General features: G+C 53.1%; 54 protein-coding genes and 1 pseudogene (1 of these 55 only partly in view). 21 read left to right on the top strand and 34 right to left on the bottom strand.

Annotated elements, in window-relative coordinates:
- Window positions 1-96 precede the first annotated feature (96 nt).
- A complete protein-coding gene (locus NYE33_RS16470; RefSeq protein ID WP_042138780.1) occupies window positions 97-504 on the bottom strand; it encodes a GNAT family N-acetyltransferase in 408 nt (135 codons plus the stop codon).
- A gap of 50 nt (window positions 505-554) precedes the next feature.
- Entirely contained in the window at window positions 555-1,700 is a 1,146-nt protein-coding gene (locus NYE33_RS16465; RefSeq protein ID WP_076245670.1) for a DUF4349 domain-containing protein, read from the bottom strand.
- 371 nt (window positions 1,701-2,071) lie between these two features.
- Between NYE33_RS16465 and NYE33_RS16460 the strand changes: the two genes are divergently transcribed.
- Entirely contained in the window at window positions 2,072-2,224 is a 153-nt protein-coding gene (locus NYE33_RS16460) for a DUF1540 domain-containing protein (RefSeq protein WP_076245672.1), read from the top strand.
- A gap of 186 nt (window positions 2,225-2,410) precedes the next feature.
- Here the strand turns inward: NYE33_RS16460 and metE are convergent, their stop codons facing one another.
- The 5 genes from metE to NYE33_RS16435 form a co-directional block, all read right to left on the bottom strand.
- Complete coding sequence (gene metE, locus NYE33_RS16455; protein WP_341066692.1) at window positions 2,411-4,711, bottom strand: 5-methyltetrahydropteroyltriglutamate--homocysteine S-methyltransferase; 2,301 nt, start codon at window positions 4,709-4,711, stop codon at window positions 2,411-2,413.
- Between the two features lie 253 nt (window positions 4,712-4,964).
- Complete coding sequence (locus tag NYE33_RS16450; protein ID WP_042138782.1) at window positions 4,965-5,825, bottom strand: undecaprenyl-diphosphate phosphatase; 861 nt, start codon at window positions 5,823-5,825, stop codon at window positions 4,965-4,967.
- A gap of 27 nt (window positions 5,826-5,852) precedes the next feature.
- Complete coding sequence (locus NYE33_RS16445; RefSeq protein WP_039295402.1) at window positions 5,853-6,476, bottom strand: DedA family protein; 624 nt, start codon at window positions 6,474-6,476, stop codon at window positions 5,853-5,855.
- 15 nt (window positions 6,477-6,491) lie between these two features.
- A complete protein-coding gene (locus tag NYE33_RS16440) occupies window positions 6,492-8,441 on the bottom strand; it encodes an FtsX-like permease family protein (RefSeq protein ID WP_076245677.1) in 1,950 nt (649 codons plus the stop codon).
- Window positions 8,416-9,186 carry an ABC transporter ATP-binding protein gene (locus NYE33_RS16435; protein ID WP_042138784.1) on the bottom strand — a complete coding sequence of 257 codons (771 nt, stop codon included), beginning with the start codon at window positions 9,184-9,186 and terminating at the stop codon, window positions 8,416-8,418. Before NYE33_RS16435 ends, NYE33_RS16440 begins: the two co-directional genes overlap by 26 nt.
- 249 nt (window positions 9,187-9,435) lie before the next feature.
- Here NYE33_RS16435 and NYE33_RS16430 point away from each other — a divergent pair, with 249 nt between their 5' ends.
- From NYE33_RS16430 to NYE33_RS16420, 3 genes are all read left to right on the top strand, one after another.
- Window positions 9,436-10,473, top strand: a complete 1,038-nt coding sequence (locus NYE33_RS16430) for an NADH:flavin oxidoreductase/NADH oxidase (RefSeq protein WP_336102312.1) — start codon at window positions 9,436-9,438, stop codon at window positions 10,471-10,473.
- Between the two features lie 95 nt (window positions 10,474-10,568).
- Window positions 10,569-11,003: a MarR family winged helix-turn-helix transcriptional regulator gene (locus NYE33_RS16425; RefSeq protein ID WP_340840354.1), complete on the top strand. Its 435-nt coding sequence runs from the start codon at window positions 10,569-10,571 to the stop codon at window positions 11,001-11,003.
- A 128-nt stretch (window positions 11,004-11,131) separates the two neighbouring features.
- Window positions 11,132-11,407: a PQ-loop domain-containing transporter gene (locus tag NYE33_RS16420; protein WP_039295394.1), complete on the top strand. Its 276-nt coding sequence runs from the start codon at window positions 11,132-11,134 to the stop codon at window positions 11,405-11,407.
- A 23-nt stretch (window positions 11,408-11,430) separates the two neighbouring features.
- Here NYE33_RS16420 and NYE33_RS16415 read toward each other — a convergent pair whose 3' ends face one another.
- Window positions 11,431-12,405 (bottom strand): sensor histidine kinase, encoded by a 975-nt coding sequence (locus tag NYE33_RS16415; protein WP_076245682.1) that lies wholly within the window; start codon window positions 12,403-12,405, stop codon window positions 11,431-11,433.
- 1 nt (window position 12,406) lies between these two features.
- Window positions 12,407-13,105 (bottom strand): response regulator transcription factor, encoded by a 699-nt coding sequence (locus NYE33_RS16410; protein WP_039295391.1) that lies wholly within the window; start codon window positions 13,103-13,105, stop codon window positions 12,407-12,409.
- Window positions 13,106-13,276: 171 nt separating this feature from the next.
- Between NYE33_RS16410 and NYE33_RS16405 the strand changes: the two genes are divergently transcribed.
- Window positions 13,277-14,011 carry a class I SAM-dependent methyltransferase gene (locus NYE33_RS16405; protein ID WP_341066688.1) on the top strand — a complete coding sequence of 245 codons (735 nt, stop codon included), beginning with the start codon at window positions 13,277-13,279 and terminating at the stop codon, window positions 14,009-14,011.
- Window positions 14,012-14,499: 488 nt separating this feature from the next.
- On the opposite strand, the gene NYE33_RS16400 is transcribed toward NYE33_RS16405, so the two are convergent.
- The 7 genes and pseudogenes from NYE33_RS16400 to NYE33_RS16370 all read right to left on the bottom strand — a co-directional run bounded on the left by NYE33_RS16400 (window position 14,500) and on the right by NYE33_RS16370 (window position 22,491).
- On the bottom strand, window positions 14,500-15,297 hold the full coding sequence (locus tag NYE33_RS16400) for a TIGR00266 family protein (RefSeq protein WP_039295387.1): 798 nt from the start codon (window positions 15,295-15,297) through the stop codon (window positions 14,500-14,502).
- Between the two features lie 444 nt (window positions 15,298-15,741).
- Window positions 15,742-16,428, bottom strand: a complete 687-nt coding sequence (locus NYE33_RS16395) for a YitT family protein (protein WP_042138789.1) — start codon at window positions 16,426-16,428, stop codon at window positions 15,742-15,744.
- Window positions 16,429-16,744: 316 nt separating this feature from the next.
- Window positions 16,745-17,245: a Crp/Fnr family transcriptional regulator gene (locus NYE33_RS16390; protein WP_042138790.1), complete on the bottom strand. Its 501-nt coding sequence runs from the start codon at window positions 17,243-17,245 to the stop codon at window positions 16,745-16,747.
- Window positions 17,246-17,459: 214 nt separating this feature from the next.
- Window positions 17,460-18,580 (bottom strand): annotated as a pseudogene (gene tnpB / locus NYE33_RS16385) (IS200/IS605 family element RNA-guided endonuclease TnpB).
- A 206-nt stretch (window positions 18,581-18,786) separates the two neighbouring features.
- Window positions 18,787-20,733 (bottom strand): PTS fructose transporter subunit IIABC, encoded by a 1,947-nt coding sequence (locus NYE33_RS16380; protein WP_076245689.1) that lies wholly within the window; start codon window positions 20,731-20,733, stop codon window positions 18,787-18,789.
- A 44-nt stretch (window positions 20,734-20,777) separates the two neighbouring features.
- Window positions 20,778-21,689 carry a 1-phosphofructokinase gene (pfkB, locus tag NYE33_RS16375; protein ID WP_341068692.1) on the bottom strand — a complete coding sequence of 304 codons (912 nt, stop codon included), beginning with the start codon at window positions 21,687-21,689 and terminating at the stop codon, window positions 20,778-20,780.
- Window positions 21,690-21,729: 40 nt separating this feature from the next.
- The gene (locus tag NYE33_RS16370) at window positions 21,730-22,491 is read right to left on the bottom strand and encodes a DeoR/GlpR family DNA-binding transcription regulator (RefSeq protein WP_171716821.1); all 762 of its coding nucleotides are present in this window, start codon (window positions 22,489-22,491) and stop codon (window positions 21,730-21,732) included.
- Window positions 22,492-22,892: 401 nt separating this feature from the next.
- Between NYE33_RS16370 and NYE33_RS16365 the strand changes: the two genes are divergently transcribed.
- Window positions 22,893-23,192: a hypothetical protein gene (locus NYE33_RS16365; RefSeq protein ID WP_042138795.1), complete on the top strand. Its 300-nt coding sequence runs from the start codon at window positions 22,893-22,895 to the stop codon at window positions 23,190-23,192.
- A 13-nt stretch (window positions 23,193-23,205) separates the two neighbouring features.
- On the opposite strand, the gene NYE33_RS16360 is transcribed toward NYE33_RS16365, so the two are convergent.
- Entirely contained in the window at window positions 23,206-23,679 is a 474-nt protein-coding gene (locus NYE33_RS16360) for a general stress protein (protein WP_171716822.1), read from the bottom strand.
- 210 nt (window positions 23,680-23,889) lie between these two features.
- Between NYE33_RS16360 and NYE33_RS16355 the strand changes: the two genes are divergently transcribed.
- Window positions 23,890-25,029: an AI-2E family transporter gene (locus NYE33_RS16355; protein WP_076245694.1), complete on the top strand. Its 1,140-nt coding sequence runs from the start codon at window positions 23,890-23,892 to the stop codon at window positions 25,027-25,029.
- A 761-nt stretch (window positions 25,030-25,790) separates the two neighbouring features.
- Here the strand turns inward: NYE33_RS16355 and NYE33_RS16350 are convergent.
- From NYE33_RS16350 to NYE33_RS16335, 4 genes are all read right to left on the bottom strand, one after another.
- A complete protein-coding gene (locus tag NYE33_RS16350) occupies window positions 25,791-26,195 on the bottom strand; it encodes a hypothetical protein (RefSeq protein WP_039295375.1) in 405 nt (134 codons plus the stop codon).
- 31 nt (window positions 26,196-26,226) lie between these two features.
- Window positions 26,227-26,895: a uracil-DNA glycosylase gene (ung, locus tag NYE33_RS16345; RefSeq protein ID WP_039295373.1), complete on the bottom strand. Its 669-nt coding sequence runs from the start codon at window positions 26,893-26,895 to the stop codon at window positions 26,227-26,229.
- Between the two features lie 70 nt (window positions 26,896-26,965).
- Window positions 26,966-27,631, bottom strand: a complete 666-nt coding sequence (gene rnhA, locus NYE33_RS16340; protein WP_042138797.1) for a ribonuclease H — start codon at window positions 27,629-27,631, stop codon at window positions 26,966-26,968.
- A gap of 157 nt (window positions 27,632-27,788) precedes the next feature.
- Window positions 27,789-28,370, bottom strand: a complete 582-nt coding sequence (locus NYE33_RS16335; protein ID WP_341066684.1) for a TetR/AcrR family transcriptional regulator — start codon at window positions 28,368-28,370, stop codon at window positions 27,789-27,791.
- Window positions 28,371-28,527: 157 nt separating this feature from the next.
- Between NYE33_RS16335 and NYE33_RS16330 the strand changes: the two genes are divergently transcribed.
- The 3 genes from NYE33_RS16330 to NYE33_RS16320 all read left to right on the top strand — a co-directional run bounded on the left by NYE33_RS16330 (window position 28,528) and on the right by NYE33_RS16320 (window position 31,525).
- Window positions 28,528-29,088 carry a hypothetical protein gene (locus tag NYE33_RS16330; RefSeq protein WP_042138799.1) on the top strand — a complete coding sequence of 187 codons (561 nt, stop codon included), beginning with the start codon at window positions 28,528-28,530 and terminating at the stop codon, window positions 29,086-29,088.
- A gap of 89 nt (window positions 29,089-29,177) precedes the next feature.
- Window positions 29,178-30,536, top strand: a complete 1,359-nt coding sequence (locus NYE33_RS16325; protein WP_341066682.1) for a metallophosphoesterase — start codon at window positions 29,178-29,180, stop codon at window positions 30,534-30,536.
- An 86-nt stretch (window positions 30,537-30,622) separates the two neighbouring features.
- Window positions 30,623-31,525 (top strand): manganese catalase family protein, encoded by a 903-nt coding sequence (locus tag NYE33_RS16320; RefSeq protein ID WP_039295366.1) that lies wholly within the window; start codon window positions 30,623-30,625, stop codon window positions 31,523-31,525.
- Between the two features lie 183 nt (window positions 31,526-31,708).
- Here NYE33_RS16320 and NYE33_RS16315 read toward each other — a convergent pair whose 3' ends face one another.
- The 4 genes from NYE33_RS16315 to NYE33_RS16300 form a co-directional block, all read right to left on the bottom strand.
- The gene (locus NYE33_RS16315; RefSeq protein ID WP_042138801.1) at window positions 31,709-31,990 is read right to left on the bottom strand and encodes a Dabb family protein; all 282 of its coding nucleotides are present in this window, start codon (window positions 31,988-31,990) and stop codon (window positions 31,709-31,711) included.
- A complete protein-coding gene (locus tag NYE33_RS16310) occupies window positions 31,987-33,114 on the bottom strand; it encodes a hypothetical protein (RefSeq protein ID WP_042138802.1) in 1,128 nt (375 codons plus the stop codon). The genes NYE33_RS16315 and NYE33_RS16310 overlap by 4 nt, the downstream gene beginning before the upstream one ends.
- Window positions 33,115-33,245: 131 nt before the next feature.
- The gene (locus tag NYE33_RS16305; protein WP_042138803.1) at window positions 33,246-33,758 is read right to left on the bottom strand and encodes a GNAT family N-acetyltransferase; all 513 of its coding nucleotides are present in this window, start codon (window positions 33,756-33,758) and stop codon (window positions 33,246-33,248) included.
- Window positions 33,759-33,793: 35 nt separating this feature from the next.
- Window positions 33,794-34,324 (bottom strand): hypothetical protein, encoded by a 531-nt coding sequence (locus NYE33_RS16300; protein WP_042138804.1) that lies wholly within the window; start codon window positions 34,322-34,324, stop codon window positions 33,794-33,796.
- A 258-nt stretch (window positions 34,325-34,582) separates the two neighbouring features.
- Here NYE33_RS16300 and NYE33_RS16295 point away from each other — a divergent pair, with 258 nt between their 5' ends.
- Entirely contained in the window at window positions 34,583-34,810 is a 228-nt protein-coding gene (locus tag NYE33_RS16295; protein WP_052421961.1) for a hypothetical protein, read from the top strand.
- Window positions 34,811-34,969: 159 nt separating this feature from the next.
- Here the strand turns inward: NYE33_RS16295 and NYE33_RS16290 are convergent, their stop codons facing one another.
- Complete coding sequence (locus NYE33_RS16290) at window positions 34,970-35,950, bottom strand: pectinesterase family protein (RefSeq protein ID WP_341066678.1); 981 nt, start codon at window positions 35,948-35,950, stop codon at window positions 34,970-34,972.
- Between the two features lie 187 nt (window positions 35,951-36,137).
- Here NYE33_RS16290 and NYE33_RS16285 point away from each other — a divergent pair, with 187 nt between their 5' ends.
- The 6 genes from NYE33_RS16285 (at window position 36,138) to NYE33_RS16260 (ending at window position 43,353) form a co-directional block, all read left to right on the top strand.
- A complete protein-coding gene (locus NYE33_RS16285; RefSeq protein ID WP_042138806.1) occupies window positions 36,138-37,133 on the top strand; it encodes a LacI family DNA-binding transcriptional regulator in 996 nt (331 codons plus the stop codon).
- A gap of 177 nt (window positions 37,134-37,310) precedes the next feature.
- The gene (locus tag NYE33_RS16280) at window positions 37,311-38,723 is read left to right on the top strand and encodes a tagaturonate reductase (protein ID WP_341066677.1); all 1,413 of its coding nucleotides are present in this window, start codon (window positions 37,311-37,313) and stop codon (window positions 38,721-38,723) included.
- Between the two features lie 33 nt (window positions 38,724-38,756).
- Window positions 38,757-40,244, top strand: coding sequence for a UxaA family hydrolase (locus NYE33_RS16275; RefSeq protein ID WP_042138808.1), 1,488 nt, complete (start codon window positions 38,757-38,759; stop codon window positions 40,242-40,244).
- A gap of 36 nt (window positions 40,245-40,280) precedes the next feature.
- A complete protein-coding gene (gene uxaC, locus NYE33_RS16270; protein WP_341066675.1) occupies window positions 40,281-41,717 on the top strand; it encodes a glucuronate isomerase in 1,437 nt (478 codons plus the stop codon).
- Window positions 41,718-41,719: 2 nt separating this feature from the next.
- A complete protein-coding gene (locus tag NYE33_RS16265; RefSeq protein WP_341066673.1) occupies window positions 41,720-42,406 on the top strand; it encodes a rhamnogalacturonan acetylesterase in 687 nt (228 codons plus the stop codon).
- 104 nt (window positions 42,407-42,510) lie between these two features.
- Window positions 42,511-43,353: a sugar phosphate isomerase/epimerase family protein gene (locus NYE33_RS16260; protein WP_341066672.1), complete on the top strand. Its 843-nt coding sequence runs from the start codon at window positions 42,511-42,513 to the stop codon at window positions 43,351-43,353.
- 518 nt (window positions 43,354-43,871) lie between these two features.
- Here the strand turns inward: NYE33_RS16260 and fucU are convergent.
- Genes fucU through NYE33_RS16240 form a run of 4 tightly spaced genes read right to left on the bottom strand, consistent with a single transcriptional unit; the run spans window position 43,872 to window position 48,285 of the window.
- Window positions 43,872-44,312: an L-fucose mutarotase gene (gene fucU, locus NYE33_RS16255; protein WP_341066669.1), complete on the bottom strand. Its 441-nt coding sequence runs from the start codon at window positions 44,310-44,312 to the stop codon at window positions 43,872-43,874.
- A 39-nt stretch (window positions 44,313-44,351) separates the two neighbouring features.
- Window positions 44,352-45,005, bottom strand: coding sequence for a class II aldolase/adducin family protein (locus NYE33_RS16250; protein ID WP_231575179.1), 654 nt, complete (start codon window positions 45,003-45,005; stop codon window positions 44,352-44,354).
- A complete protein-coding gene (locus NYE33_RS16245) occupies window positions 45,002-46,489 on the bottom strand; it encodes a rhamnulokinase (RefSeq protein WP_341066667.1) in 1,488 nt (495 codons plus the stop codon). Before NYE33_RS16245 ends, NYE33_RS16250 begins: the two co-directional genes overlap by 4 nt.
- 29 nt (window positions 46,490-46,518) lie before the next feature.
- On the bottom strand, window positions 46,519-48,285 hold the full coding sequence (locus NYE33_RS16240) for an L-fucose isomerase (protein WP_336102300.1): 1,767 nt from the start codon (window positions 48,283-48,285) through the stop codon (window positions 46,519-46,521).
- A gap of 339 nt (window positions 48,286-48,624) precedes the next feature.
- On the opposite strand from NYE33_RS16240, the gene NYE33_RS16235 reads away from it, so the two are divergent.
- Entirely contained in the window at window positions 48,625-49,395 is a 771-nt protein-coding gene (locus NYE33_RS16235; protein ID WP_039295325.1) for a DeoR/GlpR family DNA-binding transcription regulator, read from the top strand.
- A 167-nt stretch (window positions 49,396-49,562) separates the two neighbouring features.
- Here NYE33_RS16235 and NYE33_RS16230 read toward each other — a convergent pair whose 3' ends face one another.
- The gene (locus tag NYE33_RS16230; RefSeq protein ID WP_341066665.1) at window positions 49,563-50,414 is read right to left on the bottom strand and encodes an MBL fold metallo-hydrolase; all 852 of its coding nucleotides are present in this window, start codon (window positions 50,412-50,414) and stop codon (window positions 49,563-49,565) included.
- Between the two features lie 301 nt (window positions 50,415-50,715).
- On the opposite strand from NYE33_RS16230, the gene NYE33_RS16225 reads away from it, so the two are divergent.
- Both NYE33_RS16225 and NYE33_RS16220 read left to right on the top strand, forming a co-directional pair.
- Window positions 50,716-51,057 carry an antibiotic biosynthesis monooxygenase family protein gene (locus tag NYE33_RS16225; RefSeq protein WP_341066663.1) on the top strand — a complete coding sequence of 114 codons (342 nt, stop codon included), beginning with the start codon at window positions 50,716-50,718 and terminating at the stop codon, window positions 51,055-51,057.
- Between the two features lie 543 nt (window positions 51,058-51,600).
- On the top strand, window positions 51,601-53,538 hold the full coding sequence (locus NYE33_RS16220) for an NAD(+) synthase (RefSeq protein ID WP_042138818.1): 1,938 nt from the start codon (window positions 51,601-51,603) through the stop codon (window positions 53,536-53,538).
- Window positions 53,539-53,853: 315 nt separating this feature from the next.
- On the opposite strand, the gene NYE33_RS16215 is transcribed toward NYE33_RS16220, so the two are convergent.
- From NYE33_RS16215 to NYE33_RS16205, 3 genes are all read right to left on the bottom strand, one after another.
- On the bottom strand, window positions 53,854-54,282 hold the full coding sequence (locus NYE33_RS16215) for a GreA/GreB family elongation factor (protein WP_052421962.1): 429 nt from the start codon (window positions 54,280-54,282) through the stop codon (window positions 53,854-53,856).
- Window positions 54,283-54,450: 168 nt separating this feature from the next.
- Complete coding sequence (locus tag NYE33_RS16210; RefSeq protein ID WP_340944047.1) at window positions 54,451-55,356, bottom strand: SAM-dependent methyltransferase; 906 nt, start codon at window positions 55,354-55,356, stop codon at window positions 54,451-54,453.
- A gap of 77 nt (window positions 55,357-55,433) precedes the next feature.
- Window positions 55,434-55,835, bottom strand: a complete 402-nt coding sequence (locus tag NYE33_RS16205) for an RrF2 family transcriptional regulator (RefSeq protein ID WP_039295309.1) — start codon at window positions 55,833-55,835, stop codon at window positions 55,434-55,436.
- Between the two features lie 348 nt (window positions 55,836-56,183).
- Between NYE33_RS16205 and NYE33_RS16200 the strand changes: the two genes are divergently transcribed.
- Window positions 56,184-56,678 carry the 5' end (the start) of a GntP family permease gene (locus tag NYE33_RS16200; protein WP_039295304.1) on the top strand. The gene runs 885 nt beyond the window's last position, so 495 of the gene's 1,380 nt are visible here — the first part of the coding sequence; its start codon is at window positions 56,184-56,186; the stop codon falls past the right edge of the window.

The following is a 56,678-nucleotide window of genomic DNA, read 5'->3' as shown; positions in this document are numbered from 1 at the left end:
CGGCCGCCTCATCCACCCATAAGTCATCGCTACAGCAGAAAGCCTCCAGACCGGTAATAACAGGTTTGGAGGCTTTTCACATGAGTGTTATAGCCCTTATAAAAACAAACTCATCCCCGGTGCCCCGGCAGGCCGTTCCAGAAATCCGAACTGACTGTAGAAGCCCGATTTCCCCTGGGCGGATGACAACTGAATCCAGCGGATCCCCCGGCTGCGGCAATGACTGATCAGCTGATCCATAACTGCGCGTCCCAGCCCCTGCTTCTGATAAGCCGGAAGCACAATCATATCGCACACATAACACTGGATTACACCATCGGAAACGATCCGGCCGGAGGCCACCAGGCGGTCATCCTCATACACCGTGAGAATATGCCAGCTATTCTTCAGCGCCATGTGCATATGTTCCTTCGTCCAGAGCCTATCTGCATTCCAGCCGGTGGATTGATATAAGCTGTAATACTCATCCATGTCCGGAATATCTGTGCGGTAAGTAAAGCCCACTCCGCTTCCCCCTTAATCACTTCAAACTCTGAACCTGACCATTCAACTGCTTATTTATTATCTTTCTCAGTATCATTCTCTATTTCAGCTGGTGCGATAGGCGCCTCAACGTCACGGTCCAGCAGTTCCCGGTTCTGTTCACGGTTGCCCTGGCGTATCTGTTCGAAGTGCTCCCGCTCCCGGCGCTTAAAGATTCTGCGGAACCAGATCACAACCGCCACAACCACTGCAGCCACGATCAGCACCGGAAGTGCAGCCGCCAGCACAACTACAAGCCACTGGAACATTACAGATAATGCCTTCATGCTGCCCTGCAGCGCCTCCGAAGCACGTTCACCCAGCGGTCCTTGTTTTTTCACTTGGGTGACGGCGATGCTCTCCTCTGTCTGGTAAAGGCGAAGCTCCACGGTCGAGAAGGATACGTTCTGGTCAATATAACGCATTCTGCCCTTGATCTGTTCGATTTGCTCCTGGATTGCACCCAGCTGGTTGGCAAACTGCACGAGATCTGCCGGTTTGGTCGCTTTTTTCATGAAATCGATATATTGCGTCTCCATCATCTGCTTAGCCTTGAGGCGTGACTCCAGATCCACGTACTCTTCCGAGACATCCTGCCCCTGAATACTTCTCTGCAGCTTCTCATGTTTGACCTTCTCCAGATTGTTCAGAAAAGAAGAGAAGCCCGACGCCGGTACCTTGAGGATGAAGGTTCCGCCCTGTTCATATTCAGACATATTCTCTGAAAATTCAATAATGTAACCGCCTGCCAGTGTGATCATATTCCGTACTTCGGTCTGTGCCGCCCCGTAATCAGCTACCTCCATGTTGAGGTTAGCCTTATAGATCAGCTTTTTGTTCAGACCTGCCACCACATCAGTTCCCGTGAACCCGGCTGAAGCGTCTGCCGCCTGCTCTGCCCCCGGATTAGGGACCGCAGGATTCGCACCTCCGCCTTGCACCGCATTCTGATCATTCACAGCCACCGCGGTGGTGGAGTTGAAATTTTCGGTCATTTCCTTCGCTGCCGGCACACTGGCAGCTGAGCCGTCTTCCACTGCCGCCGCGGACTCAGCGGTCAGCGCATTATCCGCTGTATCTGCCGCCGAATTGGCATTGTTATTGCCTGCCCCGCAACCTGCCAGAACCACTGCCAACACAATTAAACACAACAAAGAATGCAGACCCCATTTTCGCATGTTCATTCCTCCAATAGTGTAATGGCGAAAGGCCGTTTTATCTATAGATCTCTTCCGCGCTTATACCCTTTGACGTTCCAAAAGCTGGAAGGTTGCAGACAATTAGGAGGATAGCAGCCTTTTTTTGTGTTTTTTCCCATATCGGTAAAAATGCCAAACAGGACACTCAGCAGCTGAATGATCCCGTTTGCGTAATAGCTCTTTATTTGTTACAATTGTAGTGTCTGTAAAAGACAAAAAGCACCAAATACCCTCCATTCTCAAGGAATAAGGGTAAGGTGCTGTTCGGACAAGCTCCACCTTGCCGGACAGATCTATTCAATTGCTAACTGATTTATGATGCCAACTACTATAAGAGGAGGTGAACCCTCATGGCAAAAGACGTATTGTGTGCAGTTAACTCCTGTACTTACTGGGCTGAAGAAAACAAATGCAACGCTGAGTCCATCTTCGTTGCTTACCACAGCTCCAAAGAACCTACTCATTCTGAAGAAACAGATTGCAAAACCTTTGAAAGCAAATAAGGTCTGAAGAATATCGAAGGGACCCTCCACGGTTCCTTCTTTTCTTTTTTCATTTTATCAAGAATGATAATTATTATCAAGTGTTTCTTGCAAAAAAATGAAAATAAATCACTATAACCAGAGTGGCTTACCCTGAATATAGTGATTTATTTATGTCAGGCAGCTACCACAGATTAGCAGAAACGTTTACCGGCTGACTGCCCCGCTCTTCTCCCGTACAAGGACCGCCGCCTTCACCATATTACGCAGTGCGGCTGTGGTCTCTTCCCATCCGCGAGTCTTCAATCCGCAGTCCGGATTAATCCAGAACTGCTGCACATCCAGAGCGCGGAGCGCCCGCTCGATAGCTGAAGTCATCTCCTCTACAACTGGAACCCGCGGACTGTGGATATCATACACTCCGAGTCCGATGCCCTTGTCATATTCCTGCTCCTCGAAGCTGACGATCAGCTCCCCGTGGCTGCGGGAGGTCTCAATTGAGATAACATCCGCGTCCATCGCCGAGATCGAACCAATCATGTCGTTGAATTCGCTGTAGCACATATGCGTATGCACCTGGGTCGTATCCTTGACATGGTTCGTCGCGATCCGGAACGATTTCACGGCCCAATTCAGGTAATGCTCATGATCTCCCGCCTTCAGCGGCAAGCCTTCGCGGATGGCCGGTTCATCGACCTGGATCATCTCAATGCCCGCCTCCTCCAGGGCTGTCACCTCATGGCGCAGCGCAAGTGCGATTTGCCCTGCAACGGCTTCACGGCTGAGATCATCGCGGACAAAGGACCAGTTCAGGATCGTGACCGGACCCGTCAGCATCCCCTTGACCGGCAGCTTCGTCAGCGACTGGGCATACAGGCTTTCTTTGACGGTCATCGGCTCGATAAAAGCAACATCGGCATAGATAACGGGCGGCTTCACGCAGCGTGAGCCATATGATTGAACCCAGCCGCCCCCGGTGAAGAGATAACCGGCCAGCTTCTCTCCGAAGAATTCGACCATATCCGTCCGCTCGAACTCACCATGTACCAGCACATCCAGCCCGAGCTCCTCCTGAAGGGTGATAGCCTCAGCGATTTGACGCTTGATGAACCCGTCATAACGCTCCTGGGTCCATACCCCCTTGCGCCACTTCAGCCGGGCCTGGCGGACCTCAGCCGTCTGCGGGAAGCTGCCGATGGTGGTTGTAGGCAGCAGCGGCAGACGCCACTTCTCCTGCTGAACCTTCACCCGCTCAGCAAAAGGAAGACTGCGGTTGTCCGGCAGCTTCTCCAACGAGCGTACCTGCTCAGCTACATCCTCACGCCCGCGTTCCGGGAGGGCACGGAATACAGCAAGCACTTCACGGGTTGCGGCCAGCTCCTCTGCATAACGTTCAGTGCCCCCGTCTGCAGCTGCAGCAATAAGAACCAGCTCCGCAAGCTTTTCATTGGCGAAGGCTAATGCATTCTTGACCGCAGATTTCAGCTTGTCTTCCCCTTCGACTGTAACCGGCACATGCAGCAGGCTCGAGGCGGGCTGGAGAATCAGCTGCTCTTGTGGCACATATTTCTGCAGTTCAGCAACCAGCTCCAGCTTGGCATCTATATCCGAACGCCAGATATTGCGTCCGTCGATAATTCCGGCAGCCAGGGTCTTATCCTGAGGCCAGCCCAGGCGGGCAATGGACTCCAGGTTCTTGCCTCCGTCATGGACGAAATCCAGGCCCAGGCCATGCACTGGCAATTCCAGCAATGCCTCCAGCGGCTCGGCAGCTTCGAAATAGGTCTGCAGAATAACATTAAGGCCCGGTACTGAAGCGGCGATCTCCCCGTAGATAGTCTTAAGCAACGCGATATCCTCTGCCGTTAAGCCCGTTACAATTGCCGGCTCGTCGATCTGTACCCAGGCCACGCCTTCCTGCTGCAGCTCCTGCAGCAGCTGTACGTATACCGGCAGGAAGCGGGCAGCAACTGCGGCTATTTCGGCAGCCGGGAATCCCTTAGACAGCTTGAGGAAGGTATAGAGCCCTACTATAACAGGCTTGCCTTCAATGCCTGCCCGTTCTTTGGCGAACCGGTAGGCAGCCAGCGGCTTATTCTCTGTCAGGACAGGTGTAATGCTGCCAATCTCAGGCACGATGTAATGGTAATTCGTATTGAACCATTTGGTCATCTCGCAGGCCGTAGCTCCCGCATTGCCGCGGGCCATGGCAAAGTACAGGTCGAGCGGAATCTCTCCGCCCTGATAACCGTAGCGCGCCGGTACAATGCCGAACATCGCTGCGGTATCCAGCACATGATCATAGAAGGTGAAGTCGCCCACCGGAATCAGCTCGATGCCGGCCTGCTGCTGGGTCTGCAAATGCTGGAGCTGAATTTCTTCCATCTGTGCGCGGAAATTCTGCTCATCTATTTTCCCGGCCCAGTAAGCCTCCAATGTCTTTTTCCATTCGCGGTTCTTGCCGATTCTCGGATAGCCGAGGCTGCTTGTCTTAATTCCTTTGCTCATTTATGTCCGCTCCTCTTGGGTTAAGTTAGGTGCTGCATCCTTAATCTGCTGCCATCTTACTTCACATTTTCTGCGGTCCGCAACAGATTCCGGGGAGTTTGGCTATACAGATTCCTTATAACAAAAGCAAATCCCCCCACAAAGCTGGGCTATAGCTTCGGGGGTCACTCATTTACTTCCCGGGGACCCCGAACATAATTAAAGCCGCACGCTCCAATGAAGGAGGTGCGGCTGTGGCAACCGTGCAGACGGCTCAGAACCAGATCAGGTAGACTACACCGGCGAGAATAATCCGGTAGATGGCGAAGGGCAGCAGCTTGATTCTGTTAATCAGCTTCAGGAAGAAACGCATCGACAACAGCGCGAACAGGAAGGCGCTGATAAAGCCGGCGATGAAGAACGGCAGGGCATCCAGCGTGAAGTACTGCCAATTCTTCAGCAGCGAAATCAGGCTCGCTCCGGCCATAATCGGCACAGCCATAATGAAGGTGAAATCGGCAGCCGCGCGGTGGCTCATCCCCAGCAGCACGCCGCCGGAAATCGTCGAGCCGGACCGTGAGAACCCCGGCCACAGGGAGACACACTGGATCAGTCCGACCGATAGCGCCTGCCTATATGTAATCTGGTCAACACTCTCTGTTTTGATGGTTTTGGGTGCAAACCGGTCGGCGCAGATCATAAATATGGCACCAACGACCAGTCCGATCAGCACTGTAGAAGTGGAAAATAAATGCTCATCAATGTAATCCTCGAACAGAAAACCGAAAATTCCGGCGGGAATCAGACCTACGATTACCTGGGCTAACTTCAGACGGCCTTCGGCAGGCGCCTGCGGCTGCCCCTCAGGCACCACCGTCAGCTCCTTGCGGCTGAATTTCTTCAGCCCGAGCAGATCGATGAACCGGTTACGGAAAATGATCACTACAGCAAGGATGGAGCCCAGCTGAATAACAACCTTGAACGTGTTCGCCGTATATTTTCCCAGAAATTCCTGAGATTTAAGCCACATATCATCCACAATGATCATATGACCGGTTGAGGATACCGGAGCAAATTCAGTCAGTCCTTCTACAATTCCCAGTATGATTGCTTTGACAATGGTCAGCAGCTCCATGGTTATCCTCCTTTGAATGTTGAAAAATTATCCCCGGACCTTGCCGGCATTCAGTCTTTTACGGTAATACAGGAATCCGAGCAACAAAAGTCCTGCAGCAATGATGGCATATACTACACTGGAATAGGTGCCGATAATACCGGCAATATCCTCCCACGACTCTCCAAGCGCGGCCCCCAGCAGCACCAGCAGCACATTCCAGCCTAATGTTCCGATCGTTGTAAACAGCATGAACACGCCGAATTTCATCCCGGACATCCCTGCGGGAATGGAGATCAGACTGCGTACGAGCGGAATCATCCGGCAGAAAAGCACGGTCCAGTAGCCGTATTTGTCAAACCAGGCGTCCGCCTTGCGGATATCCTTCCCGCTGATCCGCAGCAGGCCGCCCCAGCGGTCTACGATCCGCTCCAGTCTGTCCACATCCAGCATCCGTCCGATCCAGTACAGAATCACTGCACCCAGCAGTGAACCGGCGGTTGAAGCGATCAGCACGCCGGGAATCGTCATGTCAGTCGTAGTGGTCATGAATCCGCCGAAGGGGAGAATGACCTCTGAGGGAATGGGCGGAAAAACATTCTCCAGCGCCAGCATCAGAAAGATGCCGAAGTATCCGAACTGCTCCATAAAATCCGTAATCCATGTTTGCATATGCGGGCCTCCTGTTTAGAGCAGATTTTTCTTGAGATTGCGTAAATAACGGCTGCGGATAAAAAAGAAATAGATTCCCTGGGCTGCCAGATATCCGGCCAGCACTGCCCCTGTCTCGGCCGCAATCGACAGATAGAACAGGCGCTGCAGGGCAATGAAAGCAAAGACGCTGTGCAATATGGCCAGCAGCACCGGAACGAAGAACATCAGGGCCAGCTGCTGGGTGACGCTGCGGTCCAGCTCCTGATCGGTGAAGCCCATTTTGGACAACGCAGAATACTGGAAACGGTCATGCTCCAGATCCATGTACAGCCGGAAATACAGGAAGCTTCCTGCCGCGATGAAGAAGACGGTCCCCACCAGGAGGGAAGCAAACAGCATCGTACTGTACAGCGTCCGCTGAATCTCAAATAGTGTTCCGCTGACCACGACAGCGTAATTTGCCTTCTGCTCATAGGCGACCTTGCCGCCGTCCGCAAGACTTGAAGCAATGCCTACCGTCCGGGGGAAATCCTCCATGTAAAAGCCGTAGTACATGTCCTGCTGGACCGGAACGATGGTGTTATAGAGACTGTCGCTGACCACCAGGCCGCTGAAATCTCCTCCGCCCCGCCCGTCCAGCTCCGGCAGCAGATATTCGGCAACCGGTACATGCTGTGTGTAGCCAACTTCCCGGATATCTGTTCCCTGCTCCAGCGTATAAGTGGCTTTGACACGCTCACTGATCAGGCTGCGGTCCCGCTGGGAGCCGATCATCACCAGACCGTCGTGTCCTTCAAGCGGAGGTTCAGAGGAATCGAAGCCGGCATATTGGAGAGCCAGCCTGTAGTCACTGTAAGCCATGAGCGGTAACCGTTCAGTATGGTCCGGTCCGCTCTGCGCGGCCACATCGGCATATTTCACCGGGATCGACAAGGTATCATACGTTAGTCCCAACTGCTTCAGCTCCGACTCGATGCCGTCCAAATCCTGCACTGCCGTGGAACTGGCCGCTCTGCCTTTGGCGACGTAGCCTACGGCTGCGGGATAATCCAGCTTCAGCTCCCGTGACAGGGTATGGATCGACGCGAAAACACCCACCGAAGTGAAGGATACCGCCGAGACAATGGTCACCATGAAGAACATCCGCCCGTTATCTTTCCAGCGGTAGGATAAACCCGAGAAGGTGATAATCCGCATCCGCTGCCAATAGAAGCGCCGGAATCTTCTCAGCTGTTCCACCACGTATAGACTCAGCTGTGTATAGAACAGGTAGGTACCCACAACCGTGATAGCCACTACCGGGAACATCATCACCTCCACCGTGGTGGCTGTAGTCAGCACTGCCAGCACATAACCGCCCAGCAGCAGCAGTGCGGAGAGCAGCGCCTGCCAGCGGTGAACGTGCGGCTCCGCATCTCCTCTGCGTCCGCCTTGGAACATTCCCCGCGGCGTCTCATTGCCGATAAAAAAGAAGGTGCACAGCGAGATCAGGACGAACAGCAGCACAAAGCTGATAATAGTCAGCACCGGTGCCTGCCAGCTTAGATGGAAATCCAGCGGGGGAATGCCGAGAAAGGCGGAGCCTATCATCAGGAACAGCTTACCGAGCAGCATCCCGAGCAGTGTGCCGGTGAAGATCGCCGAGCCGCCGATCAGCATATTTTCCAGAAAGACCATCTTGTTGAGCTGCTGCTTGGTCATGCCATGCATCAGCAGGATACCGAACTCCAGCTTGCGGGACTGCAGGAAGGAGCCGACGGATACCAGGACAAACAGCGAGCAGAAAACATAGATGATCCCTTCTGCCATCATCATTGTCTTAGCCGCAGTATCCAGGATGAGAGCTCCTGAAATTACCGGATGGAAGATAAACAAAGCGCACAGGAAGAAAATCATCACCGAAAAAGCACTGCTGACAAAGTAGGCAGCATACTTGCGCTTGCTCCGGGTTACATTCCTATAGGCGAATTGCCGAAAGGTCATGGCCGGCTCCTCCCAGCAGTGACAGCATGTCGATGATATTCTGGAAGAAGGCGGCTCTGCTGCTGCCCCGGTATATCTCGCTGTAGAAGCGGCCGTCTTTGATAAAAATCACCCGGTGGCAAAAGCTCGCTGCCACCGCGTCATGCGTAACCATCAGCACTGTCGCTCCTTCGGCTTCATTCACTTCAGCCAGCAGCCCCATCACTTCTTCCGACGCCTTGGAATCCAGACTGCCGGTGGGTTCATCCGCCAGAATCAGCGAAGGGCGGTGGATCATCGCCCGGGCAATCGCTACACGCTGCATCTGGCCTCCGGAGATTTCATAGGTGCGTTTGTGCAGCAGCCCGGCAATATCCAGCCTGGAAGCTACTTCAGCCAGCCGCTTTTCCATTTCCGCAACGGAACTCCCGCTTAGCGTCAGCGGCAGTACTACATTCTCTTCCACCGTAAGTGTGTCAAGAAGATTGAAGTGCTGGAACACAAAGCCCAGCTCCTTGCGGCGGAACAGTGCCTTCTCTTTGCGGGCCAGCAGATTCGGGTCCCTGCCGCTGATCATTACCTGGCCTGAGGTGGGTTCATCAATCGTCGCGATGACATTGAGCAGCGTGGTTTTGCCGCTGCCGGACGGGCCCATAATTCCGACGAATTCCCCCTTCTCTACGGCGAACCGGATATGGTTCAGCGCGTGAATGGATACCTTGCCTTCATATATTTTGGATAGATTGTGTACGTCTAATAGGGGCAAGGGCTACCGCTCCTCTTTCACCTGGATTGCTTACATTATACAAACTGTAAACTAATGCTGCTATTTCTGAAACTTACAGCTACCTTACAGTATTGTAAGCACAGTTGTAGTTGACAGTTGACAGTGCAGAGATAAGGCCTTATATTTAAATGCATGAGCATGCATGTATTTTTGTGGAGAGCCGATTTGTCACATAATCCCCCCCTGCCGCATGCCAATTCCAGATTGAACGAAGGAGCGCGACGAATAATGAAGGATCTGTTCACCCCCTATGAGATTAAGAGCCTGAAGCTGAAGAACCGGGTAGTTATGCCGCCCATGTGCCAGTATTCGGTCACCAATAAAGATGGAATCGCTACAGATTGGCATTATAACCATTATGTGAGCCGTGCAGTCGGCGGTGCCGGACTGATTATTGTAGAGATGGCTGATGTTGATCCAGATGGCCGTATCACCGACTATGATCTGGGACTCTGGTCCGATGAACAGATCCCTGCCCTGGCCCGGATCGTAGAGGCCAGCCATGCCTACGGTGCAAAAGTGGGGATTCAGGTCGCCCATGCCGGACGCAAGGCCGAGGATGCCGTGCTTCCTGTCTCCTCTTCCGCTATTCCTTTTGACGATAAGTCCACTACTCCGCATGCCTTGACTACGGAAGAAGTGAAAGCTATGGTAGGCAAATTCAAGCTGGGTGTGCAGCGGGCAGTCCAGGCCGGCTTCGATGTTATTGAACTGCATGGTGCCCACGGCTATCTGATTCACCAGTTCCACTCACCGCTGACCAACCAGAGAACGGATGAGTACGGACAGGACCGGACGCTGTTCGGCCGGGAAGTAATTGCTGCCGCGAAGAGCGTAATGCCTGAGGGTATGCCGCTGATCATGCGCATTTCCGCGCAGGAATACGTTGAGGGCGGCTACGGGCTCAACGAGAGCCTGGAAATCAGCAAAGCTTATAAGGAAGCCGGAGCGGATATCTTCCACATCAGTGCAGGCGGTGAAGGCCCGATTGCTGCAGCCGGCAGACCGGGCACACATGCTGCCTATCAGGTGCCGCTGGCCAGAGCTATCAAGCAGGAGCTGAATGTGCCGGTGATTGCCGTCGGCCGGCTGGATGAAGCGGTACTCGCCAATGCGGTCATCGGCAATGAAGAGGCTGATCTCGTAGCGGTTGGACGGGGCATGCTGAGAAATCCTTACTGGACGCTGGAAGCTGGTGTAGTGCTCGGTAAAGAAGCGGGCGTTCCCAAGCAGTATGAGTTCGGGTTTCCCCGCACCGCCAAATAATTGAGCATTCCCTGCGGTGTCCTTCTCTTCTTCCAGATGATATACTAAAGTGAAATTTATATTCATGAATGGCATGCACCGGGAGGATTGAAGACATGAAGAACACCCCTGCAAATGACCTGATAACCAGTTGGTTGTCACTCTCTCATATACAAATGAATGTTGCCGCTGCACTTGAAGCAAAGCTGGTGGAGAACTATCAGTTATCGCTCAAGGAGTTCTACGTACTGCTGTTTCTGTCCGAGGCACCCGAGAAGAAGCTGAAGCTCCAGCAGCTTGAGTCCATGGTCGGGCTGAGCCAGAGCGCCGTATCCCGGCTGGTCAGCCGGTTCGAAGCCAAAGGCTGCGGCGCGCTGCAGCGCAAGGTTTGTGATGATGACCGCAGAAGCATCTATACCTCTTTGACTGACATCGGTCAGAATAAGGTGGACCGTGCGCAGGTGACCGTAAATGAAGTGCTGCAGGAAGCCTTTCCTGTAGCCGATATACAGCAGCTGCTGGAACAGCTTGTGCAGCTGAAACAGCAATAGACCCGGGCAGAGCGCCTGCCGGGTGAACCCGCCGTCCCTTACAGGGGCGGCGGGTTTTTGATATGCACCGAACCTGATATGCCCCCTGAGCATACAACGTACTAAACGAAGAATAGCGGGGTGTACGCATGTTGTTCACGGTTATGCAGCTGATTGGCGGTATCATTCTCTCTGTGGGCTGGATTCCACAAATTCTGCAAATCATCAAGACCCGGTCTGTCGCAGACCTTAGCCTGAAGTCCTACCTGCTGATGCTGCTGGGCATCGCCCTTATGGAAGCCTATGCGGTTAACCTGGCCGCTCAGGGGGTCGGGCTCGCTTTTCTGATTACCAATACCCTGTCGCTGGCGGTCGTATCAACGGTCGTCCTCCTGATTATCCGCTACCGGGCCGGCAGCAGGTAGAGCCGAACTGCCTCCCGCTTGTATCAAAATATAATCCGCACTGCCGTCCCCTTGCCCACCTCCGAGGTAATCTCCACCTCATGCTCCAGCTTGCCGCAGATCTGCTTCACCAGATACAGCCCCATGCCGGTGGATTCCTGAAAGCTGCGCCCGTTGACGCCGGTAAAATAAGGATCGAATACCCGCGGCAGGTCACCCGGAGGGATGCCCACGCCTTCATCGCGCACCTCCAGCACAGCCCTGCCCTGCTCCTCTAAATACCCGTGGAAATGCACAAACTTCCCCTCCTCCACTGTATAGCGCAGGGCATTGGTTATCAGCTGGGTTATGACGAAGGACAGCCATTTCTCGTCTGAGGTAATCGAAATCCCGCTCTCCACAGAAATCACCGGAAACACCCGCTTACGGATGAACAGCCGTTTCTGTTCCGAGGTCACGCTCCGCACCACGGCCGAGAGCTCCAGCCGCTCGACATAGAAATCATGCTCAAAGGTATCCAGCCGGGCGCTGTAGAGCACCGTTTCCAGACCTTTCTTCAGACGGTCCAGCTCATCGCCGATGGCCGTGAACGGAGGCCCGTCTTTATCCTGTATCATCAGATGAATCACCGAAAGCGGCGTCTTCATGCCATGCACCCATTGGTTGATGAAGTGAATATGCTCCTCCAGCTTGTGGCGGTAGTTGTGCAGGTCGTTCTGGTATAGCCGGAACTGCTGGGCCAGCAGCATACGCAGACTCCCGGCTAAAGGCGTGTTCTGCGCCGGCCCGCCGGATTCCTCGAGCGATACCGGCACCGTCATAAGCCGCTCATAGAACGTACGGTTTGCGAGATACCGGTAGGCAAGATAACCCAGCAGCAGAATTGTACTGAGCAGCGCCGCGTACAGGCTCACCGTGACTCCGCTTCCCCCGTCCAGACGGTAGACAAGTGTAATCATCATAAGCTGGGCCAGATAGACTATGATCAAAGGCGATTGTTCCCGCATGAACAGCTTCATGTTACCCCTCCTCCCAATTCCCGGTGAGCCTGTACCCTTGACCGCGCACCGTCTGCAGCCCCTCCATAATGTCCAGCGCAGCCAGCTTCTTGCGTACCCGGGTTACGTAGACGTTCAGCGTGTTGTCATCCACAAAAGCTTCGGTATCCCAAATCTTCTCCAGCAGCCGGTCACGTGTAACGAGGGTACCGGATTTCTGCATCAGCTCATCGAGAATCTTGGCCTCGGTGTGGCTCAGGTCGATTCTGGCCCCGCCCCGCGTCAGGATCAGCCGTTCTACATCCAGCATCAGTCCCGAGACAGTGAGGCTGCGTTCCGTGCCGCCCCCGGCATAGGAGCCATAAGCGCGGCGCAGGTGGCTTTTGATTTTGGCCATCGCAATCTCGTAATCAAAGGGTTTCGTAATATAATCATCCGCGCCATTCTCCAGCGCCATGACCTGATCCATCTTCCCGTCGCGTGCGGAGATGAACAGAATGGGACAGGTTGAGACCGCACGGATCTGGCGGCACCAATAATATCCGTCGAATTTGGGCAGGTTCACATCCAGCAGCACCAGCTGCGGGGCGAACGCCTCGAACTCGGTCCGTACCGCTTCAAAATCATGCACCGCCCGTGTTTCGTATCCAAACTTATGTAAGTAGTCCTGGAGCAGGGTTACCAGTCCCTTGTCATCCTCAATGATAAATATTTTGAACATCATAGCCCTCCGGTTGCCGCCTTAGGTAGTCTAAGGGGTTTGCCCCATAATATATACAGTACCTGCGTTCCAGTCAAATCTGCGGTATACTTTCCGGGAAGCGGTGAATGCCAGTGCAATTCCTGTTTCGAAAAAACAACGGGCTTAACGACCGTTACGGAGGTACACCGTATGAAGCAAAACAAATATGATGAGGCCAGCTTTTTTGAAAATTACAGCCGGATGCCGCGCTCCACAGGCGGACTTGAGTCCGCCGGAGAATGGGGGACTTTCCGCACGCTGCTGCCTGACCTGCAGGGTCAGCGGGTACTGGATCTGGGCTGCGGCTTCGGCTGGCACTGCCGGTATGCCCGTGAGCAAGGGGCCGTATCTGTAGTGGGCATCGATCTTTCTGCGAATATGCTGGAGCGGGCCAGGGCAATGACCCGCGATCCGAAGATTGAATACCTCCAGCTGGCAATTGAAGATGCCGCTTTCGGTGCGGATGAATTCGATACAGTCATCAGTTCACTTGCCATTCACTATGTAGAGGATTTCGCCAGCCTCTGCCGCCAGGTCTACTATTGCCTGAAGCCTGGCGGAGCCTTCGTGTTCTCGGTCGAGCATCCCATCTTCACCGCGCTCGCCGCGCAGGATTGGCATTACGGTCCTGAAGGCGGGAAGCAGCATTGGCCTGTTGACAATTATCATCTCGAAGGGCCGAGGCAGGCCAAGTTCCTTGATCATGCAGTCACGAAGTACCACCGTAATGTTGCTACCTACATTAATACGCTGATCGGTTCCGGCTTCACCCTGACCCGGATCTCCGAGCTGCAGCCGACTGCGGATATGCTGGAGAACAATGCTGCCTGGCAGGAGGAAACCCGGCGTCCGATGTTCCTGCTGCTGTCTGCGGTGAAGAATTAGCGGGTATAGCGTGCGTTTGAGAAACAAAGTTGCTTCGAAGGCGAGGCTGGATGGAGCTCCAGAGGCGAGGCTGAGCTCAGTATGCGCGCATTTGCTCCAGCAGAGGCCGGTGGGTTCTTCATAACTCACTCATCAGCATGTGGGGAGGACTGAGATTCCGTTATTTGTGCAAAACGGGTGATTTCACAGGGCAAGCGGACTCAGATTCCGTTATGGGTCCTGTTATCCCTCCTTTTGAGCTGAAATTCACAGGATAACGGAATTTCAGTCCGTTTCATCCGCAAAAGAAAGCCTTTCCGGGAAATAGCGGCCTCTCAGTCCGCTTCCCTCCACAGACCAAACAGCCGCCTCCCGGGGAATCCGGCGAGGCGGCTGTTGCACTTACCAGGGAATCCCGTGAAGCTGCTGCTGCGTTCCGCGGAACCCTGCGAGGCGGCAAATTGTTACGGTTGAATTTGGATTGCCGGCTTATTTCATCGCCGCTCCATTTACTTGCCGTCCAGCAGATTGCCCAACCCGCCGAGGATGCTGCCCTCTTCCTTGCGCCCGGAAGGTCCGGCGGCCGACAGAATACGGTCAGCCATCCGGCTGAACGGCAGCGACTGCACCCACACCTTGCCCGGTCCGCGCAGGGTGGCGAAGAACAGGCCTTCGCCGCCGAAGAGCGCAGTCTTCACACCTTTGACCATCTCGATATTATAATCGACAGAGGATGTCATGGCGACGAGACAGCCGGTGTCGAGCTTGATAGTCTCTCCAGGCTGCAGCGTCCGCTCCAGCACATGACCTCCGGAGTGAACGAAGGAGAGTCCGTCTCCTTCGAGCTTTTGCATGATGAAGCCTTCACCGCCGAAGAAACCCGCCCCCAGCCTGCGCTGGAATTCAATGCCGATCGACACGCCTTTGGCTGCGCAGAGGAAGGAATCCTTCTGGCAGATGATTTTGCCGCCGTATTGCTGAAGATCCAGCGGAATAATCTTGCCCGGGTACGGAGCGGCAAAGGTTACGCTTTTCCGTCCATATGCCCCGCTGTGCGTGAAGACGGTCATGAACAGGCTTTCCCCGGTCAGCAGCCGTTTGCCTGCACCCTTCAGCATGCCCATCAGTCCGCCTCCGCCCCGCGAGTTGCCGCTGCCGTCACCAAAGATCGTCTCCATCGTAATCTCCGGGTCCATCATCATGAAGCTGCCCGCTTCGGCGATCACGCTCTCCCCCGGGTCAAGCTGCACCTCCACACACTGAATTTCCTCACCCATAATCGCATAGTCAATTTCGTGAGCACTCATTCCCTTACATCCTCCCTCTACATTCTGAGCATAGTGTAACCTCGGGCCTTGCAGTTTGAATGAAATATATACGCGCGCTCACACCTCACGGTTTCAGTATCCGGGGACACCCGGGAGGTGAATGTGCGAACTGTGGCGCAAACGAATATGTACACATTTTACCGAAAACAAATTAACAGAGGATAATATGCAAAAATGTTGCAGATATTACAACTTCGATTCACTGATACTGGGGTGTGCGGACGAATTGTTGTAGGAAATACAAGAATCCTCTCGGTAATCGGCTTGGAGGGGGCAGAATGCTGCATTTCATACAACAATTTCCGGTTACGGTCGATATAACGGGCGGAATGTTGTATTCTGTGCAGGATTTCTCAAAAAAAAAAAAAAAAAAGACCAGCTGGACTTAAGTCCGCTGACCTTTCATCATCCCCGTATAGGGGTTCACATTGCATTGTTCACATTCACCGCGCCATCCTGAGTCTTGGCTAGTGGAGATGGAATCTTCGGAGCCTTGACCAGCTTCGGTCTGCCCAGAGAGGTTGTAAAAGTAATCACATATCCGGCCACAACTACAGCCATCACTGTGTACAGGGTCTCTTTTAACGGCATATAGAAGAGGGACAATGCCAGAACAACTACATCCATCAGGATAAATACGGTTCCTACCTTAATTCCTTTCCATTCACTGATCAGCAGCGACAGAATATCGTCCCCGCCGCTCGCCCCGCCGCCTCGCAGGACCATACCTGCTCCTAGACCTGTCAGTACACCTGACAACAATGCCGCAAGCGGCAAGTTATCCTGCAGATCAATAACCCATCCGGAATAGCGTTCCATCAGTCCGTAGAATACCGTGAAGGCTGCTACAGAGATGAAGGTGTTCACCACGAACGATTTTCCTTTGAATATGATTGCGATTAAGAGTACTGGAATGTCTAAAATCAGGATCGATAGTGATGGTGAAATCCCCAGCACATATTTGCCGAGCAGCGACAGCCCTACGAACCCGCCCTCAGTCAAATGGTTCTGATAATTGATGTGATAATACGTAAATGCAAGCAATAGTGTTCCGGACAAAATAACGGCTAATCGGAGCGGCATACTCATGCCACTATCTTGTTTCCTCATACTCGGTCTCCCCTTATCGTAAATGGCGGCTAGACGTCCCACCAGCCTCTACGAGGGGTTAAACCGGAGGTGTTGCTCCTTCGCATACAATACTCCCTTCCCTCATAGAGGCGGCCATCGTCAATTAACAACGGTACTCGCACATTCTACAGGGAAGCTAAGTATAAGACAGATCATAACGTTTCCAAATCGTCCTTTGGGGAATCGTCCTTCGGGGACACATGGTATCCTGATCCTTTCTTTAGTTTGATATGTTCTGAATAGATTATACCACGCGGAAGGGGCAGTCTAAACAGTTTCCATTAAAAATAAGCAATCAGCCCTGATTCCGCAGCAAACGGTTGACAGTTTCCCGGCGTACACCTATTAATTGCCCGATCTCTTCCTGTGTCAGCAGATCTGTCAGCTGTGCGCCATGAGAGTATTCGTTCAGCCAGCGGGTCAGCAGCGCCATGCGTTCCCCGGGCGTTCCGACTGTAAGATGGTCGAGCCGTGTCTGCATGAACCGCACCTTCTCCTGGAGCAGAAGCGCGATCTCCATCACCTTCTCAGGGTCCTCCCGCAGCTCCCGGTACCATTCCGCAGCGGGAATGAGCTCGACCTCACTTTTCATCATCGCCACCGCTGTTCCATGCGCCTCCTTCGGCGAAATGAGGGAATGATGGGGAACTGTCTCACCCGGATACAGCAGGTTGAACAGCACCATGTTCCCGTTCTCATGCAGTCTTGTCACCTTGAACAGTCCGCTTTTCACCCGGTACAGGTTCTGGCCGCCGTCACCCTGACGGAACAAGACTTCCCCTTTGTGCAGAATCATTTCGCATTCTCCTTTGCCTTCTCTTTATATATATTTTTAATTATACCGAAATACGACATTGAATTCTCCCCCACTTAGCTAACGCTTGAAGTGGCGGATTCTTGCGAACAGAAGAGTACCCTCTTCTTATGGAGCAAGCGATCCCTGCGTTCCCGCAGTTTTACATTTTTGACGCAAGTGAAATGTTGAATTCTATCGTTTGGTTAGGTGGCGGTTAAACCGCTACTTGTTCAATATTGTGAGCGGCGTTTTCGTCACGGTCATGGATCGTCCCGCAGGCCGTACACGTCCATTCCCGAACGGACAGGTTCTTCACCTCGGGGTGGATCGTGCCACACACATGGCAACGCTGACTGGTCGGCTCAAACGTGTCGGCGATCCGAAGATTTCGTCCATACCATTTCGCTTTATACGTCAGCTGTCGCACCCACTCGCCCCAAGACGCATCAGCAATGGATTTTGAAAGCTTGGGGTTCTGAATCATATTCGCCACACGCAGATGTTCGATACTAATCGTTTGGTTTTCACGAATCAGTCTCGTGGTCAGCTTGTGGAGGAAGTCATTTCGTTTATTGGCAATGCGTTCGTGAATACGAGCGATATGCTGCCTTGCTTTCTTCCAGTTGGAGCCGCCCGGAGTACGCCGAGCCATCCGCCGCTGCCAAAGCGCCAGCTTGTTCTCGTATTGACGTAAAAGCGAGGATTGGCGATATGTTCCCCGTTTGAGCATACTGCATATTCTTTCAAGCCTAAGTCGATGCCAATAGGTGTATCCACTTGGGGCAGAGGGTTCTTTTGAACTTCGCAAACGAGCGAAACGAAAAATTTCCCGCTGGCGTTTTTACGAACGGTAGCGGACAATATCCGGCCTTCCAGCTTCCGGGAGTTTGCAAAACGTATCCAGCCGAGTTTTGGGAGCTTCAAGCGACTGCCCTCCATGGCGATATTCCCGTTGGTGAATTTGGTCGTGTAACTTTGAATCGGATGCTTTCGGCTCTTGAAGCGTGGCGCTTGATTTTGCTTCTTGAAAAAACGATCAAAGCTATCCGCCACATGACGAGCAGCCGACTGCAAAGCGATGCTATCGACTTCTTTCAGCCAGTCGTATTGTGCTTTTAAACCGGGGAGTTGTGTTGCACAAGCGTGATAAGACAAGCCTTTTCCCGTTTCCACATACCTTTGATTCCAAGCTTCCAAGAAGTAATTGAACACAAAACGGCAGCAGCCAAACATTCGACGAATGAGTTGCTTTTGCTCTGTATTGGGGTAGATCCGATATTTATAGGCTTGATGAACCAGGGGTTTCGAAGAAACCTCCTGCGCAGACACGAGCATGTGCAACCCCTCCTTTTAGTGATCTCATTCATATTATAGCACATATGTTCGTCTTGAAATCGAAAACTGCTGATTCATCCCCACCCTATCGAGGGTGGAGTATTCTCAGCTTTTTTAGATAAAATGGAGCGTGCAAACAAAGAAACCGTATGAATGCAGAATGTTGCTCTGCTTCCATACGGTTCAGGACAGGAATGATTATGTTATTACAATGCGAGCGGCTTCTTCCAGAGGCCCAGCATCAGCCCGGAAATGACGGAGCCGATCAGGACGGCCAGCAGGAACAGCAGCGCGTTACTGGATAAGAAGGCTACGAACACGCCTCCATGCGGCGCAGGAACATTGATATTCCACAGCTGGGTCAGTCCGCCGGCTACGGCCGAACCCACGATACAGGAAGTGAGCACACGCAGCGGATCTGCTGCAGCAAACGGAATGGCACCTTCGGTTATGAACGACAAGCCCAGCACGTAGTTGGTTATTCCCGATTTGCGTTCCGTCTCTGTAAATTTATTCTTAAAGAACGTAGTGGCCAGCGCAATTGCCAGCGGAGGCACCATCCCTCCGGCCATAACAGCGGCCATCATCAAGCCGTTCGTGTTGCCGCTTGAGGTGAACACACCGATCGCAAAGGTGTATGCTGCTTTATTGAACGGACCGCCCATATCGATGGCCATCATACCGCCAAGCACCAATCCCAGCAGTACTTTGTTGCCTGTACCCAGATGATTAAGCGCATCGATCATACCTTCATTGATCCAGCTGAATACCGGATTGAACAGATAGAACATAACTGCGCCGGTAATAAGCAAGCTGAATACCGGATACAGGAGAATCGGTTTCAGACCGTCAAGGGTACGCGGCAGGCCAGAGAAGGCTTTACGGAGCATAACAACCACATAACCGGCCAGGAAACCGGCAGCCAGGCCGCCCAGGAAACCCGCATTGGCATTCAGGGCCATGATGCCGCCGACCATACCAGGCATCAGTGCCGGGCGGTCGCCGATGCTAAGTGCGATAAATCCGGCCAGGATTGGAATCAGGAAGTGGAACGCCCCGTCTCCTCCGCCGATCGTCTGCAGCAGCTTCACCAGCGGATTATCGACACTGGCTACCTGTTCAATCAGGAAGGAGATCGCCAGCAGAATCCCGCCGCCCACTACGAACGGCAGCATGTGGGAGATGCCATTCATCAGGTCTTTATAAATCTTGCTTCCGATTGTACCGGACTTCGCCGATGCGGCACCATCCTCATTACGGCCGGAGCTGCGGTAGATTGGCGCATTGCCTTGGACTGCGATGCGGATTAATTCCTCTGACTTGCGGATTCCATCACTTACCGGACGCTGAAGTACAGGCTTGCCGTTGAAGCGGTCCATCTCTACGTTCTTGTCTGCAGCGATAATAACTCCGCTCGCCCGGGCAATCTCATCCGCAGTCAGCACATTCTGCGCACCTTCAGAACCGTTCGTCTCTACACGGATGTTAACTCCCATCTCTTTGGCTTTCTTCTTCAGGGCATCTTCAGCCATGAAGGTATGGGCAATTCCCGTAGGACATGCTGTCACAGCCACAACAAAGCTCTGCGAATCCGGGTTCCCGGTGATCATCCGTGCAGGTTCATCCTGCGGCGCCGCTGTCTTCCGGGCTTCTTGCTCCGCAGCTGCCTTAGCTTCCGCTTCCGCCTGAGCTTCGGCCTCAGCTTGCTTGGCATCGAACAAGCGCGTTACTTCAGCAGGAGTCTTGGCACTCATGAGCTGTTCGATGAATTCGCTTTCAATGAGCAGCCTTGACAGCGCAGCCAGTGTGCGCAGGTGCATATTTCCAGCTCCGTCCGGCGCAGCGATCATGAAGAACAAATGAGCCGGCGCTTCATCCAGGGAAGCAAAATCTAGTCCGGCGCTGCTCTTGGCGAACACAACCGTCGCTTCATTCACAGCTTTGGTCTTGGCATGAGGCATGGCGATGCCTCCGCCAATTCCGGTGCTGGACTGGGCTTCACGGTCCAGTATCTTTTCTTTGAACAGCTTCACGTCATTAATGCGTCCGCTGGCCGCGAGGCTGGCAATCAGTTCGTCGATCGCCGCTTCCTTCGTTGTAGCCTGCAGCTCCATAATCATAGTTTCCTGTATCATCAAATCTGTAATTTTCATTAATCTCAACTCCCCGTTTTACTTAAAATCTTTCATTATCTCGTTTACAGCTGGGAAATTACAACGAGCGGCCGAAGCTGTTCAATCTTCTGTCTGTCTGCCAGATCGTCCGAGAATGCCGTTGCGCTTCCTGAGGCGACGCCGGCACGGAATGCCTCCAGCACATCTCCGGTCAGCGACAAGGTCCCCACAAACCCGGCGATCATGGAATCTCCAGCACCTACTGAATTCTTCACCTGCCCCGCAGGAGCAGCCGCATGGTAGACACCTTGCTCGGAAATAAACAATGCGCCTTCACCGGCCATCGATACCAGCACATGCCTGGCCCCCGCTTCCAGCAGCTTACGCCCGTAGGTGATAATCTCCGCCCTGGTGCTGATCTGAGCGCCGAACAGCTCTGCCAGCTCATGGTGATTCGGTTTGACAAGCAGCGGTCCCAAGGGCAACGCGTCTTTCAGCGCCTGTCCCGTTGTGTCAATTACAAACTCCGACCCCTTCTGTTTGCATACTGCGATCAGCCTGCTATAGAAATCTCCGCCAAGTGACGGTGGAGTACTTCCCGACAGAATAACAACATCCCCCTGCTTCAGGGCATCCAGCTTGTGCAGCAGAGAAGCGGTCTCGGGCAACGAAATCTCCGGTCCGGCTCCGTTAATTTCCGTCTCTTCCCCGGCTTTCAGCTTGATATTGATCCGGGTATCATCCGCTATATGAACGAAATCACTTGCAATCATCTCCTGGCGCAGCCACTGTTCAATATATCCGCCCGTAAAACCGCCAAGGAATCCGGTTGCCGTATTCTCGACCCCCAGCTGCTTCAGTACGCGGGATACATTGATTCCCTTCCCTCCGGGCAGCTTCATATCCCGTTTCATCCGGTTTAACCCGCCTAGTGTAAACTCTTCAACCTCCACGATATAATCGACGGAAGGATTAAGTGTCACTGTATAAATCATCATTCATCCCTCATTTATAATGTTTGTCTTCTTAACACACTCACACTAATGTATAATCGACGTCCATCTTCTCCAGCTCCCGGCGGAAGTTATCCGGCGTATCCGTATCAAGAATGCAGTGATCCATCTCCTGCAGATCCGCCACTTTACAAAAGGAGATTTGCCCGATCTTGCTATGGTCTGCGAGCAGAATGGTCTGCTTTGCGACAGCAATCATTTTGCGCTTGGTTGCAGCCTCCAGCATATTCGGAGTCGTGATGCCTTCACGTATATCCAGCCCGTTGGTTCCAAGGAAGGCTTTGTCTACCCGAACCATATCCAGTGAGCGTTCTGTCATCGGTCCGACAAAAGCCATCGTGTCCGGCCGCAGCATTCCGCCTGTAATCGAAACTTCGATATGGCGGCAATCCTTCAGCTCATTAAGCGCCATAATCGAGTTGGTGATGACCTTGAGATTACGGAATGATTTCAGCGCCCGGGCAATATGCAGCGTAGTCGTTCCGCCATCCAGAAGAATAGCATCGCCTTCCTCAATCATCTCCACGGCCTTGCGGGCAATCCGCAGCTTCTCATCAAGGAACCGGTCTTCCTTATCCGGAACAGCCGCTTCAAAGTTCACACTCTGCAGGGATACCGCCCCGCCATGCGTACGTTTCAGCAGCCGTGCTTCCTCAAGCTCCTTGAGATCGCGGCGGACCGTTGATTCTGAGACGGACAGCTCCTGGCTCAGCTCCTGAACCGATGCTCTTGTATGGTTCTCAATAAACTGCAGAATACTCAGCTTCCGTTCTTCTTCAAACATGCGCCTCACTCCTCGGACTTGCAGCACCTGCTGCCGGATTCCTTTTATACACAATCGTCTATTTGCGTTCGCGATTTATTGGTAATTAAATTCGAATAAAAGCTCATTCGTGACTGATATTGATCATTTCTGCTCATTTATGATTGTAACAGCGTTTTCATAAACTGTAAAGTGCTTTTTTATCCGCTTATTTTTTACGGAAAAAGCTTATAATATGCCTTATACAGCGGCTTTTTCCGTTATCCGCTGATCGAATGGCTGCATGGATGCTCATCTCTGCTCATTTCATCCGGAAAGGGGCAAATAACGGCTGCAGCAAATAACCACCCGAACGCCTATTTCACAAACGCGGTCATCGACATATTTTATATTACATATGGGGAAAAGCGGGTGAACAGGAGATGGCCTATAACAATAATAATTATGGATCCGGCTATACAGGCGGTAACAACAATAACACTAGCGGAGGTGCGGACAAATCCTCCCCTGCAGAAGCGGAAGAACTCAGTGCCGAAGACTATGCAATCATTGCCGCAGGTTTTGGGGCATTAGGTGAAATCTTTGCTTTTCTCTCCCTGGTCAAAGCCAAACAGGTCACCAAAGAAACCGGAGGACAGGCAGGCTTTGAAGTGGACCCCATTCTATTCGTACAATCACGAAAAAAAAAAGCAGCCAGACGAAAATCCCGCCGGCCGCGTTGATATATTCTTTTGCTTATGAAATCTTCAAAGGGAGAACCTGATGCTTGGCGAATATAGAGTCCACCTTCTCGCGTTGCTCCTCCTCATCAAGGAAGACAATGACTATAATATGCTCCAGCTCGGCATGCCTGGCATAAGCCTCCGCATCCTCCTGCGGAATGCCAATACCGATCAGACTTACAGTAAGACCATCCGTTTCAATATCGGCTCCAGCCAGTTTGCGTGCAGCCGGACCCGCAGCCACAGCAGTATCGGCCAGCATATCCAGTCCCACTCCTAACCCGCGGGCTGTACCGAACAAGCCCTCATTGCCTTCCCCGCTCTGCGTAGCACCAATTCCGGTATCATGGGTGATGATCTCCAGCGTATTTTTCTGCTTCGTGACTGCAGATATATTCTTCGATTTGATTCCATTCTCTTTCAATTCCCCAATCGCCAGTGCAGCATCGCTCCGATGTCCAAAAATCCCGAGTACCAATGTAGGCATCTAACATCCCTCCTGTTATTGCGATATTACCACTCTGCCTGCAGCTTGAACCTGACGGGAAGTCTCTGCGTTAGTGAATCATTCTCTCCTAATTCGGTTATAAAGATAGAATCAGGCAAATGATATACAGCAGTCTTTTAAAATAAGATAGAACGCTGCTGCTCCTGATGCGTATACATAAACATAAATCAAGAGATTGGGGGGGCTGCTGTGCTTCAAAGCAAATATTTCCGGACATGCCTGGCCATTATCGCCTTTTTGACGATACTGTATCTGGGTTCCAAAGTTATTTTCCTATTTACGCCGCTCGTATCCATCTTTAATCTGCTGCTTGTGCCAATGATGCTGTCGGGCTTCATGTATTATCTGCTCCGCCCGCTCGTCAACTTCCTGGAGACCAAAAAACTTGGACGTGCACTCTCGATTCTCCTAATCTATCTCGTCTTCATCGGTTTGTTCGTACTGTTCTGGGTGCTGGTCTGGCCGACCCTGCGTGAACAAATCCAGAATTTCATCGATAATACGCCGTATCTGGTAGAGGGGCTGCAGAATCAGTTCAACAAAATCCAGAATGATCCGTCCTTCTCACGTTTCTTCAAAGGCGATACCGATTTAACAACAAGGCTTACAGAGTACGTAAATAGCGCCATCACTTGGGTGACTAATTCCATGTCCAACCTGATCGGTGTCATCTCCAGTATTGTAGTAGTCATTGCTACACTGCCGATTATTCTCTATTACATGCTGAAGGATGGATATAAGCTGTCACCGATTCTTCAAGGCCTGATTCCAAGAAAGTACCGCAAGGAAGGCCAGGATATGCTGAAGGATATCGACAGTGCGCTAAGCGGCTTCATTGTTACGCGCGTCCTGCTGAATGTGGTGCTGGGCATCATGCTCTACATCGGATTTCTGTTTATCGGCCTGCCGTATTCACTACTGCTAGCCGTTATTTCCATTCCGCTTAACTTCATTCCTTATGTCGGCTCATTGCTGGCAGCGATTCCGGTGATTATCGTAGGATTCATTGAATCTCCTTCAATGGCACTCTGGTCTCTGATCATCATCGTCGTTGCCCAGCAGATTCAGGACAATGTGCTGTCACCGATTATCTATGGTAAATCCCTGGATGTACATCCGCTGACAACCGTTGTGCTTGTCCTGATAGGCGGCGACTTCTTCGGCATTATCGGTGTGCTCATTGCGCTGCCTGTATATATGATTCTCAAAATCCTCTTCCTGCGGATTTATGAAATCATTATCGCTGAGCGTGAGGATGATCCGGGCGGTCCCGGGCCTATAGCACCGGCAGGGATTGAGGTTGAGATTGTTAAAGAAGAGCAGTTGTAGTTTAGTTGTAGTTTAGTTGTAGTTTAGTTGTAGTTCTGTTGTAGTTGAGTTAAACCTGCTTTGAGCGTTAAATTTCAAGACTGAATTCGCCCAAAGGGCGCGTCAGCCGAAGCCGATGGGGCCTGTGCAAGCTCATACAAGCTCATGCAGGCCATGAAGCTTATAAGACAACCACACATCGCTCCACTCAGACTATCGCTGGGGTAGCTCCGGTAGAATCAAGAGCACTAATGCCCTTCATTTGCTCATTTGGGGCGCATCCTATGAAATCAAGAGCACTAATGCTCCTCATTTGCTCATTTGGTACGCATCCGGTGGAATCAGAGGGATTTATTCCTTTAATTTTCCCATTCCGCCCACTTTCGGCGGGATCAGAGGGATTTATCCCTTTAATTTCCCCATTCCGAACACTTTCGGCGGGATCAGAGGGATTTATCCCTTTAATTTTCCCATTCCGCTCACTTTCGGCGGGATCAGAGGGATTTATCCCTTTAATTTTCCCATTCCGCTCACTTTCGGCGGGATCAGAGGGATTTATCCCTTTAATTTTCCCGTTCCGCTCACTTCGGCGGGATCAGAGGGATTAATTTAGGCGGATCTGCCTAATTCCAAAGAATCTTATCCATAACTGCTACGCAGATCTTATCCACAACAGTCAAACATCATATGATCCAAATAACAAAAACAAAAAAACGGGCAAATCTCTAAATAAGAGGTTTGCCCGTTTTGCTGAACCTTCCGAAGCCTTCCGTTCCGCTATCTCAGCCCCGCAGAGAGCGCACTACAAAAATGTGATTGCCCTTCAGCAGGTTCTGCCCGTCGCGGAGCGTAACTGAACCCTTGGTGTGCGCTACGATGGTCGTATTGAGGGCAACCAGCTGATCGCCTTTCCAGATGGTGACCGCCGACTTGAAATATACCGCGTTGTCAAACTGCTGGCGTTCCCTCATCACGTACCCTACGGAATGGAGGACCGGGGGCAATGCCCTCTCCTTGGGAGCCAATGCCTTGATGAACACAATGTCACGAAAAGGGACGGCAATCTCCTGATGTCCGATTACGGCTACTGAAGCTGCAGGGTCCCATCTGCGCAGCACGCCTTTCATGATCGTATATGGCTCTTCTCCGCAGTACATAATGACCGGTCTGCCTACCCAATGCTTCATGGCTCCACCCCCTTCGCTGTGTCCGTGCTACTTATACATTCGGTATGGACCAATCGATTCCTGTAAGCCCGTGCGACTCCAGATAGGAGTTAGCCTGAGAGAATGGATGGCTGCCGAGAAATCCGCGGTGGGCCGAGAACGGACTTGGATGCGGAGACTGAATAACCTTATGTCTGCTGCGGTCAATCGAAGCCCCTTTGAGCTGGGCATGACTGCCCCACAGGATGAACACCATCGGTTCTGTCCGTTCATTCAGCTTCTCCATAATGGCATCTGTAAACGTCTCCCAGCCCAGGCCTTTATGCGAGTTCGGCTGGCCTTCACGTACGGTCAGCACTGCGTTAAGCATCAGCACCCCTTCTTCTGCCCAGTGGAGCAGAGAACCATGGTTCGGCACAGGTACGCCCAGATCATTATGCAGCTCGGTATAAATATTGCGCAGTGACGGAGGAATCCGCACTCCCGGCTCGACCGAGAAACTCAGGCCATGAGCCTGTCCCGCCCCATGATAGGGGTCCTGACCCAGAATGACCACCCGGGTCTTGCTGTAAGGCGTCAGCTTCAGCGCTGAGAACAGCTTGTCTTTTGGCGGATAGACTGTATATTGCTTATATTCACGTGCCAGCGCATAACGCAGCTCTTCAAAATAGGGCTTATGCGTTTCTTCCTGCAGAACCTCATCCCAATCATTGCCGAACATCCCGTTCTCCTCCTGCTTGCTTCCCTGTAGTATTCATTCATTACCTGTTATTAACCAGATCCCGCAGAATTTATTTGCGCCCGTAATCTGCTTTGATCTCGCCCCATACCTTAGTCTGCCATTTCAGCACCTTATTCTCATATGTATGGCTGCGCAGCCAGCTCTCCGCCCGGTCAATCAGCGTCCAGATTTCCTCTGTGGAAGCATCCCGGGGCAGGGTAGTAGCAACCTTCTTCTGCTTCACCCACTTCATAGCATTCACGGAGTCGGTATAGACCGTACGGCTGCTGCCTTCCTTCTTAAGCAGAGCCAGCGCATGGACTATCGCCAGAAATTCCCCGAGGTTATTCGTCCCCTTACTGATTGGACCGCAGGAAAAAATAATGTCCCCGGTCTGCGTGTCTACGCCTTTGTATTCTACCGGTCCGGGATTGCCGCGGGTGCCGACATCTACAGAGATGCTGTCATAATCAATCTCCTCCGACGTTTCTACCGAGGCACTGCGGCTCCAGCTGTTTGCCGTTTTACTCTTGGCAACCGTGCCGTTTGATGCCGCACCTGTTCCCCAGTTGCCTTTCCAGCCCGCCTTATAAGCCGTATCCGCTGCCGCTCTGCTCTCATAAGACTTATATTTCGCTCCGGTATAATGATCGGTCTGCGCCTGGCATTCTGCCCAAGTGCTGTACACTCCCGGCTGCTTGCCTTCCCACACTACATAGTATTTCTGCTTAGCCATGAATACAGCTCCTTCCTGCACGCCTCATGAATCATCAAAATCATATTGTAATCCAAACCGCGGCGATATTGAAGTGCAAATAAGCCCAGCGCCTGCTGTGAGCCGAAATATAAATTGGATAATTCCCAGCAGGCGCGTTCATACTATTAAGGCCGCATTATTCCAGTACAGCAAGCGTAGTGTTGACGATAGTCTGGAGCTTGTCAATATCCCGGGTGGCTTTGACCATGACCCGCACCCCGACGAGGGCATTGTGCAGATAAGCAGCAAGCGCAGAGGCCTCATGCCGGTTGGAGATCTCTCCGCTAGCCTGTCCGTGCCGGATCAGCCGTTCGATGAGATGTTCGGTATTCAGAAAAGCATCATTCGCTTTGGTTGCTGCTTCCGGATCATGATTGGACAGCTCCACTGCGGTATTCACCAGCAGGCAGCCCTTGGGCTCGTCTTCACTCCTGTGGATCGTTGCTTCGAACAGCAGGGTGATTGCAGCTTTGGCAGAGGAAATGCCTTCGATACGGCCCTCCATCCGGGAGGCGTTGATGGCTGCGAACCGCTCCAGTGCTTTTATATATAAAGTATGCTTGTCTCCAAATGTGTCATACATGCTTCTCTTGTGAATCCCCATGCCGGTTACAAGATCCTGCATCGAGGTTTTCTCATAGCCCTGCTGCCAGAAGATATTCATCGCCTTTAATAGTACGTCATCAATGTCGAATTCTTTGCTTCTCGCCATCATCATGCTCCTTTCTGGGTCAATTTTACCATTTATAGAACGATCGGTAAATATTATTATGCTATTGTGAATTAAATCACATTAATTCCGCACTAATCATTCTATATTAATTTTAAAGGAAAAACAAATCTGCAGCAACACACACCCCAAGGAGGTTATTTACATGAGAAAGCTCGCAGCAATAGCAGCCGTATTCACTCTGACCCTGCTCGTCGGATGCGGCAACTCGGCAAACAACAATGCGGCAAATACAAACACGTCCGCAAATAACGGCAATACGGCCACGGCCACCGAAGCACCGGATGCTGTAACATCGGTCTCCGTCGTTGATAATAATGAAGCCTTCAAGAAGGCGATCAGCAAAGACGGCCACTGGATCGCCGCAGTCCTGAACGACCTGACCTTCACGGAAGAGCTTGTGGTAGACGGACAGTTCATCAATAAGGAAGAGCCGGCCCGCAAAATCGCGCTCTATACCCAGGATGCAGATCACAACATCACCAATTCCTTCACACTTACCGCTCCAAAAATGACAATCCGCAGTGAAAATGCCCGTATTCAGGGCGGCACCTTTGTCGGGGATGTCTACGTAGAAGCTGACGGCTTCGCCGTTGTGAATGCTACCATTGAAGGCAATGTCTACTTCTCGGATGCCAAATACCAGGCTACCTACACGGCCGCTGACCAAGGTAAGGTAACCGGTGTGACTGAAGTCAAGAAATAAGTTATTCTGTACAGGAGGTGTTCCCTTCAGGGCAATCTTGCCGGGGACACCTTTTTGCGGTTTTTACCAGGAAAAGAGGTGCAGAACCCATGTTATCCGTCCGTAAGTCCGTCATACTCTCCCTATTGCTGCTGCTCACATCATCCTGCAGCGGGCAAGAAGAGAAACAACCACCGCAATACCGTATACAGTCCGGCCATGATCTTAGTATTCTTACGACTACCGACACACACTATTTATCGCAAAGCCTGAGGGATCTCGGGCCTGCCTTCAATCAGTTTCTGGCTGCCGGGGATGGTAAACAGCTGGGATACAGCAACGAAATGATGGAAGCCCTCGGATACGACATTGGCATCCGCAAGCCCGATGCCGTCATCATTAGCGGAGATCTCAGCAACAACGGTGAAGAAGCCAGCCATAAGGACCTGGCCAAACATCTGAAGACCATTGAACAGGAGACCGGGACCCGGGTATATGTGATCCCCGGCAATCACGATATCCAGAATCCCTGGGCCCGTAAATTTAAGGGTAAGCGCCAATATTCTGCAGATTCCGTTACCGCCAAACAGTTCCGCAAGATCTATGGCAGCTTCGGTTATGATGAAGCGCTGCTGGAGGATAAGGACTCGCTGAGCTATCTGGCTGCCCCGTCAGATGATCTTTGGCTGCTCATGCTCGATACTGCACAATACAAAAATAATCAGGATCTGGGAAATCCACAATTGGAGGGCAAGGTGAGCGCTTCGACACTGAAATGGATTGATGCGTGTGGTGAAATGGCTGCGGCACAAGGTGCGCAGATCGTAGCGGTCATGCACCATAGCCTGCTGGATCACAGTGACTTCATCCAGGAGGGCTTCACTGTCGATGATAACGGGCAGGTTATTGACGCCCTGCTGCGCAATAATATCCATACCACACTCAGCGGCCACATTCATATTCAGGATATAAGTGAATATCAGAAGGACGGCAACAGCATCTATGACATCGCAGACAGTGCATTATCGGTATTCCCGCATCAATACGGCATCTTAAACTATTCAGCCGCCAATCAGACCCTGGATTACAATACAGCTAAATTAGGGATGGAGCTGTGGGCCGCAGCATCGGGCAGCACAGATCAGAATCTGCTGCAGTTCAACACTTACAGTGAAGCGAATTTCCGCAAGCGCTCCGCGACCCGCAGTTATTCCCGTTTGACCGCGGACACAGCGTATGCTAATTACTCGGATGCCGAGCTGAATGCGATGGCGGATGTGGTCGGCCGGCTGAATGAGATTTATTTTGCAGGGACCGCCAGTACTGACAATGCAGCTGTAATCGCCACGGAAGGCTACCGCCTCTGGCAGAAGGCCCCCGCCAGCGGGACTAGAAGCTATGTCCTGGGAATGGCTGCGCGGGAAACGAAGAACAATCATGAGCTGCATGTACAGCTTCCGGCCCGTTGATGTGTTTGAGCATGAAGGATTGCGTTTAATTTAGGGCTGTACAGCAATATCAAGACTGCTGAAGCGCTAAGGAGGATGACAAGCCAATGTTCAAACGCATGGATGAAATTATGATTGAAATCCCGGACGTCGAGAAACCAGATCCGAATGCTGCTGCGGCTGTACAGGAACTGCTTGGCGGTAAATTTGGTGAGATGTCAACACTCAACAACTATCTGTATCAGTCCTTTAACTTCCGTTCCAAGGAGAAGCTGAAGCCCTTTTACGATCTGGTTATGAGCATTACTGCAGAGGAGTTAGGCCATGTCGAACTCGTCTCTCATGCTGTAAACAAATGTCTAAGAGGCTCCACGGATTATAAGAAGCCGGACTCTACTCCACTGGATGCTGTAAAAGATGCCCGGCTGTCCTATCACTTCCTGGCCGGAGCCCAGGGTGCCATGCCGTTCGATTCGATGGGTAACCCCTGGACCGGGGCCAATGTGTTCAACAGCGGCAACCTGGTGGAAGATCTGCTGCATAACTTCTTCCTGGAATGCGGGGCCAGAACACATAAAATGAAGGTCTACGAAATGACCGACCATCCGGCTGCGCGTGCTGTTGTCGGTTTCCTCCTTGTCCGTGGAGGCGTTCATGTGGTCGCTTATGCCAAGGCACTGGAGATTGCCACAGGCGTCAATGTAACCAAGCTTGTGCCGATCCCTTCCCTGGACAATAAATCGTTCAATGAAGCCAGAAAGTATGAAGAAAAAGGCGTGCATACGAAGCTGTACACCTGGAGCGATAAGGATTTCAGCTCCATTGACCAGATCTGGAAGGGCACCCATCCAGAGGACGGGCTTCCGCTTGAGGTTATTCAGGGCGTGCCTGAAGGTGTTCCGATTCCTGAGGCCCCTGAGTCCAAGGAGGAATTCGCACCGGGGATCTCGGCCGAGGAATTCAAGGAGATTGCCAAACGGCTTAAGATGGCCGGTAATATCAAGGATTAGCGGCTAGGGTCTGCGCATAAATAATGCGGCGGACACAGCTGGCTGAAATAAAGAAGCGGATGTTCCGGAAGCCCTGAGTGAAAGGCTGCGGAACATCCGCTTTGTTGTGCGGGAAGGTGCAGGCGGTGTTGCGGATAATCCGCATAAACCTCAAGATTCGCTGAATCTCTGACATTTAGAGAATCAGGATTCGTAACAAAAGGAAGCTGCCGATTGCAGAACACCAGTAATGTATTCCGAAACCCTGACATGCACCGGATGAACCAGATAGGCTTCCAGATCCGCCATGCTCTCATATTGCACAATCAGCATCAGATCGTAAGCGCCGCTGCGGACATCCACCTCCACCTTCAGTTCATGGATATGCGCGATTTGACCACGCATGCCCAGAAGCACTTCACGGGCTTCAGCAATGCGCTCCGGGCTGCCATCCTTCAGCTTGATTAACAGATTGTTCGTAATCATTGAACCGTTCCCCTTTCATTCTGAGGTTCGAGAAGCAGTGTTGTGCTTGCCGCTTCGCGGCCATTTACCAGCAGCGTCACGGTATGTTGTCCGGGATAATGCCTTCGTGTGGTCAGGTCGGCCCAGCGGTGCGTCCGTACACCAGCCAGTCTGGAACCGCCGGGGACGGTTTTGTCTGACAACAGAAAGAGCTTGCGGGAGGTCTTTCCTCCTGCCTTCACGAAGTCTATCCCGTATTCAATGCGGATACGCACCGGTTCACCTTCCCGGATCGTGAGGGCATACTGCAGTTCGCAGTGGTCACCGATCCGCACCTCAGCCGGTTCTGCCGCGAGGACAGCCGCGGTGACCAGCGGCGCACCGCTCTCTTCAGGAGCATAACCGAACAGCTCCATAATCTCAGGGTCCGCCTTACGGATCAGCGACCGGCAGCCATGCCGCACAATCCAGTCCGTATTCACATTGTTGCCTTTCCAGCGGCGGGCTGTCTCAATGACGACGGCCGGATGATCCTTCGCGATATCGTTCAGATTGTTGGCGACACTCTTGCGTACATAGAGCGACGGGTCCGCCTTCAGCTTCTCCAGCAGCGGCAGCACCGGGGACGGATCGCGCTTGAACACCGGCAGCGCCTGGCCCCATGGGAGACGGGGCCGGCTGCCTTCGCTGGCCAGACGCCGCACATGCTCATCCGGATGCTCTGCCCAGGCCAGCATCTGAATCATCATCCTCTGCGGGTCCCGCAGCATGAACGGCCTGACGGCGAACTCTGCCGAGGATTTCGGCGTGAACCGTTCCAGCGCCGCCATGGACAACTCCCAGTGCTCCTCCCTGCCGCCAAACACCTCGACGAAATCAGGGAAGATCAGATAGGGAAATCCGACACAGTCTTTATCGATGGCGTACAAAATATCTAATGCTTCTTCATAACATGATGGCAGGAATGCCCCCAGTGTCTCCGTGATCCGCCGCATCCGCGCCTTAAGCTCCAGTTCCTCCCAAGGCTCTTTCATCGCCGCAGCGGTGAAGTCCTCCGCATCAAACGAACCGTATACGGCATGGATCTTAGTGCCGAGGCTGCGCAGGAATTCCTTGTTGTACATTGCTTTTAATGGTTCCGCCATCCTATGATTCCTCCTGCTGATTGTGTTCAGATCACTTGTCAGAACAGCGTAACATAACAAACTGGACAGCCTTATGTCACGTTAAGTTCGGTAATGTATTGTATTGTGTGAGGCTGATTGGTCTTCAAGTATCAAAAGAATGCCGCCGGATAGATCAGCTCGCCCTTCACCTTCTCCAGCGCCCCTTCCTGCAGCCCGTATACTTGAAACACCTCATCCGGTACAGTGAATTGCGTCAGCGCAAGGCCATAGGCGCGTGCGGGCGTGAAGCCGAATTGGGGATAATAGCCTGGGTGCCCGATCAGCAGAATTATTTCATAACCCAGCCGCCTGCTGCGTTCTGTGCCTTCGCGGATCAGTGCTGCGCCAATTCCCTGACGCTGCATCTGCGGATCGACTGCGATGGGGGCAAGTACGATTACTTCTTGTGAATGATTCCCGTCCAATACCTTGGCACGGCTTAATAAAATATGCCCAACTACAGCACCATCCTGCTCGGCAACAATGGACAGCTCCGGCACGAACTCCTCCGAAGCTCTGATCCGCTCAATCAGCCTGGATTCATCTTCACGGTTCCCGAACGCCTTGACATTCAGTTCAAATACTTGAATATAATCCTGCGCTGTCTCGGTTCTTATCTGCATCTGAGTTTCCCCTTCCATAATAACGGTTATGCCGGTCAGTTAATCAGGCGCTCCACTTCTTCAATGCCTTTCTTCGCCCGGCTGTTCAGCGCCCGTTTGTCCTTGAGTCCGAGCTGCTGCAGCTCATGGCCGGGGTCTGTCACCAGCGGCTGTGTTACCACACTTTCAAGCAGCTGCACGGCGACCCGGCAGGCGCTGAACAGCAGCTCGCGGTTAATCACCATTTTATGGGCGCGGATGATTTCTACCAGAGCTTCGGCATACATCAGTCTGACTATACTGTCTGCGCTCATCAGGTTGCGGGAGGCGAAAGAAGTTGTCTTGTCCACAATGACCGGGTCCTGATAGTTCTTGGACAAGGCTTCAAGCCCGGCAACAGCCTCCCAGTCCCTGATCGACAGGCGCCCGCACCCTTCCGCGATCATCTCCTGAAACCATTGAAGCTCCATTTCCCGGACAATGCCATATTGTTTGTACTGCTTAAGGGCACCTTCACGGTGCATTTGGGCCGGGCTGCCCAGATACCGGATGAATATCTCCCGTGCTTGCCGCGTTTCTGCTTCCATACTGCCCTCCACCTTATTTCCTATATTTATTGTTCACCATAACCAGTACCGCCAGCGTAGTATAAACCGTCTTTCTCCCAACACTCACGAGGGAACAGCCACCTTCATCCTTCGTCCGGCCTTCAAGCACAATCCAGGGGAAAATTTTCAACTATTTCAGAAAGGAAATCCTATTTTCAAAATCCGCTGTCTGTCGTAGAATAGTGTTTAAGATTCTGCACCGTTATATTTATACTACACATGGAAGGGGCTGGGATTATGCCGCAGACACTTGTCCAAAATGCTGATTTCTGGGTTGCCGCTTTATCGCAGACCTTCGTGTCCGCCTTGCAGCTTGACCCCGATGGAATGTACTCCCAGGTTGGAGTTGGAATTGTAGAGAAGTTCTCCGAGGAATATGTGCGGCTCAAAAGATTCGACGGCACTGTCTCGCATTATGCCCGTGATATTACCAAATTCCAGCACAATCAAGCCTCACGCCGCTAACAGGCCTATGCTGTACTTTCCCCTTCTGGCCGGAGTTCTCCTGCCTGGGGGAAGTGAATTTCAAAATAGGCGTATACATGACCTGCTCATGTATACGCCTTTTGCCTGATAGCAGGCCGCAGAATCGCCTTCCGGGTAGTCAACTTATTTCATGCTGCTTCAGCGCTTAGAAGACTCCACGCCTCCCATTGTCCAGAAATCCGTCCCGGTAAAAAACCGCTCTTTGCCTGCCGCCGCTTCCTTCTCTTCCGGAATAAATGCCCAGGCTGCACGCCTGGAACGCACCGGATCATCACCGGCTATGCCGTATTCCCGGTAAATGGCCGTCTGCATATTCCGGGGATTCCCCCAGGGGTCCCAACCGGAGGGATGAATATGCCCGCCCAGCCGGCAATTCACAATATCCGTTCTGGCGTATCCGCGCCACGGGCGTCCCAGATAGACACCGCTAACCCCCGGGTCCGACGTAAAATAACACTCGTTGAACAGATAGCCATACTCCTGATGCTTCGGCGTGGATGCCGCTGTGATGTAACCCGGCCCGTCGTTATAATGACGCAGACTGCGGATCTCACAATGCTCGAAATAAGCTGCTGCTCCGCCAAAAATAAAATCAATCGTTCCTTCGATATAACAATTCGTGTACAGCTGGCGGCAAACGGCGTGCTGCTCCTTAAGCGGAATGCCTCCAAAGGCCTTGCCTTCTTTGGTATACGGCGGCAACGGTCCGGTGAACAGCGTATCCTGATGGCCCCTGAAGCTGCAGCTCCGGAATAAGGTCTCATCACAATGGGCCGATACCGCTACAGCCTGCCCGATGTCATTTCCTTGCCCTGCTGTGTTCGCAATAATGAGGTTCTCAAGCATCAGCCTCCGGCCGCCGAGGAACAGTGTCGGTGTAGCAAAGGTACCCAGCTCTTCTCCTGACTCGTCCAGCTCCTTGGCATGTCTGTTCATGGTGATTACCACTTCCCCGATGCCCACTATATTAAGATTGGACCGGTATATTCTTACCTCCTCTTCATATACACCTGACATAATATACAGGGTCACCGGCTTTTCCAGCAGATCCCGTTCAAGTTCATCTACCGCTGCCTGGATACTCTGGTAATCGCAAAATTCCCGCTTGCCCACCAGCATTGCTATCGTCCCCCTTAAGAAATAGGTTCTGTTCAAACCGGCAGTCCTTGACACGTAAATTATACCGCCGGCCGCAGCAATGTTCCAGATAAAATTTTAACGTGTGCATTTCAATAAAGTCTTGACTTGACGCGGCTGTAGCACTAAACTGAAATCGTTAACAATTCTATTTTCCCGGAGAGATGTCATGATTACCATCAAAGATATTGCACGCGTCGCCGGCGTCTCCCACACGACTGTATCCAGAGCGCTGAACGGCAGCCCGCTGATCAAGAAAGTCACCCGGGATAAGATTGAGCGAATCGCCGCGGAAATGAATTATGTGCCGAATTACAGCGCCAAGAGTCTGGTTACGAAGAGATCGTTCACCATCGGGCTGTTCTTCTCAAGCATTGAGCAGGGTACTTCAGCCAGCTTCCTGGTTGATGCTATCAAAGGCATTACGCATATCCTGGATGAGAACTACAATCTGACCGTTAACGGAATAGACGGTGTCCATAACTTCAGCAATATTCAGCCCCAGCGTTTCGACGGCATTCTGGTCATGAGCCAGAGCGATGAGGATAATGCCTTCATCTATCATGTGAAGAAGATGGGCATACCGCTTGTGGTGCTGAACCGCCAGCTGGAGGACCCGGGCATTATGAATGTTGTAGCCAATGACCGCGAAGGCGTGAAGGAAGCCATTGATTACGCTGTGCTTCAAGGGCACCGGAAGCTGGCTATTATTGAAGGGAAGCCCGGCTTCAAATCGTCCAGCGAACGCAAACAAGGGTTCATGGACAGCCTGATTGCAGGCCGTCTGGAGCTGAATCCCGATTATTTCGCTTCAGGGGATTACAGCATCGAGAGCGGCTATGAGGCGATGACGGCGCTGCTCAGCCTTGAGGATCAGCCTACCGCTGTATTTTGCTCCAACGATGATATGGCCATTGGCGCGATGAACGCCTGTTATGCCCATAAGGTAGATGTGCCGGGACAGATATCCCTGATCGGATTCGACGACATTATGTTCGCCCGCTATACGAATCCTGCCCTGACCACCGTCCGCAAGCCCATTGCAGAGATCAGTGAACTCGGTATGAAAATGCTGATTCAGCTGCTGATCCAGCCCGAAACAGAGCCGCAGCAGCTATTCGTCAAGACCGGCCTCATGGTACGCGATACTGTCGCCAAGATCTGAGCGCAGGGTTCTGCCGCAGTGAATTAACGGTATGTACCGGGTTATCCAGCTTGCCCGTTTTGTATTTTCAGCAGACACGAATAACGTCTACAATGACGTCATTTCCGGGTTTGCTTAAAATAAAATGTTAACGTGTGCATTTATGACATTATATTTTAAAAGGAGATCATGACCATTATGACAAACCGTTTATCCAGAAGCACTCACCCGGAGTTAACCCTGCATCCCGAGCGAATGATCCAATTCGGTGAAGGCAATTTCATGCGCGCCTTCGTGGACTGGCAGCTGCAGCAGATGAACAACCAAGGCCTGTTCAACGGAAGCGCAGTGCTGGTACAGCCGATTGAACAGGGGCTTGGCGGATTCATGGCCGCCCAGGATAATCTCTACACCGTGCTGCTGAACGGCATTATGGATAACCAGACAGTCAACTCGCGGGAAATCATCTCTTCGGTCAGCCGCGTGATTAACCCTTATAGCGATTACGGGAGTTACCTTGCGCTCGCTGAGAATGATGAGCTGGAATTCATCACCTCCAACACGACGGAAGCCGGTATTGCCTATCTACCGGGCGACCGTGCAGACGGAACGCCGCCGAAGAGCTTCCCGGGCAAGCTGACTGCGCTGCTCCACCGCCGTTTCGAGCTGGGCAAAAAAGGCTTCGTCATCATCCCCTGCGAGCTGATCGACCGCAACGGCGAGAAATTGCAGGAGATTGTGCAGCAATATGCCGCTGACTGGAATCTGGGCGGGGAATTCCTGCAATGGCTGAAGGAGGAGAATACCTTCTGCTGCAGTCTGGTTGACCGGATCGTTCCGGGTTACCCGCGTGATAAGGCCGCTGAGCTGGAAGCTGAATTGGGGTATCTGGACAATGTGATGGTTACGGCTGAGCCATTCCTGTTCTGGGTCATTGAAGGACCGGAATCACTTACTGAACGGCTGCCGCTGGCCAAGGCCGGACTGAACGTTGTGGTCACCCCTGATATGACTCCATACCGCGAGCGCAAGGTTCATCTGCTGAACGGGCCTCATACGGCTATGGTTCCTCTGGGTTTGCTGGCGGGTCTGGAAACCGTTGAGGATATTATGAATGACGAAACGTTCTCCCGCTTCGTGAAGCAGCTGATCGAAGATGAACTGATTCCTATGCTGGATCTGCCTGCTGAAGAGCTGCTGTCCTATGCCGGTGCCGTGCAGGAACGGTTCAGAAATCCGTTCATCCGCCATGAGCTGACCTCCATCTCGCTGAACAGCATCTCCAAATTCAAAACCCGGCTGCTCCCGGTGCTGCTCCGCTATCAGCAGGAACGCGGCAAGCTTCCGGAGCGCATAACGCTCGCCTTCGCCGCTCTCCTGCTCAGCTACCGCGGTGACCGTGTGCCGCTGCAGGACAGTCCGGAAATCCTGGAGATTTTCACACAGGCATGGAGTGATCCGGCAACCTTCGCAAGCACTATTCTCAGCAACACCAGCCTGTGGGGACAGGATCTGTCCTTGCTGCCCGGACTGGAAGCTGAAATTAACGCCCATCTGCAGCAGCTGGAGAAGCAGGATTCCCGCGCCGCTCTGCAGCAGCTTGTCGGCTAAAGCAATAACTAACAAAACTTAGGAGGGTCCAACATGAAGCACTTAATGAAAATGAACCCCAGAGATACAGTAGCTGTAGCCCTGCGGCCGATATCGGCCGGGGAGCAGCTCACCATAGACAGCTTGACGCTTCAGGCAGCACAGGATATTCCGCAGGGCCACAAGATTGCCCTGACTGATTTCCAGACTGATGAGGTTATCACCAAATACGGTTATCCTATCGGCCATGCCATCGCTCCGATTGCCGCTGGAGACTGGATTCATACGCATAATATCAAGACCAATCTGTCCGGCGAAGAGGAATATGAGTATGTGCCGGATGTTCACCAGGTTACCTACCCCCGGCGTGATCTGACCTTCCAGGGGTACCGCCGGAGTAACGGCAAGGTCGGCATCCGTAATGATCTGTTCATTATCCCGACTGTGGGCTGTGTGAACGGGATTGCCGAGCAAATGCTGCAGGAGTTCAAGGCTGAGCATCCCGATCTTGGCGGCTTCGATAACTTCACGGTGCTGAAGCATCCATACGGCTGCTCGCAGCTCGGCGATGATCACCGCATGACCCGCAGCATTCTGCTCGACGCGGTCAACCATCCGAACGCCGGCGGGGTGCTCGTGTTCGGGCTCGGCTGCGAGAACAACATTGTCGCTGAATTCCGCAGCATGCTGGGGGATTATGACGAGTCACGGGTGAAATTCCTGGTTGCCCAGGAGGTGGGCAATGAGGTAGAAGCCGGCCTTGAACTGCTGGAGCAGCTGTATGAGGCTGCGAAGAACGATGTCCGTGAGCCGGTTCCGCTCAGTGAGCTGAACATCGGCCTGAAATGCGGCGGCTCCGACGGGTTCTCCGGGATCACAGCCAATCCGCTGCTGGGGGCATTCTCCGACTTCATCATCTCCCAGGGCGGAACCTCGGTGCTGACGGAAGTGCCGGAAATGTTCGGTGCAGAGAAGATGCTGATGGCGCGTGCAGAAAGCCATGAGGTCTATGAAGAGATCGTGTCGCTGATCAATAACTTCAAGCAGTATTTCCTCTCGTACGGCGAACCTGTATACGAGAATCCTTCTCCAGGCAACAAAGCCGGCGGCATCAGCACCCTGGAGGACAAATCGCTGGGCTGCACCCAGAAGGCCGGAACTTCGCCGGTGGTCGATGTGCTGCAATATGGCGTGAAGCTGCGCAAAAAAGGGCTGAGCCTCCTTCAGGCTCCCGGCAACGATCTGGTAGCCGCCTCCGCTCTCGCTGCTTCGGATTGCCAGCTGGTGCTGTTCACTACCGGACGCGGAACGCCCTTCGGCAGCTTCGTACCTACGGTGAAGGTGGCCACCAACAACGATCTTTTTGCCAAAAAAGGCCACTGGATGGACTTCAACGCCGGTCCTCTGCTGGAAACACCGATGGCCGATGTGCTGGAGGAATTCATCACTTATATCATTGATGTCGCCAGCGGCCAAAAAACACGGAACGAGCAGAATGAAGTGCGCGAGCTGGCTATTTTCAAAACCGGCGTTACGCTATAAACCCTATCCAAATTCATGCAAAGGGAGATCTTATCCATGTTTCTTAATGAAGATTTCATGTTATCCGGCGATACCGCACGCCAGCTCTTTCATCAGCATGCCAAAACAATGCCGATTGTCGATTACCATTGCCATCTGGACCCGCGCGAAATCTATGAGGATAAACCGTTCGAGAACCTCACGGCAGCCTGGCTTTATGGAGATCATTACAAATGGCGGCTGATGCGCGCGAACGGTGTGCCGGAATCGCATATTACCGGGGATGCCTCCGATTATGATAAATTTCTGGCCTGGGCCCGCACACTCCCGAAAGCCATCGGCAACCCGCTGTACAGCTGGACCCATCTGGAGCTCCGCCGCTTCTTCGGCGTTAATGAGCTGCTGAACGAAGCTTCTGCACCGGCCATCTGGGAGAAGGTGAACCGCAAGCTGGCCGAACCGGCGTTCACCCGCCGCGGTCTGATCCGCAGTTCGAACGTCAAGGTAATCTGTACTACGGATGATCCGGCAGACTCGCTGGAATACCACAAGCTGCTCAGAGACTCTGAGACCGCGTTCCAGGTGTTCCCGACCTTCCGTCCCGACAAGGCACTGAACATCGATGCCGAAGGCTTCAGCGCCTGGATAGGCAAGCTGGAGCAGGCTACAGGTCAGCAGGTCAAGACTTATGCGGCCTTGCTTGAGGCACTGAGCAACCGTGTGGACTTCTTCCATGAGAATGGCTGCCGCCTGTCGGACCATGCCCTTGATGTGCTGCGTTACGAAGCCGGTGAACCGGAAGCTGCCCAGGCGGTCTTCGCCAAAAGACTGCAGGGTGCTTCCCTGTCACCGCAGGAAATCACCCTCTACCGTACAGAGCTGCTGACTGCACTGATCGGCTTCTACCAGGCCAAAGACTGGACCATGCAGCTTCATCTGCATGCCTACCGCAACAACAACACGCCAATGTTCCGGAAGCTAGGGCCGGATACCGGATACGACGGCATTAACGACCTGCCGCTGACCACACCGCTGTCGCAGCTGCTTGACCGTGCCGAGAGCGGCAGCGGGCTGCCGAAGACCATCCTGTACTCGCTGAATCCCGGCGACTACCCTGCCCTGCTGGCTTTGCTCGGCTGTTACCAGAAGGATACCGCCGGCAAGCTCCAGCTCGGCTCCGGCTGGTGGTACAACGATACGCGCAGCGGTATGCGCCAGCAGTTGACGCTGCTGGCTGACAACAGCCTGCTGGGTAACTTCGTCGGCATGCTGACCGATTCACGCAGCTTCCTCTCTTATACCCGGCACGAATATTTCCGCCGGGTGCTCTGTGAGCTGATCGGTGAACTCGTGGAACGCGGTGAGGCACCGGATGACATAGACTTACTGGGCGCAATGGTAGAGGATATCTCCTACAATAATGCAGCAGGCTATTTCGGCTTCCAGACCTCCGGCAGCCCGGTGGAGGTTACCGCCCGGGTGAAGGAGCGCTGAAGATGCCGACTATCTATATTGCCGGAGACTCTACCGCAGCCCGGAAGGCGGCCTCCGAATCGCCGATGACCGGATGGGGAGAATTTCTGCACGGGCATGTGGGACCGGAGGTGCGGATTGAGAACCGGGCAGTGAACGGACGGAGCACACGCTCCTTCCTGGCCGAGGGCAGGCTTGCGGAGATCGAGCAGGACTTCCAGGCTGGAGACTTCCTGCTGATCCAGTTCGGTCATAATGACCAGAAGATTGAAGATCCGGCGCGTTATACGGATCCGGATACCGAATACCGCCAGAATCTTAAGGTATTCATCGATTCCGCCCGCAGCCGCGGCGGGTTCCCGCTGCTGCTGACCTCTGTGAGCCGACGCCGCTTTACAGCGGAGGGTGAACCTGATCCTGAGGCCGTGGGGCCTTACCCGCAGGCCATGCGCGAGGTTGCAGCGGAGACCGGAACACCGCTGCTCGATATCTTCGCCTCCTCCCAGCAGCTCTACCGCTCGCTGGGAATCGAAGGCTCACAGCAGCTGTTCATGCATCTGCCGCCGGGAAGCCATCCCAACTACCCTGACGGGATCGCGGATGACACCCATTTCTCGCAGGCAGGCGCGCAGCGGATCGCCTCGCTGGTAGCGGAAGCGATGGAACAGACTGCGGGACTCTCGGTACTGCACCCTCACTTGCGGGTGTAGTGCGTTAAGCCGCTTCATTGAATTCCTGGAATAGGCCGCCATGTGCCCTTGCGGGCACAGGCGGCCTTATTTGCGGGAAATTGCAGAGCAAAGGAGTAGAACATATGACCGTACCGTTTCACCTCGGCGTCCGCGCCCATGATTTCAACCCGTGTCCTTTGCCGCAGCTGTTTGAGAAGCTGGAAGAGCACAGCTTCTCCTCTATTCAGTTCGCGCTGCATAAGTCCTTTCCTGAGAGTGCGCCCAGACTTGGCGCACTCAGTCCGGGAACGGCTGCCTATTATGGCGAAGCCTTCAGGCAGGCCGGCATCAGGATTGCCGTTCTCGGCTGCTATGTAAACATCATCGATCCTGATCCCGCCCGGCACGCACAGGCATTGAATGACTTCAGTACCCATCTGCGGCTGGCCCGTGATTTCGGGGCGAGTCTGGTAGGTACCGAGACAGGCAGTGTGGGAAAGGGATATACGCCGGATAATTTCACGGAGGAAGCTTTTGAACAAGTTGTGGCTTCTGTCAAAGCAATGGTTGCGGAAGCAGAGCGTTTCGGGGTAACGGTCGGCATCGAGGCAGGGATTAACCACCCGCTTCACACGGCTCAGCTGACCAGACGGCTGCTGGACGAAGTGGCCTCCAGTAATCTGCAGATTATATTCGATGCCGCCAATCTGATGACGCCGGATAACTACCTGCAGCAGGAGAGTATTGTTGCAGAGGCTCTTGAGCTGCTGGGTGACCGGATCGCGGTGCTGCATCTGAAGGATTTCACGGTCCGGGATGGGCGGGTTGAGATCGTCCCTGCAGGACAGGGACTGCTGAACTTCGCTCCGCTGCTCCATTACATGAAATATAACCGTCCGCATATTCAGGGCCTGCTGGAGAGCACTCCCGAAGAGCATATGCGCGGCAGTGCAGAGCTGCTCCGGCGGATGTATAACGAAATATGAATAAATGCCCCGGCCATATGGCGTACGGGCCATTTGTTTATATTGAATCCGGTTTAGGAGCCGGTTCAATACTAGAAATGAGCAATTTATAGTAACCGGTCCTTCGCTCCGGTCCTAAGTGTATTTTGTACAACTAAAGTGATCAATTTTTGCGCTGCGAGGGTTTTAATTGCACTTTGTACACTTAAAACCCCCATATTCCGTAAAAGTAGACTTACCGCTGATTTTAATTGTACTGAATACAGTTAAACGGACAATCCGGTTTTTCACCATCTGTTTAATTGCACGAAATGCAATTAAATCTATTCACTTCACACTAGTTACTCTCAAAATATTTGCAAACGCAGGGTCAGTGGATCCAAATTACACAACACATAACATTTCATGTGACGTTTCTACATTTGAGCAACTGATATAGCAATAAGACCGCTCTCCAATGCCGGGCGGTCTTATCTTTTTAAATTTAAACAGAAGGATTATCCTTTATCCTGCGATATTACGCAGACTTGAACCTGTTGTTATACCCCGGCATCCGGCGGGATCACACCTTTTTTGAGAATAATATTCCCGTACAGCGCCTCTTCCCCGGTGATCACGATCGCATAACTCCGCTTCGAGCGGTTGTAGAATTCAAAACGCTCCTCATACTCCACCTGTGCCGCAGCGTCATGTTTGGCCAGGATCTCCTTGTACGTCTCCCATATCACCGGAACGGTAGGATCACTCTCCACTACAGCCATGAATGCCGCCTGCGCGGGCACATAGTGATCCAGCGGAAGCAGCTCCAGGATCGCGTCCAGCAGCATGGGAATGCCAATGCCGTCCGCCCGGAGCACTCTGGAATGCAGCCCGTGGCCCGGATAATTGGCATCCGCCAGGACCAGTTCATCCCCATGGCCCATTTCCATCAGGGTACGGACCAGCTCGGGGGAGAGGAGCTTGGGTATTTTTTTGAGCATGACTACTATCCTCCTTCATTCCTGTGTCGAAGCCGCGGCTTACATGCCGTAGAACGATCTCAAAGCTACCAGCTCCTCGATCCGGTGCTGAGGAAGCTCACGTTCTCCGCCGATCATCCGGGTCAGGAAGGTCAGCTTCGCCGTGTACTCCAGCCGCTCCATATTCATGTAGGCAGCCATGACATCCTTGCCCCAGGTCAATGCGCCATGGCTCTCCAGCAGGACAGCCGTTTTCTTGCCGAGGAAGGGGATCAGTGAATCCGGAATCTCTTCGGTTGAAGGCGTTCCGTATACCGCCAGTGGAATATCCCCCATGGCAATCACCGACTCCGGCATCATCATCTTGTCGAGCGCTTCGCCCTTGATGGCAAAAGCGGTAGCATACGGCGGATGCGCATGCACCACGCCGCCCATCTCCGGCAGCTCATTGTAAATCTTCAGATGCATCTTCACTTCCGTGGATGGCCGGTAGCCTTCCGCGGCTTCAAGGATATCTCCCTGCAGATTCACTTTGACCAGCATATGCGGCTGCAGATAGCCTTTGCTGACTCCTGTTGGTGAGGTGATTACCTCTGTAGCCGACAGGCGTGCCGAAATGTTGCCGTCATTGGCGGCAATAAAATCCTTATTAAACAGATTACGGCCGATATCACAGATAAGCCGCCGCAATTCCTCTTCCTTCGTATTCATCATTGTCCTCCTTGATCGCTATGAATAATTGATAAAGCCGGCTGATACCGGACAGGAGCACTGGAACGGGCTACAATTGTTCTGACTTCGGATGCTTCAATCACTCCCAGTGCCGTCAATTGCACCAATACGTTGCCGATTGCACTTGCCTCTACCGGTCCGGCAATGATTTCTTTGCCTGTGGCATCCGCTGTAAGCTGGCATAGCAGCTTGTTCTGGATGCCTCCGCCGACCATATGAATGCAGCTGACCGGGCTGCCTGTGAGTGTCTCCAGTTCACAGATCGTGCTGGCGTAAGACTGGGCCAGGCTCTCCAGAATGGTGCGGATGATCTCCGCCCGGCTCTGCGGTACAGGCTGGCCTGTGCGGATACAATACGATTCAATGCGCAGCGGCATATCCCCCGGGGTGCTGAAGAGGGGATCGTTCGGGTCCAGAACGGCTATGCGCGCTGTCGACCGGTCCAGCCCCTCAGCCAGTTCTGCCGCCTCCTGATGGCTGAGCGGTTCTCCCGCTTCTGCCCAGCCGTGCTGGGTCTCCTGCAGCAGCCACAGGCCGGTGATATTCTTCAGCAGGCGGTTCGTGCCGCCGAAGCAGCTCTCATTGGTGAAGCCGTAGGCGTCGGCCTCGGCGCTAAGTACGGGCTCCTCAGTCTCCAGGCCGACCAGCGACCAGGTTCCGCAGCTGATGAAGGCGGCGGAACCCTCTCCGCCGTTCGAGCCTCCAAGCCCGTAAGGGATGGAAGCCACAGCGGAAGCAGTGTCATGCGAAGCCCCGGCAATGATCTTGAGCGGGCCGGAACCAAGCTCTTCCTGCAGGCCTGGCCGAAGCTCGCCGATTACAGTGCCCGCCGGCACCAGCCGGGGAATCAGCTTCACTTGCAGCTCCAGCCTGCGCAGCACTTCGCTTGCCGGAGCAGACGAATCCGGATTCAGCAGGCCGCTGGTGCTCCAGATGGTCTGCTCGGCGACCGCCGTGCCGCTGAACATATAATTGAACAGGTCAGGCATCATCATCAGCAGACTGGCCTTTTGTGTAAGCTCCGGATTAGCCTGCAGATCGGCAAATAATTGATACACCGTATTAATCGGGCTGGACTGGTTGCCCGTCAGCTTGAACTGCTCCTCAGGGGGCAGGGCTGCCTCCAACGCCAAAGCAATCCCCTCCATCCGCTGGTCCCGGTAGTGATGCGGGGAGTACAGCAGTTCTCCCTCTGCATCCAGGAAGCCATAGTCGACTCCCCAGGTATCGACACTCATAGACTGCAATGGGCCGCGGGACTTCACGGCCTCCAGAATCCCCTGCTTCATCTCATGAAACAGCTGCTGGACATCCCAGTACAACTGCCCGTCAGCCTCTACGGGCCCGTTAGGGAAGCGGCGGATTTCTTCCACCTCCACCTTCCCTTCAGCATACGTTCCCAGCATGACCCTGCCTGAGCTGGCACCCAGATCGATGGCCAGCAGCTTGATTATCTCTTCGCCCATGTTCTCCGCACCCGCTTCACTTTGAAGATTTAGTAGAGCGGCCCAAAGTTACGGCAGGCTCTGTAGTCAGCACTTTCCAGATCCTCTGTGCCGAACAGCGACCAGACACGCGGCCGGAAAATACGCGATTCCTCCACGTTATGCATACTGACCGGAATCCGCAGGATCGAGGCCAGGGTAATCAGATCGGCTCCAATATGCCCGTAGCTGATCGCACCGTGGTTGGCGCCCCAATTGTTCATCACATCATATACAGACTGGAACGAGCCCTTGCCTGTCAGCTTAGGTGCGAACCAGGTTGTCGGCCAGGTAGGGTCCGTTCTCTGATCCAGCGTATCATGCACTTCTCCCGGCAGCTCCACCGTGAAGCCTTCCACCAGCTGGAGCACAGGCCCGAGGCCCTTGACCAGATTCAGCCGGGCCATGGTGACCGGCATTCCGCCCTTGGTCAGGTAGTCTGTCGAGAAGCCGCCCCCGCGGAAATATTCCTGCGAGGCCGGGCGGAACTGGGTCTGTGCGAGACAGGCAGCCGCTTCCTCATCCGTGATGTCCCAGAACGGCTTGATCGCCGGCTTGCCGTCAATGCTCTGCTCACCGGTTCCGTCCAGTGCCGCTGAACCGGAGTTAATCAGATGCAGCAGACCGCCTGCCGCTGCCCCCTCCAGCTCGTATCCGGTTACACGCTTCACCGCAGCCGGACTCCAGAAGGTACGGACATCGGCAAAAATCTGCGCCGTATTCGTCAGCAGATAATTGAACAGCATCGTGACCCCGTTTAGGCTGTCGTTCTCGGTCGCGACAATATAAGGTGCCCGTCTGCCGTTCCAGTCGAACGAGGAGTTAAGAATCGTCTCCATGAAATCACCGTTCGGGAAGTGATCCGTCCATTGGCGCTGGCCTTGGAAGCCGCCCAGCAGAGCGTTGTGGCCGTCCGCTTCTTCCTCGAAGCCGAGCTTCGCCAGCTCCGGATTGCCGATCATCAGATCGCGGGCGATCAGCGCCATTTTGACACAGGTCTCCCATTGCTCTTCCTTAACCTCTTCGCTGAGCTGCAGATGCTGCGGGTTATTGTCCGCTCCCACCCGGCAGTTGTCCTTCACCCAGGCCAGTGCCCGCCCCAATTCCTCAGGATCATAGATCTCTTCCTCGAATCTCCGGACATATTCAGACATATCGATATACTCATTGCGCATGCCGAGGTACTCCTGGAAGAACTGCTCGTTGACGATGGAACCGGCGATCCCCATGGATACGGAGCCCATCGACAGATAAGACTTCCCTTTCATCAGCGCAGCCGCAAGTGCCGACTTCGCGAACTGGAGCAGCTTGGCCTGTACATCCGCCGGGATCTCTTCACTGCTGGATTCCTGAACATCTTCGCCGTAGATGCCAAAGGCAGGAATGCCTTTTTGCGCATAAGCAGACAGCACTGCCGCCAGATACACCGCCCCGGGGCGTTCCGTTCCGTTAAATCCCCATACCGCATGCGGAATAGAAGCATCCATATCCATCGTTTCTGATCCATAACACCAGCAAGGTGTGACCGTAATTGATACACCTACACCCGCACCTGCGAACTTCTGCGCTGCCGCCGCAGCTTCCTTCACACCGCCAATGGTAGAATCAGCAATAATACACTCCACCTGCGAACCGTCCGGATAAAATAAATTCTCCTGCAAAAATGCCGCCACACGCTGTGCCATCCCCATAGTCTGGGCCTCAAGCGATTCACGCACCCCGCGTCTTCTGCCGTCAATCGTAGGCCGGATACCAATCTTCGGATAATTTGCTGTCACTGCCGTTCCTCCCCGGAATCAATGGTTGATTTGGATAAAATAATTTCATTGGAGCAGTACACTCCGATTAGTAAGCGCTATCAAATACAGCCTGCTACTGTCTGCAAACTCTGGGCATTCTCCGCCGACTAATCCTTTTCTTCTCCATCATAGATTTCACAACCCATAAAGTCAACAATATTCCACACTTTTTATTTGATATTTATGTGGTATTATGTGATATAATTCAAATATAGTGTGGGATCATGCTCGTTTTAATAATTTAAGTTTTGGAGAAATATGTAGTAAACTAGTTGATATACTATGGCTAGAACTATTTAATCAAGGGTGGGCAACGGGATGAAGGCTTTTGAACGGCGGGATCTGGTAATCAACGAGCTATACAGGCATAAGAAGGTTCACGTAGCGGACCTGGCGCAGAAATTTGGTGTATCGGAGGAGACCATCCGGCGTGATCTCGACCGGCTGGATAAAGAGGGTATTGCCAAGAAGAATTACGGCGGGGCGATTCTGAACGCCCATACCAACGAGGACCCCTCCTACTCCCACAGGCATCAGGTCAACATTGAAGCGAAGCGGATGATTGCCGCATGTCTGCTGGAGCTGATCAGTGACGGGGACAGTGTGATGACTGATACCAGCACAACGGCTTTTGAAGGCTTGCGGAGAATCGTGGAGGACAAAAAAAATCTGACAATCATCACCAATTCCCTGGCGGTATTGTCAGAGTTCCAGCATTCCGGACAGAAGCTCATTTCCACGGGAGGCATCCTGGGTCCGGAGACCAGCTCTTTTGTTGGGCCGACGGCGTCGCAGACGATCCTGAAATATAATGTGGATGTGGCCATCTTCAGCTGTAAGGCGCTCTCCATGACCGGGGGACTCAGCGATTCGAACGAAGCGGAGACCGAGCTCAAGGTTCTGATGCAGCAGCAGGCGAACAAAGTTGTGCTCCTTGCCGACCATTCCAAGTTCGACCGGATCGCCTTCATCCGGCTGTTCAGCTTCGACAAGGTCGATTATATCGTCACCGATCAGCGGCCGTCCGAAGAATGGATTGATTTCTTAAGCAAATATCAGGTGTCTCTGCTCTATCCTGCGCTGCAGTAGCGCAAACTCTGCACCGGAAGGAGGTGAACCACAGAATGGGGATGATCCAAATTGCTGCAACCTCCGCTCCGCTGTGGTTTCCGCTGGTTCTCGCCGCCGTCGGCGTGGGTCTGATTTCGCTTTTGTGGATGGTGTTCAAGAAATTCGGCTGATCTTTTTGAATGCGCTTACTTGGAGTCTGGAGTGCTGTTCTTAAAAGCCTGCGCCGACACATAGACGAACCGTTCGGCTCTGGCCATCATATGAAATTTCTGCTCCGGGAAGTGGCGGTACAGGTGATCGACGAAATACCCCGGATTCTCGGCGTTACCGGCGTACAGATCATAATGCAGCGGAACGACGGTCTCAAAACCGCTGGTCGCCGCAAACTCCGCCGCTTCCCGGTAGTTCATATTGCCGACAATATTGCGGCTTCCCCGGTAGTAGTCGCGGCCGTTAATCGGCAGCAGCGCCAGGTCGATCTTCCGGCTGCCGACTTCCTCAATCAGCTCAGGGAACAGAACCGTATCTCCGGCATGATACAGCGTGACCCCGTTCAGCTGCAGGATGTAGCCGACATACTTGGGGTTGCCCTGTTCATCGCGCTCCAGCTGTTCATGCGCCGCTGCAACCGGGAACACCTGCAGGCCGGGTGCGGGTTCTGCTGCATGAGCAGGCAACGCTGCGGTTAGGCGCTCCTTCTGTATTCCGAGTCCCTCCAACCGTTCCAGGCAGACCGCCGGAGCTATAAACCGGGCTGCGGGATTGAGCTCTGCAAGCATCGGCAACGCCCGCTCATCCAGATGATCCGAGTGGTCATGGGTGATCAGGCATACCTGCATGTTCGTAATCTCCGCAGGCGGAATCGGCGGCGGGAACGTCCGGTCCGGGTCAGGAGAGACATATGGATCAATATAAACGGTCACCTCTGCCCCTTTGATAATCACACTGGCTTGTCCCAGAAACCAGACGGCCAGACAGCCATAGGGCACCTCGGTCGCCCGGACTTCCTCGATCAATTCTTTTCCTGTTAACGGCATGTACATGCCCTCCCTTCTTCTCGGCAAAATTCTAACCCAAAACCAGCTTGCACGCAAACGCAGCCCGCAGGCCCCTGGCTTCAATCGCGGATTTTGCTCCTCTGCCCGTTGTCTTACCGCTGCATAATCCCTTCCCTGCCTCCCGCTTCTGTGGACCGGCGCGTGCTTCATGCAGCTCTGACAGGCCGGTTCGTCCGCCAGGCTATACATCCGGATCATAGATGCACTACTATAGATAAAGAATTAGATAATAAAATAGATAAATGAAATAGCAACATTCCAATCAAACGGAGGGAAAGTCATGAGTGAAATTGCCAACACACCAGCGCCCCCTTATTATGCAGTGATTTTCACATCCGAACGGACAGACGGGGATAACCAATATGCGGAGATGGCCGAGGAAATGGACAAACTCGCAGCCGCCCAGCCAGGATTTCTTGGAGTAGAGAGCGCCATAGATGGTGTAGGGATTACTGTCTCTTATTGGGATTCTCTCGAGGCTATCCAGCAATGGAAACACAACGAACGGCATCTGGTCGCCCAGCGGAAAGGGATTGCGGACTGGTATATGACTTATAAGACAAGAATCTGCAAGGTTGAAAGAGACTATGGATTTGAAAAGGGGAGCCCCCCGGTCCGTTAGTCCACCCCAAAAATTAATGGTTAGGTACCGGCTGAATCCCGCATTGAAATTAGCAGCTGCTTAAATGGTGATCATTGGTCATATCCACTCTGGCTCTGCATCATAGTAGCAATTGGATAAACGTATCTTAATTTGAACATTTTGGAGCTTAAGAGGTAATTAGTTGGAGAAACGTCATTTAATTTCGGGCATAATCCCTACTCCAGACTATTTCCGGCAAAGTAAGTGCTGTTTATCCAACTGCTGCCCGGCAAATGCGCCTCCGTTCATGATCAAGTGGAGAAATTCCAATTATTCCCTGCCGCCAACGCTACCACACTCACTCCTGCCAACTGCCAATGCTGTTCCCCGTTTCTTCAGGTGCTTCTTCGAAGTTATCCATATCTGCGGGAAATATATGATTTCCTAATCTACCAAATAGAGCGTCCCGTTCGGCTGCTGCTTATTGCTGCAAATCCCCGCTTGTTACCAATGCCATTTGATGGGTACAATATTTAGATAGTGTACTTCTACTAAAGGACAGGTAAAGGACAGGTGAAATGCATGCAGAATCACGGATTCGCGCGAGTCGCTGCCGCTTCCCCCGAGCTCAAGGTGGCCGACTGCGTATTCAATTCCGAACAAATTATTGAAGTCATAAATAATGCCGCGGCACAGGAGGTTGAGTACCTGGTACTCCCGGAACTGTGCATCACGGGGTACACCTGTGCGGATCTGTTCCTGCAGCCCAGGCTGCTGGACGCCGCCACGGAGGCACTGCTCCGGATCACTGCCGCAACGGCAGAACATACAATGATCGTTATCGCCGGCCTGCCCATCTCCATCAAGAGCCGGCTGTTCAACTGCGCTGCCGTCATCCAGCAGGGTCATATTCTCGGAATTGTCGTGAAGACCTGCATTCCCGGTTATAGCGAATTCTACGAGCCGCGCTGGTTCGCCGGTGCGGAAGAACTGGAAGTGTCCGAGCTGCGGATCGGCGGAGCCGTTGTACCCATCGGCAATGATCTCATCTTTGCCTGCGAGAGCAATGGCAATGTATCCTTCGGCGTGGAGATCTGCGAGGATCTCTGGGTGCCGGTGCCTCCAAGCAGCCTGCTGGCCCAGGCAGGGGCAACGCTTCTGTTCAACCCGTCTGCCAGCAATGAGCTGGTCGGCAAAGCCGATTACCGCCGCCAGCTGGTGGGCAGCCAGTCCGCTTCCTGCGTAGCCGGTTATGTCTATGCCGGCTGCAATACCGGCGAATCCACCACGGATGTTGTATTCGGCGGGCACTCGCTGATCGCAGAGAACGGCCAGCTGCTGGCCGAGTCTGAACGCTTCACCCATGAGAGCCGGATGATCACCGCCGATATTGATCTTCCGCGGATTCAGTATTCCCGCACCGTGATGGGCACCTTCCGGGCCGGCAAGGGCGGCCGTAATTACCGCGAGCTGCTCTACGTTTCACCCGTCCGTGAGAACAGCCAGCGTGAGCTCAAACGGACGGTCGGCGTCAATCCGTTTGTTCCGGGTAACCCGCTGCAGCGTGAAGAACGCTGCCAGGAGATCCTCTCGATCCAGACCTCCGGCCTGATGAAGCGCATCCGCCACATCGGCACCAAGCAGGCCGTGATCGGCATCTCCGGCGGCCTCGACTCTACGCTTGCGCTGCTGGTCGCAGTGCGGGCAATGGAGCTGCTCGGCCGTCCGGCCAGCGATGTGCTTGCCGTCACAATGCCGGGCTTCGGCACAACGAACCGGACCTACGACAATGCTGTCGGCCTGATCAAAGCGCTCGGCGCCTCGCTTCAGGTCGTTGATATCAAGGCTGCCTGCCTCCAGCACTTCGAGGACATCGGCCATGACAAAGATGTGCATGACTTAACTTATGAGAATGTCCAAGCCCGGGAGCGTACGCAGATTCTGATGGACCTCGCCAATAAGAACGGCGGCATTGTCATCGGCACCGGCGACTTATCCGAGCTGGCGCTTGGCTGGTGTACCTATAACGGCGACCATATGTCCATGTACAGCGTGAATTCCGGCATTCCGAAGACGCTGATTCAGTATGTCGTCGCCTGGTATGCGGATCATGAAGCCGATGAGACGGTGGGCAAGTTCCTCTACAGCATCATCGAGACCGGAATCAGTCCGGAGCTGCTGCCGCCTTCCGCTACCGGAGAGATCGTTCAGCTCACAGAGAACATTCTGGGACCTTACATCGTGCATGATTTCTTCCTGTATTACATGCTGCGTACAGGGGCTTCGCCCGGCAAGATGCTCTACCTCGCCCAGCACGCCTTCGGTGAGGCTTATCCCAAAGAGCAGCTTGTTGCCTGGCTGAAGGTATTCGTTACTCGCTTCTTTACCCAGCAGTTCAAGCGCTCCTGCCTGCCGGACGGACCAAAGGTCGGTACGGTCAGCCTCTCGCCGCGCGGCGACTGGCGTATGCCGAGTGATGCATCCGCTGCACTCTGGCTGCGGGAAATCGAAGAATTGTAATCACCGCCTGGGCGCTCGTGAGGACGCTCCGCGAACAGACCGTTGTTCCAATCGCTGTGCTCTCCAGATTTTTTTTATTCCCCTTAGCGGTGAAAATCCGGAGACCAAAGCGACCGCTAACGCTTTTCCACAATCGTTCTGTCCTCTCCGCTGTTTAAGCGGGAATCGTATCTTCAATCTTAAAACAGAGCAGCGATCCTCGCGTTATTGGAGGATCGCTGCTCTGCTGATTTTTTACAGTTTATTTAGAATGCACTTTTTGGAAAGCCCCTTTTTTATTAACCGCCCTAGTCAGTTACTGCACTTCCTGCCCGTTCAATCATACACATTATCCAGAATCAGCACTTCATCACTGCCAAACGGGGTTTGGATCGTGACGGTATCGCCGGGACGCGCCAGAATAAGCCCCCTGCCCATCGGAGACCAGAGGGAGATGCAGAATTCATCCAGCTCAGCTTCGCCCGGAATTACAATTCTATAGGCATCCTTCAGCGTTTCCTGCCCGATCCGCAGTGATACCCGCGACCCGACCAGAACAGTGGATTGCTCCAGCGCTTCATCCCCGCCGGACAGAATCTGCTCCACCGCCTCCTGATACTTCCTGATCATGGACTGAATCTCCGCCCGCTCGGCCGGCGACTCCCATGTGCCCCGGTCCAGAATAACGAATTTATGCTCATCGAGATAGACCAGCTGCTGCACCAGCTCCTGGCGCAGGGAAATCGTTATGAGACTATGGCTCATAGTAGATTTCACCCACTTTCTTCATCAGGTCATGCTCGAAAATACGCTTGCTCAAACTCATAGCCCTCAGTCCTCCCGGATAATAAAATAGATCCCGCGTGGGGATCTACTCTCTATGATAGCATCTTTCTATGGAAAGACAATGTCATGTATATATGCTGTTGTGATTTACTGCTTGGCTGCAGCTGCTCTGCTGTACATGTTGAGATCCTGCAGCTTGATCAGCACCTTGCCGAACCGTCCGCCTTGGCGGATCACTACCTTTTGATCAGGATAAGCAGTATGCAAATAATCCGTAACGACCTTCAGGGTAGCCTCTTTCCCGTCCAAATGATGCATAGGCAGCATCTCTATTACTTCAGCAAGCGCCGCTTCAACGGATAGCTCCTTGCTTTTCGTCTCGCGGGTCACAATCGATTCGTAGGAATATCCCTTCAAATACAGCAGCTGCATCAGGTAGGCCATATCCGAAGATTCCGCATGCACCGCCCGGCCCGTCAGCAGAGGCAGCACTTCATTCATGAGGCTATGCTCCTGAACCCCCGCCGATGTACTGATATAGCAGTATTGCCGGGCACAGCTAATGACCTTCTCCGCACTCTCCCAGTCAAATACCGCCGGACACATGGACACAAACACAAGATCGAAGGCGTTCAGCCAGCCTTTTGCCGCAATATCGATATCCTCAAAGGCTTCGCGTACCAGCTCCACTTGACCGGGGGCGTAGCCTGCGGTGTTGTGCAGAAACAGTTCAGACAGCGGAATGTTAGGCTCTACTGCCGTTACCTTAGCCCCTCTCTCGATAAAAGGTACGGTGAAGCCGCCCGAAGCCGCGCCCACATCCAGGACAGTGAGCCCATTGAAATCTACTCCCTGGCCCTCCATCCAGCTGATAATCCGCTCACTTCTGTCTCTTCCCGCACTGCTGAATACCTCTTCATTGAACACCTTCGCCTTATGATCAAAGCTGTGATGCGGGTCCATCCCCATCGCTTTGAACTTGTTGGCCATTGCCTTGGGATCTTCCTTCCAGGCCGTCTCCCATACTGTTGCCTCAAATAATCCGTTGTTCATCTCTAATCCATCCTCTCGTATTTCGCAGACTTAACAGACTTTGAATATCTATGAAATTCTCGAAAAAATAACGGAGCTCAATGGCTCTCCGTTAATTTTCCGGCAAGCTCGGACATCATTTTATTGCGCAAATACTCCTCCATCTGCCCTTCTGCCTTCACCATCTCCTGCTGGATGAGACACTCGCTGGAATGATTAAGCGTACAGTCAAACAGCGAAGCCGTGCCTTCGATCGCATGGATAATATCCAGGAACGAGATCTCTTCCTTCCTGCGTCTCAGCCGGTACCCGCCGTTCGCGCCGGATGCGGATTCCACCAGCCCCGCCTTCACCAGCTTAGTCAGGATTTTGGATAAATACGTAGGGGATACATTCTGCCGTTCGGCAAGCTGCTGCACTCCTACCGGCTTATCCGGAGCGTACGCCACCAGGAACAGCATCGTGTGCAGCGCGTAGTTCGTTGCTTTTGAGTATTTCATGTCTTGTTCCACCTTAAGTATGGACTTTGTTTCTAATCAAAGACTTTATTTATCTATAATATATTTTATACAGCAAAAATGCAAGTGCAGAAATGATTTCCTGAATAAAGCGAAAATGGCGGTATAGTCCCCGCTTATCCATAAAATTTTTTCATGGATTGCATGCACCGCTTGAATTTTACGCCTGCAGAATGCTGTTGTACACTTTGAATGTAAGCGTTACCATCATAACAAATGACCTGCGCGCACAAGGTTGGAAGGGACGAAAGCCTATTCGATGTTTCTGGAACAGAGCTATGGTTCCGTTTAAGCAAAAAGTAGGTTACACATTTAATTAGGGGGGTTCTCATGGTTATTCAGGTTTTAGCCATCGTTCTGGCGCTTGGCCTGCTGATGTTCTTCGCTTACCGGGGGTTTCCGGTTATTGTTTTTGCACCTATATTCACCCTGCTTGCGGTAGTTATCTCAGGGGTGGCCCTGATGCCGAGCTACACCGAAGTATACATGCTGAATGCGGCAAACTACGTAAAGAACTTCTTCCCGATCTTCCTGCTAGGCGCTATCTTCGGTAAAATGATGGAGCTTAGCGGCGCTGCCTCGTCCATCGCCCAGACGATTGTCAAAGCGCTCGGCTCAAAGAGAGCTATGCTTGCCGTTGTACTCGCCTGCTCCGTGCTGACTTATGGCGGCGTATCGCTGTTTGTCGTAGCCTTCGCTGTCTACCCGTTCGCTGTAGCGATCTTCCGTGAAGCCGATATCCCGAAACGGCTCATTCCCGGCACCATCGCACTTGGAGCGTTCACCTACACGATGGATGCCCTGCCGGGTACGCCGCAGATTCAG

This window comes from Paenibacillus sp. FSL R10-2199, from assembly GCF_038000235.1.
Taxonomy (GTDB): domain Bacteria; phylum Bacillota; class Bacilli; order Paenibacillales; family Paenibacillaceae; genus Paenibacillus_AQ; species Paenibacillus_AQ phytohabitans.
Note: the sequence above shows the minus strand (reverse complement) of the source record. Positions and strands in the feature narration are given on the sequence as shown.

Excerpts from the sequence above, each read along its gene's own strand:
- NYE33_RS16410 (WP_039295391.1), bottom strand. The coding sequence starts at position 13,105 with ATGTTCAAAATATTTATCATTGAGGATGACAAGGGACTGGTAACCCTG.
- NYE33_RS16235 (WP_039295325.1), top strand. The coding sequence starts at position 48,625 with ATGAAGGCTTTTGAACGGCGGGATCTGGTAATCAACGAGCTATACAGG.
- NYE33_RS16325 (WP_341066682.1), top strand. The coding sequence starts at position 29,178 with ATGTTATCCGTCCGTAAGTCCGTCATACTCTCCCTATTGCTGCTGCTC.
- NYE33_RS16465 (WP_076245670.1), bottom strand. The coding sequence starts at position 1,700 with ATGCGAAAATGGGGTCTGCATTCTTTGTTGTGTTTAATTGTGTTGGCA.
- NYE33_RS16295 (WP_052421961.1), top strand. The coding sequence starts at position 34,583 with ATGCCGCAGACACTTGTCCAAAATGCTGATTTCTGGGTTGCCGCTTTA.
- NYE33_RS16215 (WP_052421962.1), bottom strand. The coding sequence starts at position 54,282 with ATGAGCCATAGTCTCATAACGATTTCCCTGCGCCAGGAGCTGGTGCAG.
- NYE33_RS16440 (WP_076245677.1), bottom strand. The coding sequence starts at position 8,441 with ATGACCTTTCGGCAATTCGCCTATAGGAATGTAACCCGGAGCAAGCGC.
- NYE33_RS16260 (WP_341066672.1), top strand. The coding sequence starts at position 42,511 with ATGACCGTACCGTTTCACCTCGGCGTCCGCGCCCATGATTTCAACCCG.
- NYE33_RS16450 (WP_042138782.1), bottom strand. The coding sequence starts at position 5,825 with ATGGAGCTGCTGACCATTGTCAAAGCAATCATACTGGGAATTGTAGAA.
- NYE33_RS16280 (WP_341066677.1), top strand. The coding sequence starts at position 37,311 with ATGACAAACCGTTTATCCAGAAGCACTCACCCGGAGTTAACCCTGCAT.
- NYE33_RS16460 (WP_076245672.1), top strand. The coding sequence starts at position 2,072 with ATGGCAAAAGACGTATTGTGTGCAGTTAACTCCTGTACTTACTGGGCT.
- NYE33_RS16360 (WP_171716822.1), bottom strand. The coding sequence starts at position 23,679 with ATGCCTACATTGGTACTCGGGATTTTTGGACATCGGAGCGATGCTGCA.
- NYE33_RS16380 (WP_076245689.1), bottom strand. The coding sequence starts at position 20,733 with ATGAAAATTACAGATTTGATGATACAGGAAACTATGATTATGGAGCTG.
- NYE33_RS16310 (WP_042138802.1), bottom strand. The coding sequence starts at position 33,114 with ATGGCGGAACCATTAAAAGCAATGTACAACAAGGAATTCCTGCGCAGC.
- ung (WP_039295373.1), bottom strand. The coding sequence starts at position 26,895 with ATGTTCGGCAATGATTGGGATGAGGTTCTGCAGGAAGAAACGCATAAG.
- NYE33_RS16205 (WP_039295309.1), bottom strand. The coding sequence starts at position 55,835 with ATGAAATACTCAAAAGCAACGAACTACGCGCTGCACACGATGCTGTTC.
- NYE33_RS16335 (WP_341066684.1), bottom strand. The coding sequence starts at position 28,370 with ATGATGATGGCGAGAAGCAAAGAATTCGACATTGATGACGTACTATTA.
- NYE33_RS16425 (WP_340840354.1), top strand. The coding sequence starts at position 10,569 with ATGAAGAACACCCCTGCAAATGACCTGATAACCAGTTGGTTGTCACTC.
- uxaC (WP_341066675.1), top strand. The coding sequence starts at position 40,281 with ATGTTTCTTAATGAAGATTTCATGTTATCCGGCGATACCGCACGCCAG.
- NYE33_RS16330 (WP_042138799.1), top strand. The coding sequence starts at position 28,528 with ATGAGAAAGCTCGCAGCAATAGCAGCCGTATTCACTCTGACCCTGCTC.
- fucU (WP_341066669.1), bottom strand. The coding sequence starts at position 44,312 with ATGCTCAAAAAAATACCCAAGCTCCTCTCCCCCGAGCTGGTCCGTACC.
- NYE33_RS16250 (WP_231575179.1), bottom strand. The coding sequence starts at position 45,005 with ATGATGAATACGAAGGAAGAGGAATTGCGGCGGCTTATCTGTGATATC.
- NYE33_RS16320 (WP_039295366.1), top strand. The coding sequence starts at position 30,623 with ATGTTCAAACGCATGGATGAAATTATGATTGAAATCCCGGACGTCGAG.
- NYE33_RS16400 (WP_039295387.1), bottom strand. The coding sequence starts at position 15,297 with ATGAGTGCTCACGAAATTGACTATGCGATTATGGGTGAGGAAATTCAG.
- NYE33_RS16415 (WP_076245682.1), bottom strand. The coding sequence starts at position 12,405 with ATGAAGCTGTTCATGCGGGAACAATCGCCTTTGATCATAGTCTATCTG.
- NYE33_RS16290 (WP_341066678.1), bottom strand. The coding sequence starts at position 35,950 with ATGCTGGTGGGCAAGCGGGAATTTTGCGATTACCAGAGTATCCAGGCA.
- NYE33_RS16210 (WP_340944047.1), bottom strand. The coding sequence starts at position 55,356 with ATGAACAACGGATTATTTGAGGCAACAGTATGGGAGACGGCCTGGAAG.
- NYE33_RS16395 (WP_042138789.1), bottom strand. The coding sequence starts at position 16,428 with ATGAGGAAACAAGATAGTGGCATGAGTATGCCGCTCCGATTAGCCGTT.
- NYE33_RS16420 (WP_039295394.1), top strand. The coding sequence starts at position 11,132 with ATGTTGTTCACGGTTATGCAGCTGATTGGCGGTATCATTCTCTCTGTG.
- NYE33_RS16225 (WP_341066663.1), top strand. The coding sequence starts at position 50,716 with ATGAGTGAAATTGCCAACACACCAGCGCCCCCTTATTATGCAGTGATT.
- NYE33_RS16230 (WP_341066665.1), bottom strand. The coding sequence starts at position 50,414 with ATGCCGTTAACAGGAAAAGAATTGATCGAGGAAGTCCGGGCGACCGAG.
- NYE33_RS16405 (WP_341066688.1), top strand. The coding sequence starts at position 13,277 with ATGAAGCAAAACAAATATGATGAGGCCAGCTTTTTTGAAAATTACAGC.
- NYE33_RS16245 (WP_341066667.1), bottom strand. The coding sequence starts at position 46,489 with ATGGGCGAAGAGATAATCAAGCTGCTGGCCATCGATCTGGGTGCCAGC.
- NYE33_RS16285 (WP_042138806.1), top strand. The coding sequence starts at position 36,138 with ATGATTACCATCAAAGATATTGCACGCGTCGCCGGCGTCTCCCACACG.
- NYE33_RS16220 (WP_042138818.1), top strand. The coding sequence starts at position 51,601 with ATGCAGAATCACGGATTCGCGCGAGTCGCTGCCGCTTCCCCCGAGCTC.
- pfkB (WP_341068692.1), bottom strand. The coding sequence starts at position 21,689 with ATGATTTATACAGTGACACTTAATCCTTCCGTCGATTATATCGTGGAG.
- metE (WP_341066692.1), bottom strand. The coding sequence starts at position 4,711 with ATGAGCAAAGGAATTAAGACAAGCAGCCTCGGCTATCCGAGAATCGGC.
- NYE33_RS16445 (WP_039295402.1), bottom strand. The coding sequence starts at position 6,476 with ATGCAAACATGGATTACGGATTTTATGGAGCAGTTCGGATACTTCGGC.
- NYE33_RS16315 (WP_042138801.1), bottom strand. The coding sequence starts at position 31,990 with ATGATTACGAACAATCTGTTAATCAAGCTGAAGGATGGCAGCCCGGAG.
- NYE33_RS16365 (WP_042138795.1), top strand. The coding sequence starts at position 22,893 with ATGGCCTATAACAATAATAATTATGGATCCGGCTATACAGGCGGTAAC.
- rnhA (WP_042138797.1), bottom strand. The coding sequence starts at position 27,631 with ATGGCTAAGCAGAAATACTATGTAGTGTGGGAAGGCAAGCAGCCGGGA.
- NYE33_RS16275 (WP_042138808.1), top strand. The coding sequence starts at position 38,757 with ATGAAGCACTTAATGAAAATGAACCCCAGAGATACAGTAGCTGTAGCC.
- NYE33_RS16265 (WP_341066673.1), top strand. The coding sequence starts at position 41,720 with ATGCCGACTATCTATATTGCCGGAGACTCTACCGCAGCCCGGAAGGCG.
- NYE33_RS16350 (WP_039295375.1), bottom strand. The coding sequence starts at position 26,195 with ATGAAGCATTGGGTAGGCAGACCGGTCATTATGTACTGCGGAGAAGAG.
- NYE33_RS16370 (WP_171716821.1), bottom strand. The coding sequence starts at position 22,491 with ATGTTTGAAGAAGAACGGAAGCTGAGTATTCTGCAGTTTATTGAGAAC.
- NYE33_RS16305 (WP_042138803.1), bottom strand. The coding sequence starts at position 33,758 with ATGCAGATAAGAACCGAGACAGCGCAGGATTATATTCAAGTATTTGAA.
- NYE33_RS16430 (WP_336102312.1), top strand. The coding sequence starts at position 9,436 with ATGAAGGATCTGTTCACCCCCTATGAGATTAAGAGCCTGAAGCTGAAG.
- NYE33_RS16300 (WP_042138804.1), bottom strand. The coding sequence starts at position 34,324 with ATGGAAGCAGAAACGCGGCAAGCACGGGAGATATTCATCCGGTATCTG.
- NYE33_RS16390 (WP_042138790.1), bottom strand. The coding sequence starts at position 17,245 with ATGATTCTGCACAAAGGGGAAGTCTTGTTCCGTCAGGGTGACGGCGGC.